The following is a 57,671-nucleotide window of genomic DNA, read 5'->3' on the forward strand; positions in this document are numbered from 1 at the left end:
CGGGATCATCCCCGCGCTTGCGGGGAGCACACTAAGAAATCCCTGTGTTTCCAACATATCATTGATCAGCGAGAAGCATTTTCATTCACTTTTCACGGCGCACTTCGCATCTCCTCCTCCGCTGTATCATTCTCCCGGTCTCTTCCCATATCGTCGCGCACGTCGGTATTTCGCAGCATTGCTCCAGCCGCGTCGCGGTTTGCCGGCAAATGTCTCGAGGGACTCCTGCTCATCAGACTCATTAGGATGCTTGATCAGCTGCAGACCGTCACAGTCGACCGGCTGCCAATCCGATCTGAACACGCGAAAATCCATATGCTGTTCGTTGCGCGCAGAGAAGACCATGATGGCTCGCCCATCCTTCAGTGTATCCACTATGCGTTCCCATAACCGATCACGAACACGAGCAGTGACATGTCCCACGAACACGCCCGGTGCGATTTCCAACAGCCATCTGCTCACATCGCCGCGTAAGCCGGTCGGGCAAGCGGTCAACACGATAACTACCATTGCGACCCTCCCCACTCATCATCGATGACGCCATACGCCTTCCCCGCTTCCACTTCCTGCAGTTTCTCATCCCACAGTCCTACATGATCCCTCGGCTCTTCGTCTTCGCCGTCTTCGCCGCCAACGTCGAGCAGTATGCGGATGTCCTTCACCATCCGATCCAGAATCGAGAAATCATACACCGCATCCCGCATCGCCTTCCTCACTGCGGAACCAATGTCCTCCGGCTCATCCGCCGCGGTTCGAAAAGCAATCGGTATCGATGATTCCGCCTTATACAAATCGGCGACATCATAGACGAACGAACGTTCATGCCCCACATGCACGAACCCCAATCCCGGCGAACATCCCAATGACACAATCGCCGCATGCGCCAACGCATACAAGCATGTGTGCGCGGCCGACAAAGCCTTGTTGATTTCGTTTCCCGCGTCATAATCATCCGGATTGTACGTTCGCTTGTCCCATGCGACTCCGGTTTCCTGCGACAATGTGCGGTAGACCTTGCGGATGCGCGCTCCCTCACGGCCACGCAGCTGCTGCATCGTCAGCGCGCTCACGTCCTCCCCCGGGAAGCGCATCTGATACATCTCCCGTGCCACGGCAAGCCGCGACCTCGTGTTGCTGACAAGTCTCGCCTGCTGCTGCAGCAATCTCGATGAATGGGTGAGCGGCTTCCCGAATGCATACGTCCGCACGCCGCGCTCACCTACCCATATGACCGTCGCCCCGTTCTCCCCGATGACGGTCATCGCCTGATGCGTCACATTCGTCCCCGGACCGAGCATGAGCACGCTGAGCGACGCCGCAGGCACGAAGACCGTCCCCGTACGATCCGTAACGGTGATCGCGTTGTCTTTCCGATTGATCACGCAGTGCTCGAAGTACGCGAATGATATTCGGTCCTCGAAGCGAACGAGCTCACCGAGTTCGGGTGCTTTGGCACCCTTTCCTGGCCTTCCTGCATTCCGAGAGCGGAGCTTTGCCCCCGAACCCGATGAGACCTCATTCATGCGAGACACTCCTCTCTTGCTATTCCTCTGCTGACGATACGATCATCGGCGCTATCGTCATCAGACCGCAGCCGAAGCCTTTTGCCGGGCCGATTCCGTGACACAGCGCATGGCGGAACCGGTCTGCGTCCGTGATTCGCAGACAACCATCGAACGCTGCCGTCGACAGCGTGACTTTGGAGCCACCCCGATTGAACTGTTCGCGTTTGCGTTGCGTCACTCGCAGCGCAGGTCCGCTCTCCTCCTCCAACACTTCGAATCCGTTGGCTTCGGCGCGGCGCAACAACCAATCGATTTGTTGGCTGACCGTCACATATCCCTGTCGTTTCCCGATGATCTGTTCAGGCGTCCTTCGGCTGTGTTCCGCGCGATCATGGGCGGCTTTGCGCACCGGATTCGCACGCAGACGGAAATTCCATTGCTGTCCAACGGCAAGTCGGTCAAGCAGCTTGGAGTACTCCCGTGTTTCCCATTTGCATCGGCTGGGCCATCCCGCCTGTTCGACGAGATGCGTGAAATCAGGCGTCTCGGGACTGACCACGTACAGCACCGTACTATGACTCTGCTCGTTATGGTCGATGCGCCACAGCACACGTCCCCGCTCGTCGTTTCTGACCGCATCCGGCGGGAACGCATGTTCTACGGCCGCATGCATGCGGTACGGCGAGGCGATGAGCTGCTTCGCCTCAAACCGCGCCAGATTCAACTGCATTCGTGATAGGTACATATCCTTCTCCTTTAGAAGAACATCGGATCATGCGCGTCCAACACATCCGCGTCAACGTCATGCATTGCGGCACTTGGATTATCGATGTAGTACCGATGCACAGGACGTCCGCTGTATTCACGATGACGCTGGCTGAAGGTCACCGGCAGATCATTCTGCACGTCGCCGGACTCTCCGGCAAGCGCATCACGCACGATTTCCAATCGCTCGCCGGAGTGGCTTCTGCGATACCAATCGGATGCCTGCCATGGATGCCGTTCGAGCGCATCTTCAATGCTCTCGTATTCATCGTGCACGCCAAGGTTGAATGGGTATGCGGGCGGGCACGACCGGCGTCCGAGATACAACGGCCAGCGGGGATGCCGCAGCGCATCGTCGAGCGCATCCAATGTGTCCCTCGGCGCACCGACCGCCACCAGAAACATCGCATCGGCAAGATAGAACCGATTCGTCACCGGTAGCACCTTCGCGAAGCTTGTCGAGTTGCGTTTGCGATCGAGGGACTTCTCGGTCTGATAATCCCTCATGACGAGTCCTTTTTGCTCGATGCGCACGCCGAAGGACAGTTGGAGCAGATCCTCGATCGGATCTTCCCTTGTCCGTCCCTGAGCGCTGGCCAGCAACCCTATTACCGCGCTTTTCGTAGGTTCCGTTCGCGTCTCGCGCCGGTTGAATCGCGAGGCGTCGCCCCATGATTGCATCGGCCCCGCGAGGCGAAGCAACAACACTCCAGAGCTCATGGCAATCTCATCCTTCAAACATCTCGGTGAGATACCGCTCAAGGCGATCATGGAGTTCTGGAAGCGTGACAGCCTCCCCCAGATCGCCGACCTTGTCCGCAAGATCACCGACTCCCATGACCCAGCTGCGTTCCGGCGTTTCCCCATAGGTGTCCTGCAGGTCACGCAGATGGGCGCCCAGCCTGACGGCCGCCTGTTCGGTAATCGAGGCATCGTCCTTCGGATACACAGGCTTTTCAAAAGCGTTGACGGCGTTGATCGGCTGGTCGTCACGGATCATCGCCACGCATACGCTCGGCAACGTCCGGTTCGCGAATGTGTTCTGCTTACCTGTGGGCATTGAGCGAACGAATGCCTCGACGAATGCAACGATGCCCTGCACCGCCGCAGCATCGTCCCCCAGCTGCTTGCGCAGCGAGTCGATGTTGACGTTGGCGTAGCGGTACAGCGTCGACGAGTTGAAACCCACCGTATCAAGCATCGCCGCGCCCGCGTTATCTTTCGACGCGCAATCGTCGATTGCCGTGTAATAGTCGTATTCCGGAGTGATCTGATCCACCGAGATCGCATGCGCGACCTGCGAGGACGCATCGGTGTTCAGTGCCGGCGCATCGGCGAGCATACGGCCGAACAAGGCGATGTCGATGGCCTGCTTGCCATGGAACGCCGCTTGCGATTCAGCCTTCATCTCCTTCGTGGGTTTACCGATCGGCTGCCCGTCGTCCGCCCACTGTATTGCGAGATCGGCGAGCGCCTGAATTTCCGAATGGGCGATGAAAATGAGGTAGCTCGTCGCATCACGTCCCGCGTCGGCGCCGCTACGCTTGGATTCCTTGATTTCCACGCCGATGGAGCCCAGCACGGCCTTTGCGAGCGTTGCCGCATCGGATGCCAGATCGGGGCGTTTCTCGCCGATAGCCTCTGCGATAAGCGATGCGGCCATCTTGGTGCGTACGCCGAGTTCATCCGACTTGAGCATCGTGGGGAACATCTCGCGCATCGCGCGCTTCCAGGACTGGCTGGAGACGCGTGCGCGCAGCTTGCCGCCGTAGTGGCCCACCTTCGGATTGCCGGTGTCGTCGCGGTTGATATTGCTTGCAGGCACGTTCTGGATGATGTGCACATCGAGATAGGACATGGTGATTAATTCCTCTTTTCTTAATTATTTGATTGTTATCTATTGTTTGACTGTGTTATTTACTTGTGTTGCGCGTGGATGCTGGCCGATAGTAGAAATCGCAGCTCCAGCGTTGGAACACCTGATTGGCGTATTCGGGGAACTGCAGCAGATACAGATCCTGCGCAAAACGCCGATAGTCGAGGCTGATGTCGCGGCCGGACGCGCGCATGAGCATGATGAGCGCTCTGAGGAACCACACGATGCCTTCGAAGGTCGGCGCGCTTTCCGCCGCGCTGAGACGTCGCACGATGCCTTTGGCCGCGTCGTCGTTCATGCCGCTATCGGGGTCCGTCACGATTTGCCTGCATGCGGCGCCGAACGAGATGGAGCGCGTTTCCAGCGTATCGACCTGCGCGACCGCGGTCGTCTTCGATTGCTGGTGCAACGCGTACAGCCCCAGCGCCGTACTTACGGCCGCGACCGCGCGCGGGTTGCGATCGGGATCGCCCAACGATTCAGTCGGCCAGTCGCCGTACAAATCATTGCCGATGTCCATCCAATTTGTCCCCCTGCCGTCGATATCGGCACGCAGCCGCGCCAATGTCGCTTTCGCGGCAGGGTTTTCCGCGAGGACGCCCCGTTGCAGCGGCATGATTTTCCCGTTGACGTAGCAACCGATTGCGGCGGTCATGTCACTGGCCATTGTCGTCTCCTTCCAGTTTGTTGTCGTCCGATACCGTTTCGGAAACGGCGATGGCGCCAAGGATGCCGTTCAGCGCTCCCCTGAGTTCGAGGAGGGCCCTGCCTGACGTCATAGGGCTGCCTTTGCCGCCTCTGTTGTCCGGTATGTGCACTCCGAAAGCCTGCGCCGGCGATTGGTCAAGATATCGCTGCGCCATCGCCAGCAATGACCGGTGCACATCATCCTGCCATCGTTTTCCATAGAGCTCCGCATCCCGGTCCTCGGTGAACCGTGCGATGCGGTCACGGAACATCGCGTCCATCTGGGCGTAGGCCATTTCGACCACATCATCTCGGGCCGCTTGGGAGTTCGTACATTGACCGGACGCGATATGCAGATTCCTCACGAAATCGGCAAGCGTCCTGACGGATTCCTCTGTTTTATCGATGACTTCGAGCAGCACTTTCACACCGTCGTAGTCATGGCGGAACATCACCGAGTCAATCCGCAGGGAATCATCGACGCTTGCGTCGAATATCGAACTCTGCGTGCCATAGGTCATGCCTTGGGCGTGCAGGGTCACCTGTCCCAGCAAATGCTCATCGGAACGCCAACCCGCATACCGCTGCATCTCCTCAAGCCAGCCGATAACGCCGGGACGCAATTCACGGTGCCGTCCTCCGGACGCCTGCAGCACCGGGGCCAATCCCCGCCACAAGTTCCTGCTTGCAATATGGGTCCGAGGCATCATCGGTTCGTTGCCGTTGTTCCGTCCCAGCTTCTTCGCCTGGTTCGCGCTCAGATACCATGCGGTCATCTGCTCGCTCCTGTTGTTGTCATAGGCGCGCACGATATCGCCGTAGCAGACCACGCATCCTGTGACGCGACCGTGTTCCTCGTCAACGACGAGTCGTACGCGACGCGCCTGCAGCGTCAAGGCATCGACTACGCCGTGGAAAGATCCCTGCAGCACCATGTCGGTCGTCGGCGCATCGTCCTTTTGCCAAGGTGCCTCATCGCCGTCCCTGCCCAGCAGCACATCCGCGTCGTCGCCAGTCGACGGATCATACAGCACCCAGTTGAGCACGAGAGTCTGGAAGAGGTTGTCCCCTTCCACGAAGATGCCGCCGATGGCTCCGAGCCATCCGGTGCCTACGGCTCCTTTCGGTGCGTAGACCTTGCTGTTCGTCACATGCGTGTTGCCCACGACCGGCGATTTGATGCCCGCCGTGTCGTACGCTTGCACAAACGCCAGCCAGCGTGCCGCTTCGGCGAACGACACGGAAGCGACACCGCTGCCCGACCTCATCGAGAACAGCGTGCGATCGGCCTTCGGCACATCGGCGATGATCGCCTCGAGCGGATCGACATCCTTCGCCGTGTACTGCAAATCAGGCGTCTGGAAGAACGGCCTGCGTTCGTCGAGCAGATCGAAGCGGTCTTCATATCGGGACAGGTAGGCATCAATACGCGCCATGTCGAATCCGTCGCTCTCCCATACTTCCATCCACAGCTCGCACATCTCGTCGCAGTCTCCCCGACGATCCGCATACGCGCCGTACAGCACCGCCAAGGCGATGCGCAGCATCGGCATGACCTGCTGCGGAATATCGCCGGTGACACCTCGGATGGCCGTAGCTTGCGCGAACAGCTCGCGCAATGACAGTTCGATCGGTTCACCGTCGGCGGCCACGCATGGAATCCAAGGTTCTCGGATCAAATTGAAATGGCACACAACTTCTCCTTTCTTGTTTCATCGAATTGTTTCCTCATTGAGATTTATCGTCTCTCGATATGACGCTCAGCCCCTCCCTCCTTGAATAGACGACGTTCCATTGATTGATGCAAGCCGAATACGACACATCCTCGGCGAGCGCTTCATCGGATGCCCCATCCTGTGTCAACACAAGCGCAAGACGTCCGGCAAGCCACGGGGATTCCTGCCATTGCGCGACGATGTCCTCACATTGCTTCTCCAACGCGTCGATCAACGCATCAATGTCCCATTGTCGGCACATTTTCGCCGGCAAGCGTACCGAGGAGCGACTTACCGTTTTCGCGAGCGCGGCTCTAGGCGTCGATTGGATCGGTATGGATGCGCCTTGGTCGACGCCATGCGCCGTGTCACCGATCCAAGGCAGCAAGTGGATGACGTCCCCCTGTCGGCATACCAGCATGACTTCGATGGTCTCCTGGGTGTCGCGTACGGCCCGGTTGCCCGCGTCGTCGCTGAGCGAATGCGCATCGTCTATCTTCATGTCGAAGAAATCGAGCAGCGACGCGCGTCTGCCACGCATCGCGCTCAACGACTTCATCAGATAGGTCTGTGCTCGTTCCCTTTGATCGGACTCCTTATGGTCGCGTTCGACGGCCAGCTCATCGTAGGTATCGACCCACCGCTCCGGAATAAGCCCTCGGATCAAATCGGAATCGTAGGCGGTACGCACGGTGCGCGCGATGTCCTCCGGCAGATGCGCGACGCAGCTCGTTCCCGCTCTTGTCAATCCCAACACGGCGAGCGCATCCATCAACGACGCACTTTCGTATACCCGATCGACGTTGCGCGCGAAAGGGGGACCGTCCGGCGTCCATTCCTCGATGCCACGCACATAGCAGACCGCCTGACGCATCCGTTCGGGACGGTCGCATTGGCCGTCGCCACGCATATGTCGATGCACGCGTCCTACGCGCTGCATCAATAGATCGATTGGCGCGATGTCGCTGACCATGACATCGAAGTCGATGTCCAGCGATTGTTCGAGCACCTGCGTTCCGACGACGATCAACCGTTTCGGACGTTTGCCGTTCGCTTTCGTCGCCCGAGGTCCCAACAGTCGGCGCAGGCGTTCCTCGTTGTCCATCCGGTCCTCGTCGACGAACCTCGAATGGGTGAGGATGACGTCATCCGCGCCGAAACGGGTGCACGCGCATCTCGCGAGCGCCTGCGCCCTGTCCACGGTGTCGCAGACCACGCCCGCACATCCGCCATCAACGAGCAAACGGTCGAGCAATGCCATGATGGATTCGTCGTCATCGTCGACGAGGCGGAACTCCATATCGACTCGCCGCGCCGACGGATGCACGTCCTTATGACGGACCGTGCCGGAATCGGTATAGGTGATCAGCGGATAGGACTCATCGACGACGCTCTCCCCCATATTGTCGTCGTCCATGACGGTGGTACGAGCAGCACCGTCACGCCCCTGCATATAGGCATCGACGAAGGAATCGCGAATGGCGCGCGGCAACGTCGCCGACAGCATGACGACCGGCACATGGAAGCCGCCCAGCCATTCGAGCACACGCTTGAGGTATTCCCGCATGTACGAGTCATAGGCGTGGCATTCGTCGATGACGACGACCTTGTTCGCGAGCGCCAACTGCCTGAGCATCACATGCTTGACGCGGAGTGCGCCCATCAGCACCTGATCCACCGTGCATACGAGGAAGTTTGCAAGGACTCCCTTTTTGCGCCCTTGCAGCCATTCGGACACCACCGTCTCCGCTGCGACGCGCTCCTCGAATCCGTTGCCGCCGTCACCGTCGTCGATGGAGGACAGGCGCATGCTCGACGTGCGGATGATGTCGGAGAATTCGTCATTGAGCTGCGCTTTGCCGTGTGAGAGCCAGATGTTCTTTTCGGTCTCTCCCCGCTCCTGCGGGAGCGCGTCGAGCCATGCACGCACGCGGCCGAACATCGCGTCGGTCGTCGCCATCGTCGGCAGCGCGACGCATACGCCGCCTCTGCCGGTACGCACTCCCAGAATTTCGGCGGCGGCGAGTGCGGCTTCGGTCTTGCCTTCACCCATCGGAGCTTCGATGATGAACAGACCGGGGTCCTTTGTTTCCGCGCACAGGCGGACGATGTCCCGCTGGACGGGTCGCGGATGCGCACCTTCCGGAAGACGGAAACGCGCTGCGTAGAACGCGTTGGCATCGGCGGCGTCCCGCAGCGTACTCCCGTCGCTCGTCCATGCTGACGGCAGATGCACATGGCGCCATCCGCGCTCGGCACGCCGGATCAGTCCCGCTTCCGTGGTGATGTCCGTTTGGGCGCTCCCCTCAGAAGGCAGCACGGGAACCAACGGGAATAGATCGTCATCGCTGTTGCTGGCGATCCAATCGGCCATGATGACAATCGCGGTGATCAGCACCTGCGACTGCGCACTGAGCGGATGGCGTCCAAGCCATGCGAACAATGCATCGTCGATGCCGGCGATATCGGCGACATAAGCGATGAGCTCATGCTGCACGTCGGACCATGCGGCGTCGTCCGCGCCGATGCGGCGTCTGGTGATGCCGCTGCAACGCGCATCCTGAAGCGCATGGTGCGTCAGCGGTTTGCCGTGGTGCGAACCCACGACGCCTGCGTATCCTTCGCTTACGCGCGCCTTCCAATGATGACGGGTGGCCAGATAGCGATCCAAGAGGAATGCGCCGGCTTCGGGATGCGTCGGCGTGGCGTGATCGGTCATCACCGGAATCTCAAGTCCCACCTCCCGCACGATCCATGACATCGACGCCCCATCACCGTAGCGAATCGGCTTGTCCTGAAATACGGGTGTGGCTTTGCCTAAGTCATGAACACCGGCGAGAAACATGACGATTTTCTTCGCGACGTCCTCACGTCCCTCCAAGTCACAAGCGATGATCTCACGCGTCCCCTCAGGAAGCCAATCATCCCAGATATGTGCAGCCACACGTGCGGAATCTGACATATGCACATAGAGCGGCAGCCACTCCTCGCCGTCTTCCCTGTCTGTTTTCCCCCAAATCGAACATGCAGCCCGTGAAAGCCGCGTGTCTCCTATCTTCGGATGTTGTCCTTCTCTCATCGCCCCACCCCTTTTGGTTGTCATCGCCTATGATGGTTAGCAACCATAGCGTGCGGGAAATAAGAAGTCTAGAATCGTCTCAGAATGTGAGATATACTAATTTTGTTATGTTCTCTATTTTAAGTTCCATGATTCAACCATGAGAGTCTTTCTCCATAACCAATTCTTCTGGTACGCTCGTGTGTGTCGGCCTCATTCCCCTTCCACATGAGACGCGGCCAACGCCCCATCATCAAGGGGATGATCCGTTAAATTAGGCCACATAACGGTGCTCCCCGCAAGCGCGGGGATTCTTGCCCCGGTATGATTTCCACCGGTGTAACGACAGGGCATCCTGCGCCACCACTACACGCGGGATGCCCTTTATCATTCCTCAGATCGCACCGATATAAGTACTCCCCTCACCCCTGCCTTACCTCCGGCCTTCTCGCATCTCCGGGCACCTGCTCGAGCGTATCCTCAACGCCCAAGACCTCCGCCCAGTACTCCATCGGCTGATCATACGGCTTCGCGTCTCCCCCGCGCGACTGCAGCACGGCCTTCGCGGCATGCACATCCTCGCCGGTCAGGCCGCTGAAATACGATTCAAGACGCCCACGGCGCTCCGAGTCGTAGAACAAATCGCCGACGATCTGCGTGAGCCGCTCGGCGCGCTCCACCGGCAGCGAATCCCAATGTCGCATCTCGATGAAGTTCTTCAGACGCACGTCGTTGAAATGCGTCGAGAGTACATGGTTGATCTCATAGGCGTTGAGCTCGCGGTCCGGGTAGACGTCGGCCGCGTTCGAGGAGAACGCGGCGAACTCGAGCTCGTGCTCCGGTCGCCCCTTGTATTCGGGCGTATGCGTCAGGTCGGCGAACATGAGCGGCGTGCTGAGCACGTCCGCCGCGTAGTCCTCCCAGCCGAAACGCTCGTCGTAGAGTCCCGGCGTCACGTTCGTGCGCTGCACGTCGAGATAGTCCCACATCCGCTGGCGGCACAGCGGCCATGGGTTGCGTTCGCCTTCGAAATACGGGGTATTGCGGAAGAACCATGCGAGAATCGGGCCGATCGCGGTGCCGAGCCGCATCTTCGCGATCGCGTCGCGTTCGCTCGTGTAGTCAATGCTCACCTGCGTCGACGCCGATGCGCGCATCATGCACGGCCCGAACTGGCCGATGCGTCCCAAGTATTCGTTCATCGCCGCATAGCGCCGTTTCGGGTTGAGCGGAATATCCGCGTACGACGTCTTCGGCTGGTACCCGTAGTTGACGAGGCGGAAGCCGAGTTCGTCGAGGATCGGCTGCGCCTCCTCGATAAATCGTCCGTGCAGCGCGAGCAGATCCTCCGGCTTGCGCAGGATGCCAATCGATGTTTCGATCTGGCCGCCGGGTTCCAAAGACACTGCAAGTCCCTCACGGCCCAATCCGACCAAATGGTCGTCCTGCCAGTATTCCTGATCGGCGTCGTAGTACGGCCGCAGACGCCGAAGCAGCTCCTCGACGCCGTCCGGCTCACCGTAGGTGACGGCCGTGTCGTCGGCGTTGTGCACCGGCAGATGCTCGATCTCCACGCCGAATCCCCCGGTTCCCGGCGCGGAGCATCCCTGCTCAAAGAAACGGACAAGACTGCGCACATGCTTCGGATTCGGCTCGACGAGCAGATGCGCGTATGAGACTCGTGGTGTTGTCATAAGTGCCCATAGTAACGCGCGCGACCCGTGACACGACGTCGATGTTCTAAAACTTCCTGATAACCTGTACAAATTGCCGAGCATTGCGAGCGCGGGCGCCGTCGTCCATCCGTCCGTGCGTTACGGCGTCCGGTCCGCGCGCACGGTTTCATCGACCCGTCCGCCGCCGACGCGGAGCGGCGGCAACGGCCGCGCGTCAGCGACGCGCAGCCTTCTTCGCCGCGGCGATCATCAGCTTGATTCTGTTGAGCTGGTTCGCCTCGCTCGCGCCCGGGTCGTAGTCGATCGACACGATGTTCGCCTCCGGGTACATCCTGCGGATCTTGCCGAACATGCCACGTCCGGTCACATGGTTCGGCAGGCAGGCGAAGGGCTGCGCGCAGATGACGTTCGGGCAGCCGGATTCGATGAGTTCGACAATTTCGCCGCTCAGCAGCCATCCTTCGCCGGCCTGCACGCCAATCGACGTGACGGTCGCCGCCTTCTTCACGAGCTCGTCCATCGGCAGATCCTTTTCGAACTTGCCGCCGCTGAGGTCGAGCGCGTCATGCACCGGCTTCATATACATGTGGATGACGCCCTTGAACGCGCCCATCAGCGCCTTGTTGCGTCCCATGCCGATGTTGCGCTCGTTCCATTCGTTGATGTACGGACGCATCGTCATGAAGTCGATGATGCCCGGCACGACGGCCTCGCAGTCCTGCGATTCGATGACGTCGACGACGTGGTTGTTCGCGTCCGGATGGTATTTGACGAGGATCTCGCCGACGACGCCGACACGTACCTTGCGCGGCACGTCGCGCAGCGGCAATGCGTCGAAACTGCGCACGATGGCCTTGACGAGCGCCGCGTAGCTCCAGTGCCCACGCCCGTAGAGCATCTTCGCGGTCCTTGAGTTGCCGTGGTTGAGCAGCGTTTCGCGCACGATCGTGTTCCACCGTTCGTACAGCCGGTTCGCACTGCCCGGCCGCTGTTCGTACGGGCGCACACGGTAGAGGCATTTCATCAGCAGATCGCCGATGATCAGTGCCTTCGCCGCCCGATGCAGCAATGGCACCGTCGGCGTGAAGCCGGGGTTGTCGACGAATCCCTGCGTCGAGATCGCGAGCACCGGGATCTGCGGATATCCGGCGTCGATGAGCGCCTTGCGAATCAGGCCGTAGTAGTTCGTCGCCCTGCACATGCCGCCGGTCTGCGAGATCGCAAGCGCCGTCGTGTCCGGATCGTAGCGTCCGGATTTGATGGCTTCGACAAGCTGACCGACCGTCATGATCGCCGGGTAGCAGGCGTCGTTGTTCACGTATTTGAGTCCGGTTTCCACGTCGGCCTTGTCGGCGTGTGCAAGCACATCGAATTTGTATCCGCTGGCGCGCACGGCGGCTTCGACGAGGCTGAAGTGGATCGGGCTCATCTGCGGCGCAACGATCGTGTGCGTCTTGCGCATCGCCTTGGTGAACGGCGTGTGCTGCGCGTAGTTGCTCATCGTGGCCTTCTGCGTGCGATGACCTTGCTGATTGCGCTTGCCGTCGTCGCGAGCGCCCATGATCGCGTCGAGCATCGCCTGCCGTCCGGGCGTCGGCGCCATCATGCCGGTTTTGCGGAATGTCGTCGACGGCGTCGCCACAGTGGTCGCAGAGGCGTCGGCTGTGGCCGCCGCGGCGGCTTCGCGCGCGTGCTGGTTGCGTTCGCGTTCCTCGACGGCAGCCTTGAGCGAACGCAGTCGTATCTTCGCGGCGCCGAGGTTGCTCACTTCGTCGATTTTGAGCATCGTGTACACGTCGGCCTTGTCGGCGAGGATCTCGGCGACCTGATCGGTCGTGATCGCATCGAGGCCGCAGCCGAAGGAGTTGAGCTGCACGAGTTCGAGTCCGGGCCAGTGTGCGACAAAGTCTGCGGCCTTGTACAGGCGCGCATGGTAGGCCCATTGGTTCATGACGCGCAGCGGCAGTTTCGTGACCTTGCGGTCGTCAACGTGGCGGAAGCCGTCGGCACTGCACGCATGCGGATCATCCTCCCCTTCGGCAAGGTACGCGGTCAGGTCGAGCTTGTCGGCCGGATCGATCCAGCTGACGGAATCCTCGGAAAGGACGACCATGCCGAGCGAGCAGATCGTCTCGGGGATGCCGTGGTTGATCTCCGGGTCGACGTGGTAGGGGCGGCCGGCGAGCACGATGCCGCGGCAGTCGTGCTCCTTCATGTAGGCGAGCGCGCGCAGACCCTCCATCTGCACGTCGTGCTTGAACACCTTGTCCTCGGCATAGGCAGCGGCGACGGCCAGTTCGGCCTCATCGCGCGTGACGCCCGCCCAGGCGAACTCCTCGACGATGCGGTTGACCATGAGATCATGCTTGGACAGGTTGAAGTACGGTTTCATGAACCGCACGCCGTCCTCGCGCAGCCGCGGCATGTTCGCATCGACGACGACCGGATAGTTGGCGACGATCGGACAGTTGAAATGATTGTCCGATTCGGGCACGAGATCGTCCTCGAAGCTCACGCATGGGTAGAAGATCGTGCGAATGCCCTTGTCGAGCAGCCATGTGATGTGCCCGTGGACGAGCTTCGCCGGGTAGCAGATGTTCTCGGACGCGATCGATTCGATACCGCTTTCGAACAGTTCGTGGTTGCTGCGCCCGGAGATGACGACCTTGAAGCCGAGCGACGTGAGCAATGTGAACCAGAACGGATAGTTCTCGTACATGTTGAGCACGCGCGGAATGCCGATCTCGCCGCGCGTCGCCTTCTTGTCGGTGAGTCTGCGGTAAGCGAAGGCGCGCTTGTACTTGTAGTCGTAGAGGTTCGGACGGTCGCTGCGCTTGCGTTTCGCGTCGCCGCCGCGCTCGCAGCGGTTGCCGGTCACATAGCGTGAACCGTCGTGGAACGTCGTGATCGTCAGTTTGCAGTGGTTCTGGCACAGCTTGCACACATCGCGTTCGGTCGTCATGCTCAGCTCGTCGAGCGCGGCGCCCGACAGGATGCTCGAGACGGTGTGCTCGATGCCATTGACCTGCACGACATGCGCCGCGGCGTCCGCGGTGTCACCGTCGGTATCGTCGGCGACGTCGTCGTAATGCATGCGCGCGGTCAGGGCGGCGCCGTACGCGCCCATCAGGCCGGCGATGTTCGGACGCGTCACCTCGCGCTCGGTGAGCAGTTCGAAGGCGCGCAGCACGGCGTCGTTGAGGAAGGTGCCGCCCTGCACGACGACGTTGTCGCCAAGCTCGCCCGAGTCGCGCAGCTTGATCACCTTGTACAACGCGTTGCGCACGACCGAATAGCATAGGCCGGCGGCGATGTCCTCGATGCTTGCGCCTTCCTTCTGCGCCTGCTTGACGGACGAGTTCATGAACACGGTGCAGCGCGATCCGAGGTCGACGGGAGCCGTGGAATTCAACGCGGCCTGTGTGAACTCCTCGATCGACAATCCCATCGACTGCGCGAAGGTCTGCAGGAACGAGCCGCAACCCGACGAACAGGCCTCGTTGACGGCGATCGAATCGATGACGCCGTCGCTGATTGCAAGGTACTTCATATCCTGGCCGCCGATGTCGATGACGGCGGTGACGCCCGGGCACGTCATCTCGGCACCGCGGTAGTGCGCCATTGTCTCGACGACGCCCTCGTCCAGATGCAGACCGGTCGTGATCAGGCCCTCGCCGTAGCCGGTCGCGCAGCTGCGCGCGATCCACGCGTCCTCGGGCAGATCGCGCTGGATGCGCCGGACGATGTCGATCGCCGCGGTCAGCGGCGAGCCGTCGTTCGTCGCGTATGAACTCCATACGATCTCGCGGTCGTCGTTGACGAGTGTCGCCTTGATCGTCGTCGAACCGGCGTCGATGCCGAGGAAATGCGGGCCGTGCGCGCCGTCGAGCGTGCCGACGTGCACATGTTCGCGGTGGTGGCGCTCGTCGAAGGCCTCACGGTCTGCCTCGGTGGCGAACAGCGGCGGCATCGTCGCCGTGTTCGCACCCAGGTTGCTCAGCTCGGCGAGCGCGGCGATGATCTCGTCGAGCGTGCGCGGCGGATAATCCTCGGCGTGTTCGATCTGGTCGGGTTCGCCGACGGCGAGCGCAGCGCCGTATGCGACGTACAAGTGAGCGTCTTTCGGTGTGACGAATTCGTCGACCTTGCCATCAAGCGCACGGCGGAACGCCTCGCGCAGCTCGCTCATGAAGAACAGCGGGCCGCCGAGGAAGACGACGGTGCCGTGGATCGGACGGCCAGAGGCGAGGCCCGCAATCGTCTGCGTGGCGACGGCGGTGAAGATCGAGGCGGCGAGGTCGGGTTTGGCGGCGCCGTCGTTGATGAGCGGCTGCAGGTCGGTCTTCGCGAAGACGCCGCAGCGCGACGCGATCGGATACAGGTTCCCGTACTGCTTCGCCATCTCGTTGAGGCCGGCGGCGTCGGTGTCCAGCAGTGTTGACATCTGATCGATGAACGCGCCGGTGCCGCCTGCGCACGAACCGTTCATGCGCTGCTCGGGCGTGGGCTTGAGGTAGGTGATCTTCGCGTCCTCGCCGCCCAGCTCGATGATGACGTCGGCCTGCGGGATCTGCTCGTCGATCGCACGCGTCTCGGCGATGACCTCCTGGACGAAGGGCACATGGATCGCGTCGGCGAGCGCGAGGCCGCCGGAACCGGTGATCGCCAGACGCACCGGCTCGTCGGCGCGGCCCAGTTCGGCGAGGCGTGCGCGCACGTCGCGCAACAGCTCCTCCATCGTGGCGCGCACATTCGCGTGGTGGCGGCGGTAGTCGGCGAACAGCGGTGCGTCGAGCGCGTTGGAATTGTCGAGGACGACGGCTTTGACGGTCGTCGAGCCGATGTCGAGGCCGATGCGCGGCACGGAAGGCTCCGGACGCGCCCCGGTCGCGGATGCGAACTGCGATGCGGCCGGCGGCGTGCGCCTCCCCCTCGTCGCATCGTCGTTCGGCATCTGCTCCTTCGGATGAACCATCGTTACCTCACTCGCTCATGGTGCCCGGCAATGGCGGAATTGCGCCGCTGCCGCAGTGGACGTCCGACTTCGCGCCCCTGCAGGACCTGCATAGGGCAATCACCCCAGCATAGTCAGGCCTCGGTACGTTCGTTGCGGTGCGCGCAGGGCCGGTTCGGGGCGCCGCATACGTATGCAGCGCCCCTTTGCGGATGTATCTGCGCTGAGGGAGAGCGTCTTCTCGGCATTGGGTGAGTATCCGCGGTTTTCGGCGTTGGAACCATGCGGTTCCCGGGGCGCATACTCGCCATATTCGTACATGTTGCTCTCCCTCAGCGCAGATACATGCCGGCAGGGGCCGTCGATGGCCCTGCATGCCGGCAATTCCATGCCGATGGCCAAGCGGCGCTGCTAGAATCACCGGTATCGCGCAGCCAGGCATCGGTCCGGGCGGCGGACAGGCACGCTACCGACGCGGAGACGCCGGGCGTTCCGTTGGCGCGCGCAGAAGACGTACGTAGACTACATAGACATAGATAGACAGCAGACTGACAACAGACCAGCATACGGGGGTGCCCATGTCCGAACGCAGATACGAACCGACCGAGCAGGAGGCGCCGACGGAGGCTATGCCGCAGTCGATGCCGACGACGCGCATCGACATCGAGACGCAGGTCAGCGAGGGGCCGGTCACGGCCGCGTTGCCGCCGCGCCCCGCCGCGCCAACCCCCGCCAGCTTCCCGCCGACGCAGCCGCCGACATCCCACGACGGCGACAATGCCGACACAGAGGGGGACGACGACGGGAAACCCAGGAAGACGGGCAGGAAGTGGCCGATCGTCACGGCGGTCGTGGTCGTCGTCGCGCTCATCGCCGGCGTGTGCGGCGCGATCGTCTACAGTAACAAGCATTCCGAAGCGCTGGTGCGGTGCCGCGCAGCGGTCAGCGATTTCAGCGCCGCACGCAAGAAACTCGTCGACACGACGCAGAACCTGTCGTCGGCGCAGCAGTGGGTGCTCGACGCGCTCGGCGTCAACGGCATGATTGACGCGGTCGCGGATGCGGCGGCCGCCGCCGAACAGACCGTCTCGACCGAGGGTTGCGCGACGAACGCGACGATCACGCAGCTCAACCTCGTCACCGACACCGTCAACAACACGACCGCTTCACTCAACAAGTCGGTCGACGAAATCACGAAACAGCAGAAGGCACAGCGCGATTTGCTCGGCAGCGGCGACTGGAAGAAGAAGGCGATGGAGTGGATCGGCGGCTCCGCCTCGAACGAGTCGAGCAGCACGAAGACCGACGGCTCGATCACCGACGGGTCGGCCGGATCCGACGGCGGCGAGGCCGGTGACGACACGACCGCGGCGAAGAAGGGATTCAAGGATTCGCTCGAACATGCGAAGGGGCTGCTCGCGTCCGTCAAGCAGCAGTTCGGTTCCTCCGAGGCGGGCAAACGGATCTGCGATGGCCTGCAGTCGGCGATCGACGCAGCTGAGAAGCTTGACCTGTCGCCGATCACGAATTCGAAGATCTACAAGGCCGCCAAGGTGACGCTCGACGAGGCAATCTCCACCGTCAACCACTGGATCGACTCGCAGGCCGAGAAAGCGCAGTGACGGCGGACACCAAAACCAGAAGCCTCATCCGTCCGCCCGCACACGTCAGCTCGCGTCGCCTTCGCCGGCGGCGCGCTCCTTGCCGTAGATCTCCGGGATGAAGCGCTCCTGGTCGTGCAGTTTGCTCCAGATGACGACGTCGCCGCGCTTAAAGCTCGCCGGCACGTCGATGATCCGCTGGTTGCGCGAGCCGCGGAACTGCAGCAGCGAATCGTGCTGATCCTTGAGATACCGGCCGTCGACGAGGATGTCGATTTCGCGCAGCAGCGCCATCTTGTCTTCGCTCTCCCCTGCGCGCATCAGTTCCTCCCATGTGTATCCGGTCCAGCACCAGATGTCCTTGCTGTGCCCGAAGCGTTCGCGAATCTTGCGCGCGAGCGGCAGCAGCACGCCGGTGTTGAGCAGCGGCTCGCCGCCGAGGAACGTGATGCCCTGCACGAAGCTCTGCGCAAGATCGTCCATGATCTGCGCCTCGAGACGGTCGTTGTATTCGTGCCCGGCCTGGAAATCCCAGATCGACGCGTTGTAGCACTGCTCGCAGTGGAACGGACATCCGGAGACGTACAGCGAGCAGCGGATGCCTTCGCCGTCGGTCATCAGGAAACGCTTGTAGTCGGCGATCATGTTGTGGCTCATCCGCTCGCTCGTCCACTGTCCAGCCTTCGGATTGTTCGCGAGCGCCGTCGGAATCCCCGGCCCGCGTCCGCTTTCCCCTGCCGCGAAGTCATGCACCCGCGGCCTCCTGTCGGCCGCCGCGTTCGTCGGGACCGTCTGCGGCGCGTCTTCCGCGGGCGTTCCGGGGAGCTGCGTCATCGGTTCCGTCGATGATTCGACGACGCTCGCCGAACCGTCCGCGCTCGTCGTGCCTTCCGTCCTACGCCATTCCTGCGTCATGTTTCGTCCTCCATTGCGCGTCCGCCGCGCATCCCAACCGATTGTAGACCGACCGATTGCTGACCGACCTGTTTTCCGCTGCCCGATTGCCGCTGCCCGATTGCCGCCCGTCGTCGGCCGCGAAAAAGGGGCGGCCGTGCAGCCGCCCCGTTGTGTTTCCTGTTTCAGCCGATGCCGTCCGTGCGCGCCGATGTCACCGGCGCGCACGGCATCACAGGTTTACTTGACCTCTTCGAACCATTCGCGCGTCTCGCCGTCGGCGAGCGTGACGTGGCCGGTTTCGCCGGACATGTGCTTGACGCGGTGCGCGATCTCCTCGTGGCGGCCGTGCACCATCGGACGCTGCACCGGGTTGCCCAGGTAGCCGCAGGTGCGCTTCGTCACGTTGCACTTGTCCGGGTCGGAGTTGCCGCATTCGGGGCACTTGAAGCCTTCCTCTGTCGGCTCGAAGTCGCCTTGGAAGCCGCATTCGAAGCAGTGATCAATCGGCGTGTTCGTGCCGAGGTAGCCGATGCCGATGTTGTACGCGTAGTCCCACACCGCCTCGAGCGCCTTCGGGTTGGACTGCAGGCACGGGAACTCACAGTAGTTGATGAAGCCGCCGGACGCGTAGTACGGGAAGTCCTTCTCGTAGTCGAGCTTCTCCATCGGCGTCGGCTGCAGCCACACGGGATAGTGGAACGAGTTCGTGTAGAAGTCGTGGTCGGTGACGCCTTCGATCTCGCCGAACTTCTCGCGGTCCATGCGGTTGAAGCGGTCGGTGAGCGATTCCGCCGGCGTCGAATACACCGAGTAGTGGTAGCCTTCGGCGGCCGACCAGTCCTTGCACAGCTGGTTCATGCGGCGCACGATCTCGAGCGCGAACTCCTTGCCCTGCGGATCCCAGCCGTGGTCGCGCATCCAGTTCTTGCCATAGAAGACGGCCGTCGCCTCATACAGGCCGATGTAGCCGAGCGAGACGGTCGCGCGTTCGTTGCGGAACAGCTGGTCGACGTTGTCGTTCGCGTCGAGACGGCCAAAGGCGCCGTAACGGAACAGTGTCGGCGCGTTGACCGGCGTCGCCTGCTTGCAGCGCATGATGCGGAACTGCAGCGCCTGGTGCGCGGTCTCCATGCGTTCGTCGAAGAGCTTCCAGAAACGGTCGATGTCGCCGTGCGATTCGAGCGCGATGCGCGGCACGTTGACGGTGACGACGCCGAGGTTCATGCGGCCGTCCTCGACGTCCTCGCCGGTCTGCGGGTCGATCCATCCCTGCAGGAACGAACGGCAGCCCATCGGCGCCTTGAACGAGCCGGTGATCTTGACGATGTTCTCGTAGAACACGACGTCCGGGTACATGCGCTTCGTCGAGCATTCAAGCGCAAGCTGCTTGAGGTCGTAGTTCGGGTCGCCCGGGTCGGCGTTCACGCCGTGCTTGATCGTGAAGACGAGCTTCGGGAAGATCGCCGTGTGGCGGTCCTTGCCGAGGCCGCGGATGCGGTTGAGCAGGATTGCGCGCTGGATCTCGCGGGCGAACCAGCTCGTGCCCAGACCGAAGCCGACGGTGACGAACGGCGTCTGCCCGTTGGAGACGCGGTTCGAGTTGATCTGGTATTCCATCGTCTGCATCGCGTCGTAGATGGCCTTGCGCGTCATGATCTTCGCGTAGATCTCACGCAGCTGGTCGATCTCGGGCAGATCCTCGTCGAAGGCCGTGTCCGCCGGCAGCGGCTCGCGGTTCTCGAAATGCAGCCAGTCCGGCTCCTGTGCCTTGAGTCCCTTGACCATGTCCTCGGCGACCTCGATCGGCATCGAATCGGGGATGAGCGCCTGCGCCATGTTGAGGTTCTTCGCATAGTCGCGGCGCGCGTACTCCTCGAGCATCTCGTCGGCGCGGTTGACGGTTTGGCCGCCGTACTGCGCACCCGCGATGTCCTTGATGATCTGCGTGATCTGCGTGGCCGCCGTGCCGATTGACTTCGGGGAGTCCATCATCGCGTTGCCGAGCGCGAAACCGTGGCGCAGCATGTCGCCGAAGTCGGGCAACGAGCAGTTGTTCATCGACGTGAACGGCGAATAGTCGGCGTCATGGAAGTGGATATCGCCCTTCATGTGGGCGTTGGAGACGGCGTCCGGCAGCATCGAGAACGCCGACGCCTTCGAGACGGCGCCCGCGAGCAGGTCGCGCTGCGTCGCGTAGACGTTCGAGTCCTTGTTCGCGTTCTCGCGCACGAGCGACTCGTCCTTGTTGACGAGGCGCTTGACGGCTTCGTTGATGTCGGTGGCCTTCGCGCGCTGGATGTCCTTGTTGAGGCGGTAGGTCGTGTAGGTGCGCGCGACCTCGTAGAGATGGTCGTCGATGAGCGCATGCTCGACGAGGTTCTGGATGTCTTCGATGCGCGCCGGACCGTTGTAGCGTTCCTTGATCTCGCCTTCCACCTGATCGGCGATGTCGGAGATCATGCGCTCCTCTTCGGGGCCGACTTCCTTGTTCAGGTCGGCGAACGCGGACTTGACGGCGACGATGATGTTGACCGGATCGAAATCGACAATACGGCCATCGCGCTTCTCGACAAGTACCTTCGCTGCGGTCTTCGGCTGCGTCATCGGCGCCTCCAGAACCTCTGCTTCCATTCGCTGCTCCTTGTTTCGGGGCCGGCCTAGCCGGCTCGTTTCGCGCGTCCGAACGATGCCGGACGTCTTGCTGACGGATAAGACTGTACGCCTTTCCGCCGGGCGACGCGCCGCTATATGTAGTGCGAAGTACGTCACACAATCACTAGATATAGAACTTTCGTTGATACGACGCCGAAAATCCACGGTGCGCCGCGGCGGTGTGGCCTTCATCACTCGCCACCTTGTTCGCCGAGCGGGAATCATCATAGCGACACCGTCGCCACGCTCGCCGTGAAACGCCATCGAGACGGCGGAAAACAGCCCTGACACGCCGTACGCCATGAGCGCGATGTCCCTTCGCTGATGGAACCTAGAACCATGTCTTGGAACAACGGATATGGCATGGGAGGACAGCCCTCAGGCACCCCGTGGACAGGCTCGGCCGACGGCGCCGCCGGACCGCGCCCGCTCGACCAGCTGCCGAAGTACGCGCGCGAGACCACCCCGGAGAACCCGTGGCCGGTCAATGTGCTGAGCCGCAAATGGCACGACGTGATCGAACGTTGGCCGACGGTGTGGATCGAAGGGCAGATCGTCGAAATCAACGCGCGCCGCTCGACGTCGGTGTACATCACGCTGCGCGACAACTTCGAGGACGTCTCGATCTCGGTGAACGGCTTCGGCGCGTTCGCGCAGATGGCGCGCGGCTTCAAGCAGGGCGACCGCGTCGTCGTGCACGGCAAGGCCGACCTGTGGGTCAAGCAGACGAGGCTGAGCCTGCGCGGCGACGACATCCGCAAGGTCGGCGTCGGCGACCTCAAGGAGCAGATCGACGAGCTGCGCCGCAAGCTCAAGGGCGAGGGTCTCTTCGACGAGTCGAACAAGGTGCCGCTGCCCGAATTCCCGAAGAACATCGGCCTGATCTGTGCACCGCAGGCGAGGGCGGAAGGCGACGTCATCACGAACGTCATGCTGCGCTGGCCGACCGTCGACTTCACCGTGCAGCACGTGCACGTGCAGGGTCCGCAATGCCCGCCCGAAGTCATCGACGCGATTCGCAGACTCGATGCCGACCCGAACGTCGACGTCATCATCGTCGCGCGTGGCGGCGGCAGCTTTGAGGATCTCATCGGCTTCTCCGACGAAGGCGTCGTGCGCGCGACCGCCGCATGCGTGACGCCGATCGTCTCCGCGATCGGCCACGAAGACGACTGGACGCTCATCGACCTCGCCGCCGATGTGCGCGCGTCGACGCCGACCGACGCCGCCAAGCGCGTCGTGCCCGACGTGCGCGAACAGCAGCAGCTCATCGCGAATGCGATCGGCACGATGCGCATGCGCATCGGCGCGATGGTCGACAACGAGACACGACTCGTCGAAGGCTACGCGAACCGTCCGAGCCTGACACGCCCGCAGACGATGCTCGACCCGTATCAGCGGCAAATCGACGACGCCGTGCGCACGATGCGCATCGGCCTGACGAGAATCGTCGACGACGAACAGCTGCGCGTCGAGAAACTCGAGGCGACGCTGCGCGCGCTGAGTCCGCAGTCGACGCTCGACCGCGGCTACGCGGTGCTGCAGAGCGCCGACGGACACGTCGTCGACGATGCGGCGACGCTCAAGGTCGGCGACGAGATCACCGTCACGCTGCGGCGCGGTGCCGTGGTCGCGCAGACGACGAAGATCGTCGAGCCGTGACGCTCGGGCTGTTCACCGCACACAGCTCACCGCACACAGTTCACACAGCAAACATCAACCATAAATCATTGATTCATTCATCAATCAGCACGAAGGAGCAGCCATGGCGGAGGAAACCATCGAAGTCACCGAAACCGAGACGAGCGAGGACACGGCGGCCGAGCAGCCGCAGATTGCGTCAAGCCTGACGGCGAAGGAACGCGAGATCATCGCGAACATGCCGTACGAGGAGGCGCGCGACAAGCTCATGCAGGCCGTGCGCGCGCTCGAGAACGGCGGCCTAAACCTCGACGAGTCGATGCGGCAGTGGGAGATCGGCGAGGCGCTCGCCCAGCGTGCGCAGTCACTGCTCAACGCGGTGCGCGCGAAGCTCGACGCCGCACAGGCGCAGCAAGCGCAGACCGCGGCGACGGCAGGCACGCAGTCGAATCTGCAGTAGAACGACGTTCGCGCAGTAGAACGTAACGCGGCAGGGGGCGCATACGACGATCGTCGTATGCGCCCCCTGCCGCTGTTTGCCGTTGTGTTCCGCGCTTCTACTGCGCGAATTCGAGGGTCGCGAGCAGCGCGTCGTGGTCGGCGCCGGGAATGCGGATCGTCTTGATCTGCCCAACGCGCACGTCGCGTTCGGTGACGATATGGTCGATGCCGACGGCGGCGGGCGCCGGACGCTTGTCCGACGGCCAAGTGAAAACGATGCCATGGCCGCTCGTCATCGTCGCATCCTGAAAACGTTCGCCGAGCAGTCTGCGGAATGCGGCGTGGTCGGTCGTCGCGTTGAAATCGCCCATCAGCACGTACCGCACGTCGGTGCGCGAGCGCAGCGTGTCCATCTCGTTGAGCGAACGGCGCCACAGGTCCCAAGTGGACGCGCTCGGCGACGTCGTGTGCACGCTGACGAAACGGACGGCCAAGCGGCCGCCGTCGAACGCGACGGTGCCGGCGGGCATGTCGGATGCGCTCGAATCGAATTCGGCGTCCGTCGGCGAGTCGAGCGGTGCCGCCGAGAACAACGCGTTGCCGAAATAGTGGTCCGCCGAGCCGACCGTCGAATACGGCAGATAATCGTAGATTCCGGCGTTCGCGAGCTCCTTGAGGAACGGTTCGGTCGTCTCCTGCAGCGCGAGCACCTCGACGCGTTGGTCGCGCACGGCGTCGACGATGTCGCGCGCGTTCGCCTGTCCTTTGTATACGTTGCACGTCATGACGCGCGCGTAGGCGTCGTCGGTGGACGGCTTGACCTGAGCGACGGCGGACGTTGCGGCGCCGCTGAGCGGACGGCCGGCGCGGAAATACGGCAGCTGCCACCACACCTGCAGCGCGATGCACGCGCAGGCGACGATCGCCGTGAACCAGCGCTGCGAGATGCAGGCGAGGATGAAGGCGATCAGCGCGACGAGCGCGAACCACGGCGACAACGCAATCACATACGGCACGTACGGCAACGTTTGCATGTCCTCGGGCAGCAGCCGCGCCACACAGCCGAGCAACGCGACGATCGCGAGCAGTGCCGCGAGTGCCGCCAGAATCGGATGCCTGTGTCGTGTCATGCGTCTCCTTCGGTGTGGGTGGGGTCGGTGAATCTGTTGATGTTGATGCCTGCTGGTGTCTGCCGCGTTGCTTATCTGCGCGACGTGTTCCACACTATTCGAGCGCAGGACGTGCGCGTATCGTTCGCACGGTTGATTTTTCCGCGTGCCCCGACGTCCGGTTGTACCGCGTGCACGATGGTGTGTATAATGTCGGGTTGTTCGCCCTGGTAGCTCAGTGGATAGAGCACCGCTCTCCTAAAGCGGGTGTCGCGCGTTCGAATCGCGTCTGGGGCACCATCAGCCGCGTCGGCCCATTCGCCGGCGCGGCTTCGTCGTCTCCGTCCCAATCCTCGCCAACTTCAGCGAACGCAACCGCCGCGCCCCGCACCCGCGACGTTCGCAAACGACGACACCAGCGAACGTAACCGGCGCCTCCCACACCTCCGGCGTTCGCAAACGACGACACCAGCGAACGCGACCGGTGCACGATACGGCCGTGATGATCGCGAACGAGCGGGCGGTGGGTGTTCGCGAACGCACTTCGAACATGAGATGCCGCGGTCCGCCGCTCCCGCACGACGGTACAGTGGATGGCAGCATCCGTTACGCATCATCCGTTACGAAAGAAGGCCCACGATGACGATGGCCGCATGTGGTTCACTGACCGCCGAGACGCTGGGGCTCTCCCCCGCTACCGCGTTCCCGGCGGCCAAAGGCGCCCTGCCGAAGGGATTGTTCGCCGCGAAGGCGTCCGCTCCCCTCTCCGCGAAGACGAAGCAGCATCTGGTGCACGCCGTCGGCGCGATCACGATGCTCGCGCTGCTGCGCCCGTCGAACACCGGCCTGGATGCGAGCGCGCGCATGCCGGAGATCCTCGTCCTCGGTCTCAAGCTCGCCGACGGTGTGCATGAGACGCCGGATGACATCGTCGAACTCATCGCCGCGCAACGCAAGTCGGGCATCGTCTTCGCCGTCGTGCGCACCGTCGACTACGAGGGCATGACTCGTGAGGAATGCCAGTTCGCCGTGCGCCGGGCATTGCCGGGCCGCGCCGGCCACACGCCGACCTTCCGCGTCTTCCATGGCCCGTGGGAGCCGTGCGGCGAAGCCTTCCTTGACGTCAACGGCTCGACGATGGACGAGCTGTGGGCGTCGCTGTGCTCGCAAATCATCCTCGGCTCCACCGATTTCGACGACGTGGACGCGCGCATCGCCCGCACCGAACGGATCCGTCAGCTTGAGGCGGCCGTCGTGAAACTGTCCGCCGACCATGCGCGCGCGAAGTCGCCTGCCCAGCGCAACGAGATCTACGCCAAGCTGCACAGGGCGAAGAACGAACTCGCCACGCTCACAAACTGAGTCGTCGGACCGCCGCGCCGCCAACGCGCACTGTGCATCACCTCAGAATCCGAGCCGCGTGCGCCCGTACTGGTCGAGCCACCGCAGGATCGCGCCTTCGCGCAACGCCCACGGGCACACTTCGATTTCGTTGATGCCGAGCGCGTCCATGATTTCGACGGCAACGATGCCCGCGCCGACGATCGACCCGGCGCGGTCCTGCGTGATGCCCGGCAATGCGGCACGCTGTGCCGGCTCGATGCTCGCCAGCCGCGGCAGCCAATCCTCGAGCTGTTCGCGTTCCACCGACAATGCGTCCTCGCGTCCCGGCTGATGGATGACCGACCCGGCGAGCCGCGCGAGCGAACGAATCGCCTTCGACGTGCCCACCGCGTGGCTTGTGTAGTCTTCGGCCGGAATCGCGGCGACGACGTCGGCGATGCGTTTGCGCACCTTCTTGCGCGCCGTTTCGAGTTCCTTCGGCGTCGCCATGCCGCCGGGAAGATAGTCGCGTGTGACGATGCCGGCGCCGATGCGCGCACTCGTCGCGACCGACGGCTCCTCCTCGGAGCCGAGTGCCACTTCGAGCGAGCCGCCGCCGATGTCGATGACGAGCAGCCGTCCTGCGTCCCACCCGTACCAGCGGCGCGCGGCGAGGAACGTGAGCCTCGCCTCGTCGTCTCCGGAAAGCACGGTGATGCGCTGTCCGACGATCTCCTCGATCCGATGCAGGATCTTGTTGCCGTTCGGCGCGTCGTGGATCGCCGACGTCGCGAGCGCGAGCAGCTGCGAGATCTGATACTGTTCGGCGAGCTGCATTGATTCGTCGACGGCGTTGAGCAGCGCTTCGATGCCGGCTTTCCTGATTGCGCCGTCCTCTTTGACGAAGTCCATAAGCCGCACCGTCGTCTTCGTGCTCGCCTCCGGTTCCGGCCTTGAGCCGACGGCGGCGTCGACGATGAGCATGTGCACGGTGTTCGATCCGATGTCGAGTACGCCGAGTCGGGTGGAATGCGTTTTCAGATGCGCCATGCGTCCTCTTCTTCGTTCATATATTTCATATATTTGCTCTTCTCTTCCGATCGATTCTTCCTAATCGATGTTCCACCGATTTTTCTGCCAATTCGTCGTCGCCGACCTACCGACCGTCGGCCGTCGCTTTCTGCAGCCCGTCGACGAATGCCTTGAGGCGCTTGAGTCCCTCGCGCAGCGCATCGCGCGACGCCGCGTACGACAGCCGTACATGGGTGTCTGCGGTCGCCTCGCCGAAGTCGGCGCCCGGCGTCAGTGCGACGTGCGCTTCCATGAGCGCACGTTCGCAGAACTCAGTGGCCGTTAGTCCCGTCGAACTCACGTCGAAGTACGCGTAGAAGGCGCCGTTGGGCGCGACGTCGACCGGCAGTCCCAGATCGGCGAGTCCGTCGACGACGATGCTGCGCCGTTCGAGCAGCTCAAGCCTGCGCTGTTCGCTGACCGCAAGCGCCTCGTCGTCGAAGCATGCCATCGCCGCCATCTGCGTCGGCGTGTGCGCGCTGAGGAAGAAGTTCGCCGCGAGCCTGTCGACGGCGTCGACGACGTTGTCGGGCACGACGAGCCATCCGAGACGCCAGCCGGTCATGCCGAAGTATTTCGAGAAGCTGCTGCATACGATTGCGTTCGCGTCGATGCTGAGCACCGAGGGCACTCGGCTGCCGTCGGGGTTGACGTCGGCGAGGTCGAGGTACGTTTCGTCGACGATGCGCCATGCGCCGCGTTCGGCCGCGTAGTCGCACACGGCGCGCAGCGTGTCCTCCTGGATCGTCGTGCCGGTCGGGTTCGACGGCGACGTCACCATGACGGCCGTCGTGCGCTTCGACCAATAGTCGTCGAGCAACTGCGGCGTCAGATGGAACCGTGTCGCCGCGCTCGTCGGCACGTCGACGACGACGCCGCCGAAGGAGCGCACGAGTTCGCGGTTCGTCGGATACGAGGGGTCGGCGATGATCACTTCGTCGCCGTCGTCGACGGTGAGCGCGGCCGCGAGCAGCAGCGCCGACGAGCCGCCTTCGGTGATGACGATGCGTTCGGGGTCGACGTTTACATTGTGCTGCTGCGCGTAGAATCGCGCGATGCGCGCACGCAGCTGCGGCAGTCCGCGTGATTCGGTATACGGCAAGGGACGGCCGTCGTACAGGTCGCGCATCGCCAGACGCACCGGTTCGGGCGCGCCATAGTCGGGCTGTCCGACGTTGAGTTTGATGATGTCGTCGCCCGCCGCGATCATGACGTTCGCGCGTTCGCCGATCTGCATCGCACGGAACGGGTGCACTTCGCGCGCACGTTTTGACAGTTTCGGCTGCGGCAGCGGCTGCGTCGTGCCGACCGCCGCATGCATGACCTCTTCGTCCAACGTCTGCTGCCCGTTTGCGTCGACCTGCGTCGTGTCGTCAGCGCGCGCCCCATCCGTCATGTCGTCTCCTTGTTCTCGCCGTTTTCACCTGTGCCGTCGTGTTCGCTACGGGCGGCCGTCTGTTGATGCTGTATGTGCTCCGCTGCATTCATTGTGCCACCACTTGCGCCCACCGGCGCGTGGGCGACGATCTGCTCGACGAGACGTTCGAGTCGGCTTGCGCGCATCGCATTGCCGAGTTCGCATTCCCACACATCGATGACGTGCCATCCCATGCGCTGCAGTTCGTCGTGCTGACGGCGGTCGCGCTCGCGGTTGCGTTGCAGCTTCGCGCGCCAGAACGCCGTGTTCGTTTTCGGCATCGTATGGTTGCCGCAGCCTTCGTGCATGTGCCAAAAACAGCCGTTGACGAACACAATCGTGCGGTATTTCGGCAGCACGACGTCCGGATGCCCCGGATAGCGTTTGTCGTTCTTGCGAAAGCGCATGCCGTGGGCGAACAGATAGCTGCGCACGATGCGTTCGATCGACGTGTCCTTGCCGCGGATGCGCGACATCGTGTAGCTGCGCGTGCCTTTCGCGTATCGCGGCTTCTCCGTTAATTCCCGTTGCCGACGCGTTGATTTCGTCTGTGTCGATTTCTGCTGTGTCGATTTCGCCTGCGCTGATTCCGTTTCCGCCGATTTCGTCTGCGCCGATGCCGTCATGTTGCCCACACCGCCATCCTAACCGCCCTCCTGATCGATCTGACCGATTGACCCAATCGATCAATCCGACCGACCAGTGCACCCCGCATCCATATGCCTGCCGCATCCGCGACGCACGCAGCCTCAGCAATCCGCGAACGCGCACAGACGCCGTTGGGCGATATTCCGGTTTGTGCGCAGTGGCCGCCGCTTTTGCGCTCGCAGACAACATGGACGGCGCTTCGAGGAGGCGCTAGCGTAGAAATCAGAACAATACGACGACCGTAGCATCCGCAGCGACGCACCGCGGCGACGACGTGCGCAACGCACGACGCGCCGACATGGCACGCTGCGGCGGCGCGCCGGCGACGGCACCGACACCGACCCAAAGGACCTGAGATGACCGACACGATCCACGACAACACGAACCCGCTTCCCGTGAACACGCCATCGCCGACCGACCTCACGCCGGCCAACAGCGCAGCCCAGACGGCCGTCGCAGCCGGCACCGAAACCGTTGAGCGTCCGCTCAACGTGGCGATCCTCGGCGCCGGACGCATCGCGCAGACGATGGCGCGCACGCTGACGATGATGGCCGCCGACGCGCGCTACGTCTCCTTCGTCACGCCGTACGCCGTCGCGTCGCGTTCGGCCGCGAAGGCGCGCGCCTTCGCGCAGCAGTTCGGTCTGCACACATCCTTCGGTTCCTACCGCGACATGCTCGCCGACCCGAACGTCGATCTCGTCTACATCGCCACGCCGCATTCGCTGCACGCCGAACAGGCGGCCGCCTGCATGCGTGCCGGCAAGCATGTGCTCGTCGAGAAGCCCTTCGCCGTCAACGTCGACGAGGCGCGGCGCATGCTCAACGTCTCGTCGGCGACGAACCGCTTCTGCGGCGAGGCGATGTGGACGCGGTTCATGCCATCCCGACTCATCATCGACCGCATCGTCGCATCCGGCAAGATCGGCGCGATCACGTCGATCGCCGCCGACCTGAGCTATCCGATGACGCACAAGAAGCGGCTGACCGACCCAGAACTGGCCGGCGGCGCGCTCCTCGACGTCGGCGTCTACCCGCTCAATTTCATCGACATGGTCATCGGCGGCCGTGAGATCACGAAGATCGTCACGTCGATGACGCCGATGCCGACCGGCGTCGACGCGCAGAACGCGACGACGTTGTACTTCGACGACGGCACGATGGCGAACGCGACGTCGTCGATGATGTGCGCATCCGACCGCGCCGGCCACATTCGAGGCACGAACGGCTACGTCGAATGCGCGAACATCAACAACGTGAGCGCCGTCGACGTCTACGCCGCCGACCACACGCTCCTCGACCACATCGACATGCCGGCGCAGTTGACCGGTTACGAATACGAGGTCGCGGCCGCCGTGCGCGCAATCCGCGCAGGCCGCCGCGACTGCATCGAAATGCTGCATGCCGACACATTGCGCATGCTCGCGCTCACCGACACGCTGCGCGAGCGCTGGCAGCTGCGCTACCCCTTCGAGCCGGACGTCCGCTGACGCGCGCCCGCGCGCGCATCCGCAACATCCACAGCATACAGCGATATCGACGAATAGTGAGATGCCCGGGTACACAATGTAGAAAACCCGCGAAACGATCATCCGGAAGCTGCTAGCGTGACGTTGTGCGCATCCGCGCGCAAGCACGCGCAGTCGTTATCGCGTGTTACGAAACCGCGACTTTTGCAGCGGAGGGAACACATGACGATGCGAGCCGAACGCCCTGGCCTGCTCAAATACCGTGAGCTCGCGCAAATGCAGGACTTCGTCGACCATGAGTGGGGATTCGCCGATGATTTCGACGGCCCCACCTTCCTGTGGGATCCGACGATCAGCACCTGCGCACGGCACGACGATGCGCTGCGCGCCGACACGCCGGTGGCGCCCGCCGACGAGGCTGAACAGATCATCGACCGTCCGATGCGCTGGTATCTCGACGGCATCGCCGCCGTCACGCCGAACGCGCGGCGCACCGCCGACGGCATCGACGTGCCGCGCGCCGACATGCCGTCATTCCGTCTGGAGTCGCAGGCGCTCGCCGGCGTCGACGCGGTCGTCGCGAACGCGACCGGCAGCAGCCGCTGGCTCGAGGGCACTCGCAACCTGTGCCGCGCAATCGAACTGACGGCGCGTTTTCTGAGCATGTGCGAGGACCGCAATCAGGAGGGACTCGAATATCTTAAGGAGCTGTTGCAGATCACGCGCATCTATCTCGACGCCGTCGCAAGCCACGCCGACCCGTCCGTCGGCGCGCAGGCGCTGCGCATGGTCACGGCCGTCGCTTGCAACGAGGATTTCCGCATCAACCCGATGCCGATGATTGAACTGCTCTCCTGCTGCCTGTCCTTCGCCCGATACGACGACACCTGCGTGCACGCGTACGAGACGCTCGACACGGCGCTCGCGAGCATGGACGCGATGGCGCGCCGCTACGGCGAGACCGCCGACGAGGATGCGCGCTTCCGTTCGATGATCGACGACGAATACGCCTTCGAGCTCGCCGACCTGTCCGGACTCGCCAACGACCTGTACGAGGCGAGCCGGTCGGATTCGCAACCCGACCGTCAGGACATGGAGCTGCACGCGCACTACCGTTTCCGTCAGGCGGTGCTGCTGCTGCGGCACGACCTGATGCGCATGAGCGGCGACGTGGACGGCGCGGACGCGCTGCTGCGCGAACATGCGACGACGTCGCCGCTCGGCGACGCGTACGCGGCCCGGCTGATTCATGCGCGCCGCTGGAACGACCTGTTCGAGTTCACGTCGACGATGGTCGCCGACCAGAGCGCGCCGTTCCTCGTCATGTTCCCCGATGAGCTCGTCCCCTATGATTGGGAGTCGCTTGAGGAGGTGGCGCTGCAGGCTCTCGACGACCGTGCGCGGCTGCGCGACCTGTACCGCGAGCGCGTGCTGTCCTCCTTCGACGAGGATGAGATGCCGGCGTTGACGAATCTACGGCATGTCAGCACGAACCGCGAATGGCGCGACCAGGTGGCGCGCATCGTCGAGATCTACCGCCATGAGGGGACGCACGCCGTGCGCAACCGCGTCTACGAGCGGCTGCTCGTCATGCAGGGGCTGCGCGACGAGGCGATGCGTTATCTCGACGACTTCCCCGACGCGTGGCCCGACCTCGCCGAGATCCTGTGACAGGTCGACGCCGAAGGCGGCCATGGGCCGCCCTCGATACGATGAAGCCGGCCGCGTTCACCGCGCCGGCCGGCACAAGGGACCCCTCATGAGGGAGCGCTCAGACCTCACTGCGCGGCCTGGTCCTCGTGGCGCTTGTCGTAGAAGGCCTTGAGCTCGGGGCCGGCCGCGGCGAGCGCGACGTCGTCGCAGTACAGCATGTGGCCGTTCGAATGCAGATGGTATTCGATGCGGTCCTTGAGCGCCTGCGGCAGGAACAGCTTGTTGATGTCGTGACGCACGTTCCAGTACGGCGTCGCGGCGTCATGGATGCCGCCGAGCACGCAGATGCGGCTCGTCGGGTTGCGGCGCAGCGCGGTCGCCAGGTCGTAGGCGACGTTCGGCACCTGCGGCGAGCCCATCGTGCCGGGCGCCTGATGCGTCCAGTTCCAGCTTGAGTTGACCTTGAGCGACAGGCCTTCGTAGTTCTCATACCCCTTGAAGCCCATGTCCCCGAGCATCTTCATGTAGACGTCGAGGTAGGCGGCGTTGATCGCGTCGTAGGACGGATCCTCGCCGGCGAAGAACTCGTTGTCGCCCTGCACGTCCGGGTAGCCGTAGGTCGTGAAGCGCGTGTCGTAGCGGCCGGTGGTCTCCCCTTCGTCCTTGAGCAGGTTCTTGCGGAAGGTATCGAGTTCGATGCGCAGGCCCTTGGCGAGGATGAAGTCGGCGGGCAGGCCGATGAATTCGCTCATCTCGCCGGCGATCTTCTTCATCTCGTCTGCCGGCAGTGCGTCGGCGAGCGTCAGCGCGCGTGCGAGCGTGTTGTTCGCGTAGTCGAAGGCCTTGTCGTACCACTCGTACTGGTCGACGCCCACGCCGGCCTTCTTGAAGTAGTTGGCGGTGGCCGCGTACACCGGGAACATGCCCAGATAGTAGTCGTCCTCGCCCGAAAGCGTCGGCTCGTAATCGAGGATCGTCGACTGTTCGGTCACGCCGGCGACGCCCACGCCATGCTCGCCGAGCATGCGGTAGACGACGGCGTTGCGCATCGTGCCGTAGGATTCGCCGTACAGGTAGTGCGGGCTGTTCATGCGGCCGTACTTGGTGAGCCATGCGATGATGCCACGGGTGAAGGCATCGCCGTCGCCGTCGACTCCCCACACTTTCTTCGCGTCGTAGTTCGGGTCGACATGCGAGTAGCCGGTGCCGAAGGCGTCGATGAACACGAGGTCCGAGCTCGGCAGCAGCGAATACGGATTGTCCTCGACCTCGCCGACGCCGGTGAGGTGCGCCATGCCGTCGGTCTTGACGCGCTTGGCGCCCATGCCGCCGATGTTGACCATGTAGGATGCGCCGCCGGGGCCGCCGTTCCAGCAGAACGTGACCGGACGATCCGCTTTGTCTTCCTGGTCGGAGACCTGCGAGAACATGAACATGTGGCCGATCATCGTGCCGTCGTCGGCGCGCACGGGGATCATCTCCGCGGTGGCCGTGTAGTTGATCTTCGTGCCGTCGGCACCGGTCCACGTGTACTGCTTCGTGACTGTCTGCGGCAACGGTTCGAGCGGCTTCTTCTGCTCGCCGTCGCTTGCTCCATTCTTGGTTGTTGCTGTGTTGTCTGCCATGGAATACTCCTTAGCTTGTATGGTGCACGGGAAGAAATAACCCGTGCACCGAAGAATTTGGCGCGCAGGCGACGCACCGCTTTCTCGGAGCCGCCTGCGCATTAGGGACGCCTGAGCTCAGTGCTTGGGCTGCGACTGGTCGTCCGCAGGCTTCGTCGGGTCGGTGACGGCCTGATTCGCGTTGATGGAATCAATGGGCTTGACTGCGGCCTGTGCCTCATGCACTTCAGCCTCGTCCACCTGAACGTGGTGGGCGTCCTGCGACAATGTCGCATCGTCCTTCGCCTCATCGGCAAGGGCTACGGCCTCATTGTGGTACTCATGGGCATTCTGGCTGGCGATCTTGGCCTCGGCCTGGGCACGACGAGCATCGGCCGCCGCATCGGTGGGAACCGGGGCCGCGGCGACATCGGCCGCGGTGGGCTGTGGAATCATGTCGCCCGAAGCATTCGTATGCACGGGTTCCGGTTCGTAGGACACCGTCTTGACGCCGACGGTCGGGTCGCCGACCAATGCGACCTTGGCCGGCTCGGACGGTTCGGTGATGCCCTGCTGCTTGAGCAGCGCGGCCGCCGCCTCGCCCTGATTGGGATCCTTGCCGGTGGGCAGATCCGTCATCATCTCGTCCTTGTCGTAATGCTTCTTGATCGGCAGGCCCATCGGGTTCTGACCTTCGGACAGCAACGCGGTCGGGATGTTGGACAGCGCCTTGCCCGGCTTCGTCAGTCCTTCGATCTGCCAGGTGAAGGGGGCGAACTGGTTCGTCGGATCGGCCCAGTCATGCTTGCGCGACGCGCGGTAGATGAGCACGCATGCGATGAACACGAACGCGAGCAGGCCGACGATGATCAGATCGTAGGTCGCGCCGGAACCGACCTCGGCGCTCAGCTGCGCCGGCGGGTAGAACGCGAGCACGATGCCGAAGACCGAGGCGAGGATGCCGATGCCGGCCACGATCCACGCACCGGCCATGCCGCCGGGCACGCGGAAGCCGCGCGGACGGTTCGGCTGCTGGTAGCGCAGCCGCAGGAACGCGACGAACATGAGCACGTAGTAGGTCAGGTACAGGATCGTGATCGCCTGAGTGATCAGGGCGACGAAGCCTTCGACGTTCGGCAGCAGGAACACGATGAACGCGATGATCGTCATCAGCGCCATCTGCGTGTACATCAGACGGCTCGGCATGCCGTGTTTGTTGTTGTTCTGCAGGAACTTCGGCAGGAAGCCGGAGCGTCCGGCCTGACCGAGCATGTAGGACGGACCGGCGAGGTTCGTGATGAGCGCGGCGAAGCTGTTGAGCATGCCGAGCCAGCAGAACACCAGATAGAGGTCCGGGAAGCCGATTGTCGCGCCGAGCGCACGGTAGGTGGCGAACAGCGTATACAGCAGGTTGATCTGCTTGTTCGGGATCACCATCGCGATGATCAGCGTGCCGACGATGAAGATGAGCAGCGCGAGGATCATCGAGACGAAGATCGCGAGCGGGAACTGCTTGTTCGGCTTCTTCAGGTCCTTGATGTGCGCGGCGTTCATGTCGATGCCGGCGAAGGAGAAGAACACGCCGGCGGCCAAAGCGAGCGTCGACATGCCCTCCCACTTGGGCACGAGGGCGCTCGGTGCCATGTCGATGGCCGGCGCGTGCCCCTGGCACAGCCAGACGACGGCGAGGATCGTCATGACACCAAGCGGCAGGAAGGTGCCGAGGATGACGCCGTACTGCGCGATCTTGCTGAAGGTCTTGACGCCCTTCGTTGCGAGGAAGCAGCAGAACCAGTAGTAGGCAAGCCAGCCGATCATGATCGGCAGCGTCACCTTCCAGCTGTGCGAGTTCTTCGCGAAGTCAACGGCCCAATCGTACTTCGTCGTGAAGAAGCCGATCGTCGCGGACATCGACGGGATGCCGGAGCCGAAGGTGAAAGTGGTCTGGAACCACAGGATCAGCAGGCAAGCGACCGCCGGGAACACGCCGATGCCTTCGCCGACCCAGCGGAAGATGCCGCCGCGCTGGCTCCAGCCGGATGCGAGCTCGGCCGCCACAAGACCGGTCGGCAGGAAGAACAGCAGACCGCCGAGCAGGAAGAAGGTTACTGAGGAGAGCCCGTAGAACGACTGCTGCACATCGTTGGCGAGACCGGCGATCACGGTGACGTTCATCATGATCAGCGCCAGCGTCGTGAGATTGCCGGTGCCTCCTTTGGCGCCCTTGACTATGGCGCCTGATTTGGATTTCGTGTTATCACTCATGTTTTCCCTGACTTACGTCCATGCGTCGTGCCGCCCGATCGGGGCCGCACGGCGCCATCGGTTATGGACGGGACCCGTACAGGCCTCGCGGCATCACGGTTCCGGGTTGAAGGTGTTCCAATACGGCAGGATCCTCGGCTCGCTGTCGTAGGCCTTCACGACGTCTTCCGGCAGGTATTCGCGACGGATGGCGACCTCGTAGTTGTATTCGGTGAACCACGAGTCGTCCATGATGAAGTAGCCCTCATGGCCGACCGGCTTGTTGTGCGCGGTGGTGCCCCACGAGTTCTCGACCTTCCAGCGCAGCGGATTGCCGTCCGCGTCCAGATCGACGCCGGCGATCATCATCGCGTGGGTCGGCAGGCTCTGGTTGTACTGGAAGCGTTGGCCCTTGTCGAGCTTGAACTCGAGGCCCATCATCCGCTGCACGTCATAGAGGTTGAGGGCCATGATGCCCTTCTGGAAATCGGAGTCCTGCAGCACGTCGCAGCCGAACCACACCGGTTCGCCAGCCTTGAGCTGCTTGATCGTCGCCTGCTTCATCACGTCGATCGGCACGTTGACGTAACGGCAGCGGCGCTTGGAACCGAGCACTTCGCCGGTCATGTCAATCTCGTAGGACTGGTTGTATTCCATGCCCTCAACCGGCAGGTTGATGACACCGATGCAGTCGGCGAACTTGACATCACCCAAATACTTCTTGTAGAACTCGAGCGGGGTCAGGCCGCGGTCCGCATGGTAGTGCTTGTCGGTGTCACGGTACACGAAGTCGACTGTCTTCGGCGGCTCGCCGAAGCTCACGCACAGCACACGGTAGATGTCGGAGAGCATGCCACGGCGCGCCTCGTCGATGTCCGCGTCCGACTTGCCTTCGGCGACCATCGTGCGCAGCGTGTACGCGTCCTCGCGCAGCATGCGGTTGAGCAGCGCGTCCAGTTCGGAGGAGTTCTTCGTGACCGCCGTCTCCGGCATCGCCTCCTCGGGCACGACGCCGTACTTCTCGACGAGCGCGACGATCGGGTCGAAGTCGCCGCCGTCCTGCTGCGGCGTGGCGAGCAGGAAGTCGATGCGGCGGTCGTCAAGGTCGCTGCCGGCGTACTTGACCATGTTCTCCATGAAGAAGTTGGCCTTCTCGAGCTTGTCGTAGAAGAAGTTGTAGGCCTGCGACAGCTGGAAGCTGCCCTTCGGCAGCTTGAGCTTCTTCTCCATGTGGAAGCGCAGGAAGTTGAGCGCCGAATACATCCAGCAGCGGCCGGACTGGCGCTGGTTGGCGACGGCCTCGTCGTCCACGTCCACCGAGAACACGAAGTTGTTCTTGGTGACGACGACGTTCTCACGCTCGCTCGAAGCATGGATGCCGTTGTTCTTGACGGCCTGCTCGGCGATTTTCTGGGCGGTGTCCTTCCTGTAGGATTCTGCCATCTTTGACAGATCTTCTTTGGTTAGTTCCATGATGGATCCTTTCTGCTAACCGTTTCCTTACTCGAACAAAGTCCAAGGCTGGCTCGGGCGGCTCTTGAGATACCCGCGCTGCCAATTCCACTGAGGATGCTGGTCCATGAACGCATCTGCGTCGAAGGGCTCGCCGTCCGCGCGTCCGAAGATGCCCCACATCCTCATGTTCCTGACATCCTCGGCGTCCGCGCATTTGCCGTCGCACGAGCCGCCCGGGAAGAACGGCACGTTCCACACGCCATGCGGATCGTCGGCGTAGTACTGCGGATCGACGTCGTAATGCGCGCAGATGTCACGCGAGCTCGCGCACTCGTAACCCAGATACGGGTCGAACTTGTCTGCGAGAATCCTCTTGGCCATGTCGTCGTCGATACGGCCGGCGACCTCGGGCATGAGCCGTTCGAGACGCGTGCGGCGGCCGCCGGTCTGCTGACGCGGATCGTTGTAGCCGTTGTCGACGCATTCGAGGTTGCGGATGCGCGGATTGTGCGCGGCGTTGCAGCCGTAGAACCAGCCGTCCTTCGTGCGCAGCAGCTCCTGGTGCTTGAGCCCCTGCTCGTAGCGCGCGATCTCGTTTGTATTGGCATCCACGAGCATCCAGATGTTCGCGTAGCCGCCGTTGTTGCCGTCGTTTTCGATGGCGACCCATTCGTCGATCGTCTTCGCGTATTGCGAGGCCTTGCGCGAGCGCACATATTCGGGAACGCCGTCCACGTCGTAGCCGACGAAGCCCGCGAGCGTCGTCTCGGTGATCCCCAGACCCGCGGAGGTCACGTAGAAATCGGTCATCGAACTGATGTAGCCGGGGATCGTCTGCATCTTCATCGCATAGCCGTGCGCCGGCTTGATCATTTCGCAGACGTTGAAGTACTGGCCGCTCCAGAAGTCGTCGAAGCTTTCGTGGGCGATGACCGGACGACCGTCCACAGTGGCGGAGCCGGTGGCGACGAACCCGGTGCAATGCGACCCTTTCGGGCCCATCGGCGGGTTGTTCGAATACTGCGCGGCCACCTGCGGCCACCAGTACCCGGTCAGTTCCATCCATGCGTTCCAGCCGATTACATCGTCGAGCGTCGTCGGGAAGCCGCCGGCGGTGAAGCCGTCCGCCATCCCCTGCATCTCGTCGAGATACTCCTGGGGGATCTTGTCCTTGTGCAGCTTGACGGCCTGCTCGACGAAGAACGAATAATCCATGCCGAGCGTCTCAAGCGTCATATGGGTGTAGACGCGGATCGCGTCCTTGAATTCGTCGACGAGCAGGTAGCCGTGTTCGAATCCGATCTCGTACGGCTCCCCCTGCACCGTGATGTAATGCCAGCCGTTGATGTCCTTGCGCTCGCCCTTCGCAAGCGCCGCGCGTTGTGCGTCGGTGAGCTCCGCCATGATCGATCGCCGTCCTTTCGTGATTGCTAAGGCACACGTTAGGTTCGCGGTCGCGGTGGTCGGCGGTGTTTTCTATCAAGGCATAACGTTTTTTCATCGCCATGCGCGCAACAGGGAAAATCGAAGTTTTTCAGGCTTATTTGGAAATATATTTCGCTCTGCGTCGCAATCCCGAATGGGAAACCGGTTACGGTGGCGGCGTTGCCACTAATTTGCGCGCCGCGCAGGGGCGGCGGCTGGCGGATAGTCGTGTGGCGGACAGTCGACGACGTCTGGCCAAATGGTATGCGCCACCGTTTTCATCGGTGGCGCATACCGTCTGGGCAGTCGGCGGTGCTCACAGCTCGAAGCCGAGCACCTTGGCCGCTTCGGTAGGCACCGGATCCTCGCACCAGAAGTCCTCGAGGTTCTCGGTCGTCGTCAGACTACGGATTTCCGCCTTGTCGATGTACAGTTCCCCGCTCAGATGGTCGGTCTCGTGCTGGAAGATGCGCGCCGGCCAGCCGTGCAGCCGTTCCTCGTGCGGCCTGCCGTCCTCGTCGTGCCAGCGGGCGATGATGTCGAGCCAGCGTTTGCGCACCGCCTGGTAGCCTTCGAAGCTCAGGCAGCCTTCGTAGAACGAGCGGGTCTCCTCACCGACGGGCGTGTAGGACGGGTTGATGATCGCATGGAACGGGAATTCGGCGATTTCACGCGGATCGTCATCGGCGTCCGCATGGTCCTCGACGACGGCGAGCGCGAGGTTGAGGCCGATCTGCGGCGCGGCGAGGCCGACGCCGGGCGCGTCGAGCATCGTCGTGCGCATCGTCTCGATGAGCTTGGCGAGCGTGTGCTTGCTCAGCTGGCCGTCGTAGCGCACGCACTGTGCACGCAGGACGGGTTCGCCCGCCTCGACGATCGGCAGTACGCCGTTGCTTGCCGACTTGAGCAGTCGTTCCACATCCCTGTTGAGCGCGATGTCCACGCGCTTGTTCGTTCCGAACATGGTTTCCTCTTTCGTGTTCCGATGATGATTCGTATGCCGGCTCACAGCGCGAGTTCGTCAGCGACGACCTGCGCGAGGCGCGCGGTCACCTCGTCCGCCTGCTGCTGGGTCGCGGCCTCCGCCATGACGCGCACGAGCGGCTCGGTGCCCGACGGGCGCAGCAGCACGCGGCCGGTGTCGCCGAGCAGCGCCTCCTCGCGGGCGACGGCGTCGAGGACCGCCTGATTCGTCTTCGCGGCCATCTTGTCGACGTTCGGCACGTTGATGAGCTGCTGCGGCAGCTGCGGGAAGTCAGCGGCGAGGCTCTTGAGGGAACGCCCGGAATCGACGATCTCCTTGCACAGCGTCAGCGCCGTCAACGTGCCGTCGCCGGTCGTCGCGAACTCGCGGTTGATGACGTGGCCGGACTGTTCGCCGCCGAGGCTGTAGTCGCCGCGCAGCATCTCTTCGAGCACGTAGCGGTCGCCGACGTTCGTCTGCACGGTGCGGATGCCCATCTCCTTGAGCGCGAGCTTGAGTCCGAGGTTGCTCATCACCGTCACGACGAGCGTGTCGTGGTTGAGTTTGCCTTCGCGCTGCTTGGCGCGCGCGAGGATGCCCATGATCTGATCGCCGTTGACGAGCGTACCGTCCTCGTCGACGGCGAGGCAGCGGTCAGCGTCGCCGTCGAACGCGACGCCGAGATCGGCGTTGGAGGCCTTGACCATCGCTTGCAGCTGCTCGGGGTGCGTCGAGCCGGCGTTCTTGTTGATGTTGTAGCCGTCGGGGGACGCGTTGATGACGATGACGTCGGCGCCGGCTCGGCGCAGCGCCTCCGGGGCGACGACCGAGGTTGCGCCGTTCGCGCAGTCGGCGACTACCTTGAGCCCCTTGAGCGGCTTCGTCTGCGTGCCGTCAACGACCGGCGCGACGGTGGCGACGAGATGGTCGATGTACATGTTCGTCGCCGTGTTCGAGTCGTGGCTGACACGGCCGACGCCGGCACCGATGGGCCGTTCCCAGTCCTGGCCGAGCACGGCTTCGATTTCGTCCTCCTTCGCGTCGGGCAGCTTGAAGCCGCCGCGCGCGAAGAACTTGATGCCGTTGTCCGGCATCGGGTTGTGCGAGGCGGAGATGACGGCGCCCATCTCGACGTTGAGCACGCTCGTCAGATACGCAACACCCGGCGTCGGGATGATGCCCGCGTCGATGACGTCGAAGCCGCCTGCGGACATGCCCGCGGCGAGCGCGTTCGAAAGGAAGTCGCCGGAAACTCGCGTGTCACGGCCGATCAAGGCACGCCGACGTCCCGCCTTCTGGTCGGGTTTCGGGGAGTCGTCGCCGAGCACGCGCACGGCCGCGTCCCCCAGGTCGAGCGCGAGCTGCGCCGTCAGATCACGATTGGCAAGGCCGCGGACACCGTCGGTTCCAAACATACGTGGCATATTCATCCTCACTTGATATGCATCAGACAACCGATCCGGCCGATTATCCGCGACCGGACCATACGTGCACGATTCTACTGCACCCGCCGCCGCGCCCTCGGCGTTTGCCGTGGGCGGCGAAAGGCGTGCGGTCGAAGACTTCACAGCGAGGACGATGCGCCGTCCTGATGGCGCGGTCCGTCAGATGGATCAGCCACTACGTCATATGCGCGTCGACGTCGTTTTCAGTCGCACAATGGCGTGTAGGAGAGCTGGGCGACGAAGAGGCCCTCGTCGCGGGTGACGACCTGCGCACGTCCCGGAACGGCGCGCTTCGGCTTGACGCGGCCGATGAGCTGCCCCTCGTTCGGGTCTCCGGACAGCAGGATGCCAGGCATGCCCAGATCCTGGCACGCCTGAATGACCGGATCGTACATCGCACGGCTCGCGCCGCCGGTGCGACGAGTGAGGATCACATGCAGCCCCACATCGGCCGCCTGCGCGAGGAACGGCACAAGCGGACGCAATGGATTGCCCGACGATGTGGAAACCAGATCGTAATCGTCCACGAGCACATACACCTCCGACCCCTTCCACCAGGAACGGTCGCGCAACTGTTGCGGCGTCAGATCCGGACCCGGCATGCGCGTCTTGAGATACTCGGCGAGTTCCTGCATCTGCGTGGCCGCATCGTCCGGGGACGTGATGTATCCGGCGAGATGCGACTGCGGAATCTGCGCGAGGTTCGCCCGGCGGTAGTCGATCATGAAGATCTTCGCTTCGTTGCCGGCGTATACGCGTTCGACCTCCCGGACGACGAGACGCAGGAACGACGACTTTCCGGACTTCGACTCGCCGAAGAGATAGCACAGCGGATAGGTGTTGAGGTTGAACCCGACCGGCGCCAACGCATCCTCGCTGATGCCGAACACGAAGTTGCCCGGTACGTCGACGATCTTCCTGTAGGCCTCATTGCGGTGCATGTACGCGAGCAGCTGCTCGTGTTCGAGCATCTCCGGCAGCAGGCGCAGCTTCGGCCCCGGCTTGCCCTGCCAAGCGCCGTTCACCTTCTCGATGAGATCCTCGACGCCATCGCCGGCCGTGGCCGGATCGTCATCGCCGTCGATGCGCGGCAGACCAACCATCATGTGCAGCCCGTCCGCGCTGACACCACGTCCGGCCATGCCCATCGGCACCGTCTGGGCCACCTTGCGGTCGATGACCGAATCACCAGGTTCGCCCAGACGCAGCTCGAGCTTCGTGCCGATCGAGTCGGCGATGTTCGCGCGGATCTCCATCCAGCGGTTCACACTGAGCAGCACATGCACGCCATAGGTGAGTCCGCGCGCCACGATCTGCTGCACCTTCGGCTCGAGCTCCTCGTAGTCGGCGCGGAAGTTGCCCCAGCCGTCGATGACGAGGAACACGTCGCCGAATCCGTCGTTGATCGCGCCTTCGGCGCGGCGACGACGATACGTTTCGACGCCGTCGATGCCGGCCTTCTTGAAGAAGACCTCACGGCTGGCGATGATGCCGCTGATCTCGGCGATCGTACGGCGCACTTTCTCCTCCTCGTTGCCGGAGGCGACGCCGCTGACGTGCGCGAGCCTGTGCAGAGGCGTAAACGAGCCGCCGCCGCAGTCGATGACGTAGAACTGCGTCTCATGCGGCGTATGCGACAACGCCAGCGACGTGACGATCGTGCGCAGCATCATGCTCTTGCCGCTCAGCGGACCGCCGACGAGCGCCATGTGGCCGCCCGCGCCGGAGAAGTCAATCGCCATGACCTCGCGTTTCTGCTCACGAGGCTTGTCCTCGATCGCGCACGGCGCGACGAGCGCCCCTTGCTTGCGCCAGTACGGCGAGACCAGTCCGAGACCCGGCACGACCTGCAGATCCGGCATGAAGCGGTCCAGCGTGTCCGGCGTGGTCAGCGGCGGCAGCCACACCTGATGCGCCGGCGTGCCCTTGCCGCGCATCTGCTCGACGGCGTACTGGAACGTCGTCTCGTCCCCGTCGAATCCTTCCGGGACGCCCGAGACGTAGGACGCGCGGAACCGCGACATCGTACCGTCCGGTTTCTTGAGATAGCCGATGCCGGGAAGGCTCGGCAGCTCGAAGGCGTCCGTCACGCCGAGCACGGCGCGCGACTCGCTCGCCGAGAACGTCTTCAGACCGATGCGGTAGGACAGATGCTCGTCAAGACCACGCAGCTTGCCCTGCTCGAGACGCTGCGACGCGATGAGCAGATGGATGCCGAGCGAACGGCCGACGGCGCCGATGCGCACGAAGGACTGCACGATGTCCGGCTTCGCCTTCATCAACTCGGAGAACTCGTCCACCACGACGACAAGCGACGGCAACGGTTTGAGTTCGGAGCGTCCTCCATCGACGCGCAGCCTCTCGTATTCGGTGATGTTCGCAAGGTTGCCGGCATCACGCAGCAATTCCTGACGCCGGTTGATCTCGCCATCCAGTGCGTCCTCCATACGGTCGACGAGCGAGGCCTCACGTCCGAGGTTCGTGATGATCGACGAGATGTGCGGCATGCCGTCCATGCCGGCGAAGGTCGCGCCACCCTTGAAATCGATGAGCACGAAATTGAGCTGATCGGGAGAATGGCTCAACGCGAGCGAAAGCACCAACGTGCGCAGCACCTCCGACTTACCCGAACCGGTCGCGCCGACGAGCACGCCGTGCGGGCCCATGCCGCGCTGGCCCATCTCCTTGATGTCCAGCATCGCCGGAGACTGATCGTCATACAGTCCGATCGGCACATTGAGACGCGTGCGGCCGGTGCGATACGCCCACAACGCATCCAAATCGATGTGTTTGAGGTCGGTGATGCCGAGCAGACTCGGCAGATCGTTGCCGCTCCTGTGCAGTGCGGAATCCATTTGCGCACCGGTGCTTCCGTCACTCATCGACACGTCGCCCAACCGTCGCGCCACGGCCCGTATCTCACCGACGCTCAACGCATCCGCATGCAGTTCGATGGGCTGCTTCATCGCCGTCGACGACAGCTGCACGATGCCCGTGTCCAGCGTGTGTTCGACGACGTTCAGCCCTCGCTCGACCATCGTTTCGGAGAACAGCATGCGCAGCACGTTCGCCTCAGTCAGATCATCCCACGCCTCCGGCATGTCGATGACCGTCACGCCGTCGAGTCCAGCCGCGTCGAAGACACGCGTCTGCCTGCCGAGCGCTCCGATATCGTAGCCGTCGTTGATGATGAGCAGATGCGGCTGCGAGGAATAGTCGGCAGTGCTGAAGACGCCCCGGCTGGTGATGTCCGAGCCAACGAGCGCGTCCACGTCATGCGCGTTCGACGTGACCATATACCGTCTTGACGAAGCGGAGGGATCCAGATAGCCATCATCGGCGTTCGCACCGTCCGTGCGCGCATGAGGCAGCATGCGCACCCATTCCCAATCGCCGATCCTGTCTTCGCTGGCGAGCACGCCCACCTTCAGATGTTCGGGCGAATGCCAGACGACCGCCTGCGCCAGCATGGCGCGCACAAGCGGCTGCACCTGTTCGGGGTCGCCGAGCAGTTCGATGCGCTTGTAGTGCCGCATGTCCACGGTGAAGGGCATGTTGCGCAGCTTCGAATGCGCGATGAGGAAGCGATGCGCCGCCGAAGCGGACACCGGATCGAGCTGGGCGAGCGCCGAGATTTCCGGAGATTCAAGTTTGACGCTCAGCTCCTCCTCGTGGGTTCCCAATCGCAGCCTCATGAAATCGTCATCCGAGGGCATGCGCTCCCACCGTCGCGCCGGTTCGCACGCGACCGCCACCAACGCATCCGGGTTGGGCGCGTTCCACAATGCGGCGCTGCGCTGCCGGTACGCCGACGTACGCACCGCCTTGCGCGTCTGGGCGAGATAGGTCAGATACTCACGGCGCGAGGCCGTGAGGTTCGCCATGCGCTGCGAACGCTGCCGCACGCCGTTGACGACGACGAATCCCATCGAGGACAGCATGAACATGCCGCCGGTGAGCAGTCCGGTCAATCCGCTGTTCGTCATCAGCATCATGATGATCGCGCTGACCGAGCCGAGCAGCGGCACCATGGAGGTCAGCACCGTGTTGACGCCGTCGCTCGCCTCGAGTTCCGGCGGAGGCTGCAGCACGATGCGTCCCTTCGGCGCGACCGGCCCCTGCAGACGGTCCGACTTCATCTCCTTGCTCACGCGTTCCTCCTTCGCGTCGTCCTCATGATGCTGCCTGTCATGTCCCCGAACGACAGTCGTGCGCCGGGCTCGATCTGTTCCCGCACGTCCCGTTGCAGCCGGTGTTCCTCTCCGTCGATGGCGACCGTGGTGCCGTTGAGACTTCCCAGATCGGTGACCCAGATCTCGCCGTCGTTGATTTCGATGCGCGCATGGCTGCGCGACACCGTTCCCGTCGTGTCCTTGAGCGTGACGACGCCGTCGCCGTCCTCGACGGCGACCGGCTTCCTGCCGACGACGATCGCACCCCGTTTAGGCAGGTTCACCCGCTTGCCGCCTTCAAGATACATGATGAGCGTCTGCTCTCTGGTAGCTTCCTGCGCAGGGCGTTGCGGCAGCGCGACATGGACGCCGGCGGCCGGCTGTGGCGGACGCTCCGGCAACGCCGGGGGACGCACAGGCGTTGCCGGCGGACGCGTCGGCAGCGCCGGAGCTGGCCGACGCTTCGAATGCCGTGGCGCCGACGATGACCGCTGCGGCCGCGCCTGCGCCGTCGGCGAGGCGGGAGCGACTGGCGCGGCCGGCGCCGATTCGACAGCTGCCGATTCGGCGGGCGCCGGCGTGGGCGTCGATGCAGTCGGTGCCACGAGCTCCTCACTCATCGCCGCCGCGGGCACCGGTACGACGGGAGCGACGACGGGTGCCGCTTCGGTGTGCAGCGGCGACGGTTCCCTGACAGCGGGCACCGACGGGGCGTCAGGGGCACCGGTCGTGTCCGACATCGAAGCATTGGTCGAGGTGTAGCGGAAATCCAACGACGAACCGATCGGCGCGCCCACCGTGCTGATGCCCAGCAGCAATGGTCGGTCGATGTCCACCTGTACAAGCGACGCCACGCCGTCCGCCCAATCCCGACGGATGGCAGATTTCGAAGCAAAAGCCGATGAGCACATCTCGACGAGGAGTCCCACGCCTGCCGCACATGTGCACACGAGCAGCATCCCGTATTTCCTCATGATGAGCAGCATCCCCGCAGGCAGCACGCCGCCGTTCCTGCTCGTCACGCACTCTTCGCGCACGGTGCGCGTGCCGGTGATGAGCCTGCCGATTGTCTCTCCTCGCACGCCCTCCCAAATCATCATCGTCAGCACCAGTTCTACTGCCACGATGATCGTCAGCACAAGATCGTGGCCCAATAGCTGCGTGCCACCCGCGACGATGACCAGCACGGCGAGATCGATGCAGTTCGAGGCGATCTGCTTGCCGCACGATGCCACTGCATAGGTCTTCTCCTGCCGTTGCCCGGCAGACGTTCCGATGGCGATGCTCATACGATTCCTCTCAACCATTCCACAAGTCCCGCAGACAGCAGAGCCGCGACCGGTGCCAGGCACAGCGCCGCGAAGCAGCAGCCGTCCCCGATGCGGGACAACGCGAGCGAATAGAACCCATTGCTTTGTGAGATCATGCCGAATCCCAACGCCAACCCCACCACGGCGCATACACCGATGATCGCCACCGGCATCTGCGCTCCCCATTGCGGCAGCGCCGACGGCAGGAAGGCCACGACGACCATCAGCGACACCATGGCCGCGCCGCGCATCAGGTAGCGTTCAAAGGGACGACCTGATTGACGCGGCTTGAGCGCCAGATACAGCACGATGGACACGCCCGCGACAATGAAGGCGACGCGATCGAGTGCAGCCGCATAATCGACGCATGTCGCGAGCGCAAGGAAGGACAGCACCACGCATATCGTGCAGCAAACCGTTCCTGCCGTGTATTGCGCGAGGAAACGCTGCATGTCCTCATGCACGTCGTCGTCGGTGAGCATGCGCGCGTCTTCGGGGATGCTGCCGCGCACCGTCCATCGGCGGGTCATGTATCGGCGCCACTGCACAAGATAACGGTCGGGTACGCGTACGACGAGGTTCGCCATCATCTGCACGCCCCACACGCCCATCGCCACGCCGGATGCCGCGAGGATCGACGGACGCACGTCGAGGCAGATCGCCGTCGCACAGCCCAGCGCCGCCAACAGGAACACGATCATGCAGACGCGCACGGTGCCGATCAGCTGCGGATGGGTGACGCGTGTCGACATGACCGCCGCGTCCGCGCCTGCAGCGCACGACATGCAGAACACGGCGACGATGACGGGATGCGACGTGGGGATCAGCGCGGCGCCGGCGCCTCCTGCACACATCGCCAGCCAGATGCCCGCGGTCAGGTACCATGCGGCCGCGTTATGCGCATGCTGCTTCGATCGGCGCAGGCTTGCATGGTCGGCGAAGACGGCGGCCAGCATGAGACCGGCGACGATGCCCGTGATGAGCCCGAAGGACATGGTCGCGTCCATCGGCGCAAAACCGTATGGCAGCATGGCGGCGCCGGCCGCCAGCCCCATGATGATGGGCATGGTCAGATGCACGCCGTCCTGCTGTGTCGACCGCGTCGTACGTGGAAGGGAAGAGACCGTCATGGGAGTGCGTCAGACGTCCTTGCGCATGCCGTCTTCCATCGCCTGCAGCTTGGCCACGCTTTCGATGGCCTGCAGGTAATCCTGTTTCGTCTCTTCCTCCGGATCCATCGCGTCGAGGTCATCGCGCACCTTCGTCATGTTCCTGACGAGGTCCGCCCTCACTTCGCGTGCTTCGGGCGACTTGTCGATGCCATTGAAGATATCCATTTCGCAGGTCTTGCCCAAGTCGATGCGCGACTGCAGCGTCTGCCAGGCCTTGCCCATCTGTCCTGCGCGTCGCGCTTTGACGACTTCCTCATGGTGCTCGTTCAGCCGGGGCTCGTTGTTCGCATGGAGTTCGTCGAGTTCCTTGCGGGCCTGAGCGAGGCCCTTCTGCGCCTGTTCGAGCTGCTGCATGAATGCTTCGAATTCGGTGGATGTCATCTATGCTCTCTCCCTGTATCTGACTGTGTCACATTGCCTATCGCATTGCATATTGCGGGGATTCAGCGGCCGCCGAAGGAACCGCCGTCATCCTCATGCTTCTGGCCCTGTCTCGTATCGAGAAAATCATTGGCATGCTGCTGCACTGAATCACCAAAGTCTTCGATGGCATCCTGTCCGCTGTCATACAGCATATTGAACCGATCCTGCCTTGCATCCGATTTCTGCCGGTTCTCCTCTTGCCATTGGTCGGTGCGGCGGTCATTGGCCTCATTACGGGCGTCATTCGCCGCGGTGCGTTCCGCGGAACGCTGGTCGAGATTGTCAGCCACCCCGTGCGCGCCGACGAAATCGAAGAAATCCGAAAGTCTGTCATCGACGAAATTGGCGGTGCCTGTCGTGGCGTTGTTCAAGCCACGCCGGATATCCTGTCCTCTGTCGATGCTCCAATCCAACGCGGACTGCCCGGCATCATACATTACATTGTTGCCCCATTGCATGGCATCGCCTACCGCGCGCCGTCCGGCCTGCGCACCGTCGAAAAGACCATTGCCGACGAACTGTCCGCCGTCCAATACGGTATTCCCGGCCCAATCGAGTCCTTCCCCGACCTTTTCGCCGGCCCATGTCAAGCCGTCCCAAGCCGCTTTGCCCATTGTTCCCAAGCCATTCCCGACCCCTGACACCAGATCGCCAAAATCGATGCTTGGATTCGTAAAGAATTCGGCTGCCTTGATCATCTTCTGCGTGGAATCGCTCAACGGCGCTCCCGACGTCAGTTTGCATTCGGACAGAGCGCTCACCGACTGGTCGTATGCGGTGCCGAAGTGCGCGAGGCAATTGGCGAAGGTCCGTGCCGTCGCCAGCATCTGCTCAAGTCGTTCACTGACGGTCGTGACCAGGTTTGAGACGGCATTGATCACCTTATGGGTATCCCACGCCCCCTTGAACTGGCCGATCACCGGGATGGAGATATCCGCCAAGACGTTTGCAAGCAGATTGGCGATCTCCTGCAGCGTGCTCATGATGAAATTGAAGGTATCCTCGGCAAGCTGGGCCAGCTTCCGCATCCCTTCTGCGCCTTCCCGGCAAGGCGTGACGCCGGCCTGCATCGCCTTCGCGAGCGCCGCGTTATCTTTCTTGAACGCATTGGAGGCGTCACCGCTCCAGCTCGTGCCGTCGCCCACGGCGTTGGAGACCTCCGTGATGGCGGATGCGGTCTGAGTCAGGTTGGCTGCGAGCGCATCCCATCGTTCGGCAGTGGTGGTCATCGCATCCCAGTCGCCACTGAAGGGCTTCTTGATCCATCTATCGATCGGACTGAATCCGAACAGGCCTTCGAATATGCCATCAACTGCAGAGATGATTGCGCCTGCGAGCTGAACGCCGGATTGGATGAGATCGTTCAGGTCGGAAACGGTTTTGGCGTCGCCTACCAACTTGCGCAGTGTAGACGAGTCGGCTGCCAATTGCGTGCCTTTTGTCGTCAACACGTTGGTGCTCGAAGCAACGGATGTCATGATCGGGTCCTTCTGTTCGTATGTGTTTCGTTACCGCCGTGCGCGTCCGGATTGTTCAGACCGCAATGTTGATGCCTTCACGTTCAGGCATCCGTGTGATGTCCCGCTCGAGGAAGAGCGTCTGGAGTTCTTCGGGGCTGCGTCCGAGTGGATCGCTGCTGGCGATCTGCTCCCATGCGGCCGCCGTGGCATCCTGTTGGGCTTTCGCCCGTGCTGCGGCCGATTCGCCGACGCGCATGACTGCGTCATAATCCCCGTCGTTGTCGAAGTCCACGGCGGCGAACTGGTCATCGCCGTCCTCGTAGACGCTGATTCGCGCATCGGCGGCCATGTCCGGCGTCATCGCGAGGTCGTTGGTGCCGTCATTGTTCGCGTCCAACGTGAAGGTAGACGCATTCTTCGGCTGCATGCCGTCCGGCAGCGGTATGTTCGTCGCATCCTCATCGGTTTTGCTCAGACGGATCGAACCGTCCGCTTCCATGACCGCATGCGTGTTGCCGTCGGTGAGGTTGAGCGAATATTCGTCCTGCGCATCCCCGCTGACATCCAACCCGATCGTATTGACGCCGTCATATGGATTGCCTGGTCGCCCGTCGACGGCGGTTGCGCCCGCATCCGGTTTGCCGTTGGCATCCGCACCTGAGGAACCGTCAGCCCCCGGCGCCCTGCCGTTGCCGTCGCCCGCGGCGGCTGCTCCCCCATCGGGCATGATGGTTCCGGCATCCGGATCGACGCTTCCCGCCGTACGGCCGTCATCGGCAGAGGCGTCGCCGCTTCCCGCCGTGGAACCAGATCCGGACGCATCCGCCTCGACGTCGCCGCCTCCTTGTGCGACGGATCCTTCGTATCGGTCATCATCGTGAGCGTCCTGCCATGAGCCGCCACCTGTGGAACCGGCACCGGCATAGCCGCCTCCGCCAGTCCCGCCGGCGCTGCCGCCGATGGTGCCACCACCACCGGTTCCACCGCCGGAACCGGTACCGCCACCGCCCTGCTCAAGCCGGTCAAGCTTCTCATCAATCTGCTCAAGCTGTTCCTGAATGCTCTTCAGATAGTCGATGATGTCCTTCTCGGTATTGGTGAAATCCTGTTGGGCGCCATCAATCGCTCCCTGCAGGTAGCTGAGCACCTGACCGATGTTGCTCAGATAGCCCGACGTGCATTCCTTGGCCGACGTATACATGGGGCGGAACATCTGCAGCACGAGACCGAAGCTTGGATCCTCGTTCTGGTTGAATGCGCCCATCGTCGCCATGAACTCACGTGACGCTGAACCGTATTGTGCCTGCAATCCTTTCAGATCGCCGCAATCCATCTTGATTTCGTCTGACACAGTCTCACTCCCTGTTTCCGTGACGGTCTGGTATCGGTTGGATCAGATGCTCTTATGCCTGATCCTGATTGGCGATGAAATCGAGGATCGTGTCGTGGACGTCCTCGATCGACGCCCGCAATGTGCCGGTGAGCGTCTGGCCGCCGGCTTTGCGTTCGTGCTCATGCAGGTCACGCCTGAATTCAGCCGCGTCGGCCGCATCGGCCACTGCAGCCGTCTTCGCGTCGATTGCCACCTGCTGGGTTTCTTCAGACGCCTCGAAGCCCGCGACGACCTCTTCGAGCCATTTGGCATATGCTTCCAACGTCGTTTTGAGATTCTCGCGCGACTTGCGGTAGTTCTCGCTCATCTGCTTGATCTGCTTGTCCAGATCACGCCCGAAGAACTCCGGGGAGGCGTGCTGTGCCGGCTGCCATCGTGCGTTTCTGGTTCGGTCGATATCCGTATTGAGATGCCGCAGTTTGCGCACCATCTCACGATCCTGTTGCGGATTGATGTTGATTTCGTCCACCATTGGTCATGCTCCTTTCATGCTGTTCGAAAATGGTTTGCGCCGTTCACGCCTCTTGGGCACTGCGGCGACGCCCGGCCATGTTGCCGATCGGTGTGGGACTGAACTCCTCATCCTCCTCGATGACCGGCGCCACATAGCCAAGCTGCTGCCGCTTCTTCTTATCGCCACCAGCACCACCGGCGCCAGCACCGGAACCCATCATCGCCGGATTAGCACGCCCAGCCGCACCAGCCGCACCAGCTGCCGCCGCATTGTTGCGCAACCCTGCCGCCAATCCCTGCGCGCCACGAATCGACGAAGCCGAGGACACTGTAGCCGTAACCGGATTGTTCGCATAGAACGAGCCCACACCTGTCCCGCCGACAGCACCTACCAAGCCCAATGTGCCGCCGGCGCCTGCCGAACCCATCAGCGCCCCACCGGCTGCGGACGACATCATGCCCGCACGTCCGGCCACACCGGTCGCGGCGACACCGGCAGCGGCGACGCCGCCAGCCGAAGCCGCCGAGGAAAGACCCGTCACACCACGCATGCTGTAGCTGTCCACATCAACGCCATCGGCATCGGTACGCACCCACGCATTACGATCGGAATCATAGCGGTACGTGCCGTTCTCATCCCACTCATACAGATAATCGTCATGCCGATCATCATCGTTCGAGCCGCCAACGCGATAGCCGTCACGTCCCGCAGAACCCGACGAACCATTCGCACGATCGGCACCGCCCTGCAATGTTCCCAACGGTCGGGCAGCCCCCGCAAGCGACCCCGCAGCACCGCTTCCGGCCGACGACGACCGACCAGCCGACACAGCAGCAACCGACGAAGCGCTTGAACGTCCCGCACGAGCCGCTGCGGCAACACCAACACCAGCCGCAGTCGCGCCAGCGCCCACACCTGCACCGACGCTGGAAGGACCAGACCCATCACCACTCTGGGAGTGATCAGGAATTGGCCACCCATCAGGAGTTTGCCCCATATCCACAACTGGAATCGGATCTGGAGGCGAAACAACCGCCCCTCGAACACTATTAATTATTGCATTATACTTTTTCTCTGCCTCATCTTCACGATGGCTTACCATCAGCTGGGAGATGAGATTGACGCCGGCAATGCCCATCATGCCAGTCAAGGTGCCCAATCCGGGAACAACGACATTCATTGGCTCGGTGGCATCCATGATCTGCTGCTCCTGCGCGGCATTCAGACGACTGCCCGGAAGCGTCACGTTGTTCGCCTCAATGATCCCCTCATTATGCGCCTCGATGGCTCTCTTCATATCGGTCAGGCATTGCTGGTTGGCAGCGAAATGATCATCGATGTTGTCAACGATCTCTTTCGCCTTCGCATACATGCTGTCCTGAGCCGAGCAGTCGAAATCACCCGACTGCACCATCCACGAACGCACACCATCCACCTTGTCCCGTAACGTCTTAAGCATCGCCTGATAATTACGGATATTATCAATGATGCCATCCGCATCCCATCGATCAGTTTGCGCGATAGACGCTAGGCGCGATTCAAAGAAACCAATAGATGAGTTCACTTCATGCGTTGACATTTCATTCCTTTCCTAAAAGTTCTCTTTCATATTCACTTGTTTTCACGAGGATTATCTCGAGAGTCATGACCTACATAAGTACTGCCATAAGTCATTGGCGCGACGGGGCCAGCGGGAGGATATCCTCCTAGGCCAGACGCCCCTGACGCATTCGCCGGCATCGGCGGAGCGGCGGCCGGCACGGGCGCAACGGCCACAGGCAAGCGCCTGCGGCGACGCACGACCAGACAGGCGACGACGATAAGCGCGGCCACGGCCACGATGCCGCTACCCAACGCCGCCCACAACCACACCGAACCAGACGAAGACGACGCAGACGATGTGGTCACACCCGACGCACCGGCACCATCAGCTTTAGGCGCAGCAGCCTGCCCATTGTCAGACGTCGAGGATGACATGGCCTGGCCGGTGCGGGTGGCCGAGTACTGCATGCAATCGGCGCCACCGTCCTTGCGGCACTGCTCCACCTTCGCCCACGCCGCCTTCTGCCGCTCATACTCCTCACCAACGAGATCGGCCTCTTTGGGCACATCGATGCCCGAACTATCATCCAACCCGAACGGATCGGTCATTCCCGCCAACTGCGTCCAATCGGAATGATCCGTATACATGCCGCGCGTCTCCTCATGCTTCTCGCTGTTGGCCACCGCCGCCTCCAACAACGGATTGACATCCGGATACTGCGACGGATCCGTCGCCAACAACCTCGGCAGATCAATCACACCAAACCCGGCACGCAGATCCCGGTCGAACACCGGCTCCCCACTTGTGTTGCCCCGCGTGTTACGCACCACCGACTGCAACACCTGATTACCCGTCGCATCCGGCCATTTGCTCATCACCAACGCCAACATCCCACTCGTGATCGCCGACGCCGACGACGAACCACCAGAATCCACCTTCACCACACGCGCATCACCAACCGCATACCTGTTGATCCCCTCGCTCGGCGCCAGCAACGTCACACCGCCATCACGACGATTCGCATTCCCCGACTCATCCGCGCCGTTCACCGCCAACACCCCGGGAAAACGATTGATCTTCGTCGGCTCGCCCACATAATCCTTCGGCCCCGAATCCTCGGTATCATTACCCGAACCAGACACGACTACCACTCCGGCGCGCAACGCCCCGACATACGCCTCAACCATATCCGAACCACTCCTGCCTTCGAACGACAGATTGATAATACGATCGCCATTCGCAACGGCCTGACGGACGGAACCGGCAAAATCGATGGCTTTACCATTGGTAGAGCAAGCTTCAGAAAAACCAGACAGACCAGCAGATCCAAACGTTAACGGGTAATGCGTCACTTGCGCATTCTGCGCCACACCCACCAGACCACGATTGCCGTCATAGCCCGAACCATCACCCACGATATACGCAGTCATCATCGTCCCATGCGTCACATAAATCCCCCCATCACCCGCACGCAACGCCGGATCCGACACACGCATCATCCGCGTCTTCTTCAAATTCACACACGACGAAGCACCATCAGGAAGCACCAACCTCGACGCCACATGCTTACCCGCGATCCCCGGATAATCAACAACCAACTGATCATCCAACACCGCGACCTTCACACCCTTGCCGGTCACACCCTGACTCCACGCATCCTGCGCACCCGTCTTCGTGACATACCAATCACCGGCATCCAACTCCACCGCCCACACGGACGGCGTTACAACCAACGCCAACGCCAACACCGCAGCCACAACCACGACACACACGGCACGCACCCGCACCACCACACGAGACACACCCATCACCAAATCCTTTCCAACACGAACACCAACACGAACAGAAGCATGAACACCAATCACCAACGACCACCCCCAGACACATTCGCCGGCATCGACGCAACAGCCGAAGACACGGGCGCAACGGCAGCTTGCAAGCGCCTGCGGCGGCGCACGACCAGACAGGCGACGACGATGAGTGCGGCCACGGCAGCGACACCCGCACCGAGCGTCGCCCACAACCACACCGAACCAGACGAAGACGATGCGCTCGCACCCGACGCACCGTCGCCGCCGCCGTCGGTCTTCGGCGCAGCGGACTGCCCGTTGCCAGCCGACGAAGACGCCGAGGACGACGCAGCCTGGCCCGTACGCGTGGCCGAATACTGCATGCAATCGGAGCCGCCATCCTTACGGCACTGCTCCACCTTCGCCCACGCGCTCTTCTGCCGCTGATACTCCTCACCAACCAACGACGCCTCACGCGTCACATCGATAGGGGTACTACCATCCAGATCGAACGAATCAACCGTCCCGATCAAATGATCGCCCCAATCCGAACGGTCCGTATACATGCCGCGCGTCTCCTCATGCCGCTCACTGTTGATCACCGCAGCCTCCAGCAAAGGATTGACATCCGGATACTGCGCCGGATCCGTCGCCAACAACCTCGGCAGATCGATCACACCGAAACCCGAGCGCAGATCCCTGTCGAACACCGGCTCACCACTCGTGTTGCCCCGCGTGTTACGCACCACCGACTGCAACACCTGATTACCCGTCGCATCCGGCCAACGACTCATCACCAACGCCAACATCCCACTCGTGATCGCCGACGCCGACGACGAACCACCCGAACCCACCTTCACCACACGAGAATCACCAACCGCATACCCATTGATACCCTCCGCCGGCGCCAACAACGTCACACCACCATCACGACGATTCGTCGCACCCGACTCATCCGAGACATTCACGCTCAGCACGCCCGGGAACCGGTTCGTCTTCGCCAGCTCACCCACATAATCCCTCGGACCCGAATCCTCCGTATCATTACCCGAACCAGCCACGACCACCACACCCGCACGCCACGCATCGACGAACGCCTCGACCATCTCAGGACGCTGCGGCGACTCAAATGACATGTTCACGATTCGATTGCCATCCGCAGCCGCCCGGCGCAGCACCGTCGCAAAATCAAGCTCACCACCCACCTTGCACAACGGCGCATCCCCACCGAGAGCCCCAACGCCGAAGCCATTGGGATATGCGGTCACCTGCGCGTCCTGCGCCACGCCCACCAAGCCACGATTGCCGTCATAGCCAGAACCATCACCCACGACATACGACGTCATCTCGGTGCCATGCGTCACATACAGGCCACGATCCCCCGCACGCAAACCCGAATCCGACACATCCATACGAAACTCCTTGTTGCGATCCATGCACCACGTCGCCCCATCCTTCAACACCAACCTCGACTCCACATGCTTATTCGCGATCGCAGGATAATCCAACACAACCTGACTATCCATCACCGCGACCTTCACACCCTTGCCGGTCACACCCTGGCCCCACGCATCCTGCACACCCGTCCTGGTGATATACCAATCCCCATCATCCAACTCCACCGCCCATGCCGACGGCACCACAGCCAACACCACTGCACATACCGCAGCCACCACCGGGCCGACAACAGCACCGGCTCTACTCGTCTGAGTCGATCGTCCCATAAGGTCGGAGTACTTTCTTGCTCAACTTGGGCATGCCGATCATGCACATGATCACGGCCGCCCATCTCAGCGTCACATACAGGTCAACGTATGTGCGCTGGTGCGGCAATCACCCTCTCGCGACCGCCGCACCAGCCTCTCTACTTGTCGTCGTCGCCTATCGACGCGGTCATTGGACGCATCGGCATGCCCCAATGACGACGACGGTGGCGCCCCGACGCAACGTAGCTATCGCGGCGCCACCGGTATCCGTCAGAAGCGAGCCGCGGAACGGTTGTCCGACTCCACGTACTGATCGGCGATCTGCTGGGTGGTGGTGGAGATCTGGGCCAGAATCTGGTTCATCTCCTGGATCTTCTTGTTCCACTCGATCTGCGCACGGTAATACGCTTCCTGCGCGGCGCCGTCCCACTGATCGATGAGCGAACGCACCTGGGAATCGAGCGTATCGAGCTCCTGGCTGATCCCCTTGGAATCATTGGCGATATCGTTCGAAAGCTGACCGACCATCTGCGGGCGGACGGAAATGGAACCTACCATTGGTTTCTCCTCAACTGTTGTGTTTGCTTGTGATGTTTGCTATGCCGTTGCGCTCAGCCCAGCAGCGCCTGCAGGCGCGAGGTCTGGGACTGGTTGTCCGCTTCGTTCGCCGCCTGATCCTTCGCGGTTCCGCGAATGTTGTCACGCAGGTCGTTGAGGATGCGGTTGAGGGCATTCGCCTTCTCCTGCCACGCCATCATCAGCGCGTTGTACGAGGTGGCGGCATCACCCTTCCAGAAGGATCCGAGCTCCCCCATCTTGCTCTCGATGTCCTTGATGCGCTGATCAATGCCGACCCTCGCGTTTTCCACGGCGACGGCGCCCTTCTCAAGCGCGCCCTCACCAGCTGCGATCTTCTCAGCCATGCTGTTCCTCCATTGCGTTCGAAGGTTAGT

At 62.7% G+C, this 57,671-nt stretch carries 40 protein-coding genes and 1 tRNA gene; 7 read left to right on the forward strand and 34 right to left on the reverse strand.

Going from position 1 to position 57,671, the window contains the following annotated elements; all coding sequences use genetic code 11:
* Nucleotides 1–126 precede the first annotated feature (126 nt).
* The 10 genes from cas2e to G606_RS10445 form a co-directional block, all read right to left on the reverse strand.
* Nucleotides 127–510: a type I-E CRISPR-associated endoribonuclease Cas2e gene (cas2e, locus tag G606_RS11015; protein WP_081664144.1), complete on the reverse strand. Its 384-nt coding sequence runs from the start codon at nt 508–510 to the stop codon at nt 127–129.
* Nucleotides 504–1,523: a type I-E CRISPR-associated endonuclease Cas1e gene (cas1e, locus tag G606_RS0108545; RefSeq protein WP_026645595.1), complete on the reverse strand. Its 1,020-nt coding sequence runs from the start codon at nt 1,521–1,523 to the stop codon at nt 504–506. Before cas1e ends, cas2e begins: the two co-directional genes overlap by 7 nt.
* A gap of 19 nt (nt 1,524–1,542) precedes the next feature.
* A complete protein-coding gene (gene cas6e, locus G606_RS0108550) occupies nt 1,543–2,250 on the reverse strand; it encodes a type I-E CRISPR-associated protein Cas6/Cse3/CasE (protein ID WP_026645596.1) in 708 nt (235 codons plus the stop codon).
* An 11-nt stretch (nt 2,251–2,261) separates the two neighbouring features.
* The gene (gene cas5e / locus G606_RS0108555) at nt 2,262–2,990 is read right to left on the reverse strand and encodes a type I-E CRISPR-associated protein Cas5/CasD (protein ID WP_034524146.1); all 729 of its coding nucleotides are present in this window, start codon (nt 2,988–2,990) and stop codon (nt 2,262–2,264) included.
* A 7-nt stretch (nt 2,991–2,997) separates the two neighbouring features.
* Nucleotides 2,998–4,128, reverse strand: coding sequence for a type I-E CRISPR-associated protein Cas7/Cse4/CasC (gene cas7e / locus G606_RS0108560; RefSeq protein ID WP_034524148.1), 1,131 nt, complete (start codon nt 4,126–4,128; stop codon nt 2,998–3,000).
* A gap of 55 nt (nt 4,129–4,183) precedes the next feature.
* Nucleotides 4,184–4,813 carry a type I-E CRISPR-associated protein Cse2/CasB gene (gene casB / locus G606_RS0108565; protein WP_026645599.1) on the reverse strand — a complete coding sequence of 210 codons (630 nt, stop codon included), beginning with the start codon at nt 4,811–4,813 and terminating at the stop codon, nt 4,184–4,186.
* Entirely contained in the window at nt 4,803–6,527 is a 1,725-nt protein-coding gene (casA, locus tag G606_RS10805) for a type I-E CRISPR-associated protein Cse1/CasA (RefSeq protein WP_081664145.1), read from the reverse strand. Before casA ends, casB begins: the two co-directional genes overlap by 11 nt.
* Before the next feature lie 34 nt (nt 6,528–6,561).
* Nucleotides 6,562–9,651, reverse strand: coding sequence for a CRISPR-associated helicase Cas3' (cas3, locus tag G606_RS0108575; protein WP_331270820.1), 3,090 nt, complete (start codon nt 9,649–9,651; stop codon nt 6,562–6,564).
* Nucleotides 9,652–10,028: 377 nt separating this feature from the next.
* Nucleotides 10,029–11,300: a glutamate-cysteine ligase family protein gene (locus G606_RS0108580; protein WP_026645601.1), complete on the reverse strand. Its 1,272-nt coding sequence runs from the start codon at nt 11,298–11,300 to the stop codon at nt 10,029–10,031.
* A gap of 196 nt (nt 11,301–11,496) precedes the next feature.
* Nucleotides 11,497–16,257: an acyl-CoA dehydratase activase-related protein gene (locus G606_RS10445; RefSeq protein WP_231371475.1), complete on the reverse strand. Its 4,761-nt coding sequence runs from the start codon at nt 16,255–16,257 to the stop codon at nt 11,497–11,499.
* A 557-nt stretch (nt 16,258–16,814) separates the two neighbouring features.
* Between G606_RS10445 and G606_RS0108590 the strand changes: the two genes are divergently transcribed.
* Nucleotides 16,815–17,858 carry a hypothetical protein gene (locus tag G606_RS0108590; RefSeq protein WP_051198776.1) on the forward strand — a complete coding sequence of 348 codons (1,044 nt, stop codon included), beginning with the start codon at nt 16,815–16,817 and terminating at the stop codon, nt 17,856–17,858.
* A gap of 45 nt (nt 17,859–17,903) precedes the next feature.
* On the opposite strand, the gene nrdG is transcribed toward G606_RS0108590, so the two are convergent.
* On the reverse strand, nt 17,904–18,671 hold the full coding sequence (gene nrdG, locus G606_RS0108595; RefSeq protein WP_081664167.1) for an anaerobic ribonucleoside-triphosphate reductase activating protein: 768 nt from the start codon (nt 18,669–18,671) through the stop codon (nt 17,904–17,906).
* A 300-nt stretch (nt 18,672–18,971) separates the two neighbouring features.
* Nucleotides 18,972–21,365 carry an anaerobic ribonucleoside-triphosphate reductase gene (gene nrdD / locus G606_RS10450; RefSeq protein ID WP_034524149.1) on the reverse strand — a complete coding sequence of 798 codons (2,394 nt, stop codon included), beginning with the start codon at nt 21,363–21,365 and terminating at the stop codon, nt 18,972–18,974.
* A 360-nt stretch (nt 21,366–21,725) separates the two neighbouring features.
* On the opposite strand from nrdD, the gene xseA reads away from it, so the two are divergent.
* Together xseA and G606_RS0108610 are read left to right on the forward strand one after the other, a co-directional pair.
* Entirely contained in the window at nt 21,726–23,048 is a 1,323-nt protein-coding gene (xseA, locus tag G606_RS0108605; protein WP_026645604.1) for an exodeoxyribonuclease VII large subunit, read from the forward strand.
* A 103-nt stretch (nt 23,049–23,151) separates the two neighbouring features.
* A complete protein-coding gene (locus G606_RS0108610; protein ID WP_026645605.1) occupies nt 23,152–23,487 on the forward strand; it encodes an exodeoxyribonuclease VII small subunit in 336 nt (111 codons plus the stop codon).
* A gap of 97 nt (nt 23,488–23,584) precedes the next feature.
* Here G606_RS0108610 and G606_RS0108615 read toward each other — a convergent pair whose 3' ends face one another.
* Nucleotides 23,585–24,598 (reverse strand): endonuclease/exonuclease/phosphatase family protein, encoded by a 1,014-nt coding sequence (locus G606_RS0108615; protein WP_026645606.1) that lies wholly within the window; start codon nt 24,596–24,598, stop codon nt 23,585–23,587.
* A gap of 203 nt (nt 24,599–24,801) precedes the next feature.
* Here G606_RS0108615 and G606_RS0108620 point away from each other — a divergent pair.
* Both G606_RS0108620 and G606_RS0108625 read left to right on the forward strand, forming a co-directional pair.
* Nucleotides 24,802–24,877 (forward strand) — tRNA-Arg (locus tag G606_RS0108620).
* A 339-nt stretch (nt 24,878–25,216) separates the two neighbouring features.
* Nucleotides 25,217–25,939 carry a DUF4391 domain-containing protein gene (locus tag G606_RS0108625; RefSeq protein ID WP_026645607.1) on the forward strand — a complete coding sequence of 241 codons (723 nt, stop codon included), beginning with the start codon at nt 25,217–25,219 and terminating at the stop codon, nt 25,937–25,939.
* Nucleotides 25,940–25,981: 42 nt separating this feature from the next.
* Here G606_RS0108625 and G606_RS0108630 read toward each other — a convergent pair whose 3' ends face one another.
* The 3 genes from G606_RS0108630 to G606_RS11020 form a co-directional block, all read right to left on the reverse strand.
* Nucleotides 25,982–26,950, reverse strand: coding sequence for a Ppx/GppA phosphatase family protein (locus G606_RS0108630; protein WP_026645608.1), 969 nt, complete (start codon nt 26,948–26,950; stop codon nt 25,982–25,984).
* 106 nt (nt 26,951–27,056) lie between these two features.
* Nucleotides 27,057–28,292 (reverse strand): aminotransferase class I/II-fold pyridoxal phosphate-dependent enzyme, encoded by a 1,236-nt coding sequence (locus G606_RS0108635; protein WP_051198834.1) that lies wholly within the window; start codon nt 28,290–28,292, stop codon nt 27,057–27,059.
* A 71-nt stretch (nt 28,293–28,363) separates the two neighbouring features.
* Complete coding sequence (locus G606_RS11020; RefSeq protein ID WP_081664168.1) at nt 28,364–29,014, reverse strand: very short patch repair endonuclease; 651 nt, start codon at nt 29,012–29,014, stop codon at nt 28,364–28,366.
* 378 nt (nt 29,015–29,392) lie between these two features.
* Between G606_RS11020 and G606_RS0108645 the strand changes: the two genes are divergently transcribed.
* On the forward strand, nt 29,393–30,526 hold the full coding sequence (locus G606_RS0108645; protein ID WP_081664148.1) for a Gfo/Idh/MocA family protein: 1,134 nt from the start codon (nt 29,393–29,395) through the stop codon (nt 30,524–30,526).
* Nucleotides 30,527–30,727: 201 nt separating this feature from the next.
* The gene (locus tag G606_RS0108650; RefSeq protein ID WP_026645611.1) at nt 30,728–32,176 is read left to right on the forward strand and encodes a hypothetical protein; all 1,449 of its coding nucleotides are present in this window, start codon (nt 30,728–30,730) and stop codon (nt 32,174–32,176) included.
* A gap of 107 nt (nt 32,177–32,283) precedes the next feature.
* Here the strand turns inward: G606_RS0108650 and G606_RS0108655 are convergent, their stop codons facing one another.
* The 18 genes from G606_RS0108655 to G606_RS0108750 all read right to left on the reverse strand — a co-directional run bounded on the left by G606_RS0108655 (nt 32,284) and on the right by G606_RS0108750 (nt 57,641).
* A complete protein-coding gene (locus tag G606_RS0108655; RefSeq protein ID WP_026645612.1) occupies nt 32,284–33,783 on the reverse strand; it encodes a S10 family peptidase in 1,500 nt (499 codons plus the stop codon).
* A 117-nt stretch (nt 33,784–33,900) separates the two neighbouring features.
* Nucleotides 33,901–36,027 carry an APC family permease gene (locus tag G606_RS0108660; protein WP_026645613.1) on the reverse strand — a complete coding sequence of 709 codons (2,127 nt, stop codon included), beginning with the start codon at nt 36,025–36,027 and terminating at the stop codon, nt 33,901–33,903.
* A gap of 93 nt (nt 36,028–36,120) precedes the next feature.
* Nucleotides 36,121–37,479, reverse strand: a complete 1,359-nt coding sequence (locus G606_RS0108665) for an aminopeptidase C (RefSeq protein ID WP_026645614.1) — start codon at nt 37,477–37,479, stop codon at nt 36,121–36,123.
* Nucleotides 37,480–37,506: 27 nt separating this feature from the next.
* Nucleotides 37,507–38,865 carry a C45 family autoproteolytic acyltransferase/hydolase gene (locus G606_RS0108670; RefSeq protein ID WP_026645615.1) on the reverse strand — a complete coding sequence of 453 codons (1,359 nt, stop codon included), beginning with the start codon at nt 38,863–38,865 and terminating at the stop codon, nt 37,507–37,509.
* 337 nt (nt 38,866–39,202) lie between these two features.
* On the reverse strand, nt 39,203–39,850 hold the full coding sequence (locus tag G606_RS0108675; RefSeq protein WP_026645616.1) for a peptide deformylase: 648 nt from the start codon (nt 39,848–39,850) through the stop codon (nt 39,203–39,205).
* Between the two features lie 41 nt (nt 39,851–39,891).
* Nucleotides 39,892–41,274, reverse strand: coding sequence for a phosphoglucosamine mutase (gene glmM, locus G606_RS0108680; protein WP_026645617.1), 1,383 nt, complete (start codon nt 41,272–41,274; stop codon nt 39,892–39,894).
* A 224-nt stretch (nt 41,275–41,498) separates the two neighbouring features.
* A complete protein-coding gene (eccCa, locus tag G606_RS0108685; RefSeq protein WP_231371478.1) occupies nt 41,499–45,446 on the reverse strand; it encodes a type VII secretion protein EccCa in 3,948 nt (1,315 codons plus the stop codon).
* On the reverse strand, nt 45,443–46,756 hold the full coding sequence (locus tag G606_RS10810; RefSeq protein ID WP_026645619.1) for an FHA domain-containing protein: 1,314 nt from the start codon (nt 46,754–46,756) through the stop codon (nt 45,443–45,445). Before G606_RS10810 ends, eccCa begins: the two co-directional genes overlap by 4 nt.
* Nucleotides 46,753–47,784 (reverse strand): hypothetical protein, encoded by a 1,032-nt coding sequence (locus G606_RS11330; protein ID WP_196800023.1) that lies wholly within the window; start codon nt 47,782–47,784, stop codon nt 46,753–46,755. Before G606_RS11330 ends, G606_RS10810 begins: the two co-directional genes overlap by 4 nt.
* A 132-nt stretch (nt 47,785–47,916) precedes the next feature.
* Nucleotides 47,917–48,330, reverse strand: a complete 414-nt coding sequence (locus G606_RS0108700; RefSeq protein ID WP_026645620.1) for a hypothetical protein — start codon at nt 48,328–48,330, stop codon at nt 47,917–47,919.
* Between the two features lie 62 nt (nt 48,331–48,392).
* Complete coding sequence (locus G606_RS10815) at nt 48,393–49,850, reverse strand: hypothetical protein (RefSeq protein WP_051198780.1); 1,458 nt, start codon at nt 49,848–49,850, stop codon at nt 48,393–48,395.
* A gap of 55 nt (nt 49,851–49,905) precedes the next feature.
* Nucleotides 49,906–51,183 (reverse strand): hypothetical protein, encoded by a 1,278-nt coding sequence (locus G606_RS11275; RefSeq protein ID WP_155802881.1) that lies wholly within the window; start codon nt 51,181–51,183, stop codon nt 49,906–49,908.
* Between the two features lie 52 nt (nt 51,184–51,235).
* Entirely contained in the window at nt 51,236–51,697 is a 462-nt protein-coding gene (locus G606_RS0108715; protein ID WP_026645622.1) for a hypothetical protein, read from the reverse strand.
* 43 nt (nt 51,698–51,740) lie between these two features.
* A complete protein-coding gene (locus tag G606_RS11280) occupies nt 51,741–53,258 on the reverse strand; it encodes a hypothetical protein (protein WP_155802883.1) in 1,518 nt (505 codons plus the stop codon).
* A gap of 32 nt (nt 53,259–53,290) precedes the next feature.
* Nucleotides 53,291–55,030, reverse strand: a complete 1,740-nt coding sequence (locus tag G606_RS10480) for a S8 family serine peptidase (RefSeq protein WP_051198784.1) — start codon at nt 55,028–55,030, stop codon at nt 53,291–53,293.
* A 53-nt stretch (nt 55,031–55,083) separates the two neighbouring features.
* Nucleotides 55,084–56,736, reverse strand: coding sequence for a S8 family serine peptidase (locus G606_RS10485; RefSeq protein ID WP_081664151.1), 1,653 nt, complete (start codon nt 56,734–56,736; stop codon nt 55,084–55,086).
* Between the two features lie 252 nt (nt 56,737–56,988).
* The gene (locus G606_RS0108745) at nt 56,989–57,276 is read right to left on the reverse strand and encodes a WXG100 family type VII secretion target (RefSeq protein ID WP_026645626.1); all 288 of its coding nucleotides are present in this window, start codon (nt 57,274–57,276) and stop codon (nt 56,989–56,991) included.
* A gap of 53 nt (nt 57,277–57,329) precedes the next feature.
* Nucleotides 57,330–57,641: a WXG100 family type VII secretion target gene (locus G606_RS0108750; protein ID WP_026645627.1), complete on the reverse strand. Its 312-nt coding sequence runs from the start codon at nt 57,639–57,641 to the stop codon at nt 57,330–57,332.
* Between the last annotated feature and the right edge of the window lie 30 nt (nt 57,642–57,671).

Origin of the sequence: Bifidobacterium sp. AGR2158, from assembly GCF_000424225.1 — a bacterium.
GTDB classification, from domain to species: domain Bacteria; phylum Actinomycetota; class Actinomycetes; order Actinomycetales; family Bifidobacteriaceae; genus Bifidobacterium; species Bifidobacterium anseris.

Excerpts from the sequence above, each read along its gene's own strand:
- cas2e (WP_081664144.1), bottom strand. The coding sequence starts at position 510 with ATGGTAGTTATCGTGTTGACCGCTTGCCCGACCGGCTTACGCGGCGAT.
- cas1e (WP_026645595.1), bottom strand. The coding sequence starts at position 1,523 with ATGAATGAGGTCTCATCGGGTTCGGGGGCAAAGCTCCGCTCTCGGAAT.
- cas6e (WP_026645596.1), bottom strand. The coding sequence starts at position 2,250 with ATGTACCTATCACGAATGCAGTTGAATCTGGCGCGGTTTGAGGCGAAG.
- cas5e (WP_034524146.1), bottom strand. The coding sequence starts at position 2,990 with ATGAGCTCTGGAGTGTTGTTGCTTCGCCTCGCGGGGCCGATGCAATCA.
- cas7e (WP_034524148.1), bottom strand. The coding sequence starts at position 4,128 with ATGTCCTATCTCGATGTGCACATCATCCAGAACGTGCCTGCAAGCAAT.
- casB (WP_026645599.1), bottom strand. The coding sequence starts at position 4,813 with ATGGCCAGTGACATGACCGCCGCAATCGGTTGCTACGTCAACGGGAAA.
- cas3 (WP_331270820.1), bottom strand. The coding sequence starts at position 9,651 with ATGACAACCAAAAGGGGTGGGGCGATGAGAGAAGGACAACATCCGAAG.
- G606_RS0108580 (WP_026645601.1), bottom strand. The coding sequence starts at position 11,300 with ATGACAACACCACGAGTCTCATACGCGCATCTGCTCGTCGAGCCGAAT.
- G606_RS10445 (WP_231371475.1), bottom strand. The coding sequence starts at position 16,257 with ATGGTTCATCCGAAGGAGCAGATGCCGAACGACGATGCGACGAGGGGG.
- G606_RS0108590 (WP_051198776.1), top strand. The coding sequence starts at position 16,815 with ATGTCCGAACGCAGATACGAACCGACCGAGCAGGAGGCGCCGACGGAG.
- nrdG (WP_081664167.1), bottom strand. The coding sequence starts at position 18,671 with ATGACGCAGCTCCCCGGAACGCCCGCGGAAGACGCGCCGCAGACGGTC.
- nrdD (WP_034524149.1), bottom strand. The coding sequence starts at position 21,365 with ATGGAAGCAGAGGTTCTGGAGGCGCCGATGACGCAGCCGAAGACCGCA.
- xseA (WP_026645604.1), top strand. The coding sequence starts at position 21,726 with ATGTCTTGGAACAACGGATATGGCATGGGAGGACAGCCCTCAGGCACC.
- G606_RS0108610 (WP_026645605.1), top strand. The coding sequence starts at position 23,152 with ATGGCGGAGGAAACCATCGAAGTCACCGAAACCGAGACGAGCGAGGAC.
- G606_RS0108615 (WP_026645606.1), bottom strand. The coding sequence starts at position 24,598 with ATGACACGACACAGGCATCCGATTCTGGCGGCACTCGCGGCACTGCTC.
- G606_RS0108625 (WP_026645607.1), top strand. The coding sequence starts at position 25,217 with ATGACGATGGCCGCATGTGGTTCACTGACCGCCGAGACGCTGGGGCTC.
- G606_RS0108630 (WP_026645608.1), bottom strand. The coding sequence starts at position 26,950 with ATGGCGCATCTGAAAACGCATTCCACCCGACTCGGCGTACTCGACATC.
- G606_RS0108635 (WP_051198834.1), bottom strand. The coding sequence starts at position 28,292 with ATGCATGCGGCGGTCGGCACGACGCAGCCGCTGCCGCAGCCGAAACTG.
- G606_RS11020 (WP_081664168.1), bottom strand. The coding sequence starts at position 29,014 with ATGACGGCATCGGCGCAGACGAAATCGGCGGAAACGGAATCAGCGCAG.
- G606_RS0108645 (WP_081664148.1), top strand. The coding sequence starts at position 29,393 with ATGACCGACACGATCCACGACAACACGAACCCGCTTCCCGTGAACACG.
- G606_RS0108650 (WP_026645611.1), top strand. The coding sequence starts at position 30,728 with ATGACGATGCGAGCCGAACGCCCTGGCCTGCTCAAATACCGTGAGCTC.
- G606_RS0108655 (WP_026645612.1), bottom strand. The coding sequence starts at position 33,783 with ATGGCAGACAACACAGCAACAACCAAGAATGGAGCAAGCGACGGCGAG.
- G606_RS0108660 (WP_026645613.1), bottom strand. The coding sequence starts at position 36,027 with ATGAGTGATAACACGAAATCCAAATCAGGCGCCATAGTCAAGGGCGCC.
- G606_RS0108665 (WP_026645614.1), bottom strand. The coding sequence starts at position 37,479 with ATGGAACTAACCAAAGAAGATCTGTCAAAGATGGCAGAATCCTACAGG.
- G606_RS0108670 (WP_026645615.1), bottom strand. The coding sequence starts at position 38,865 with ATGGCGGAGCTCACCGACGCACAACGCGCGGCGCTTGCGAAGGGCGAG.
- G606_RS0108675 (WP_026645616.1), bottom strand. The coding sequence starts at position 39,850 with ATGTTCGGAACGAACAAGCGCGTGGACATCGCGCTCAACAGGGATGTG.
- glmM (WP_026645617.1), bottom strand. The coding sequence starts at position 41,274 with ATGCCACGTATGTTTGGAACCGACGGTGTCCGCGGCCTTGCCAATCGT.
- G606_RS10810 (WP_026645619.1), bottom strand. The coding sequence starts at position 46,756 with ATGAGCATCGCCATCGGAACGTCTGCCGGGCAACGGCAGGAGAAGACC.
- G606_RS11330 (WP_196800023.1), bottom strand. The coding sequence starts at position 47,784 with ATGGACGCGACCATGTCCTTCGGGCTCATCACGGGCATCGTCGCCGGT.
- G606_RS0108700 (WP_026645620.1), bottom strand. The coding sequence starts at position 48,330 with ATGACATCCACCGAATTCGAAGCATTCATGCAGCAGCTCGAACAGGCG.
- G606_RS10815 (WP_051198780.1), bottom strand. The coding sequence starts at position 49,850 with ATGACATCCGTTGCTTCGAGCACCAACGTGTTGACGACAAAAGGCACG.
- G606_RS0108715 (WP_026645622.1), bottom strand. The coding sequence starts at position 51,697 with ATGGTGGACGAAATCAACATCAATCCGCAACAGGATCGTGAGATGGTG.
- G606_RS11280 (WP_155802883.1), bottom strand. The coding sequence starts at position 53,258 with ATGTCAACGCATGAAGTGAACTCATCTATTGGTTTCTTTGAATCGCGC.
- G606_RS10480 (WP_051198784.1), bottom strand. The coding sequence starts at position 55,030 with ATGGGTGTGTCTCGTGTGGTGGTGCGGGTGCGTGCCGTGTGTGTCGTG.
- G606_RS10485 (WP_081664151.1), bottom strand. The coding sequence starts at position 56,736 with ATGGGACGATCGACTCAGACGAGTAGAGCCGGTGCTGTTGTCGGCCCG.
- G606_RS0108745 (WP_026645626.1), bottom strand. The coding sequence starts at position 57,276 with ATGGTAGGTTCCATTTCCGTCCGCCCGCAGATGGTCGGTCAGCTTTCG.
- G606_RS0108750 (WP_026645627.1), bottom strand. The coding sequence starts at position 57,641 with ATGGCTGAGAAGATCGCAGCTGGTGAGGGCGCGCTTGAGAAGGGCGCC.